This window comes from Catellatospora bangladeshensis, from assembly GCF_016862575.1.
GTDB lineage: Bacteria > Actinomycetota > Actinomycetes > Mycobacteriales > Micromonosporaceae > Catellatospora > Catellatospora bangladeshensis.
Genome location: NZ_BONF01000055.1, coordinates 1 through 57,671, shown reverse-complemented (window position 1 = coordinate 57,671; position 57,671 = coordinate 1). Strand labels below are relative to the sequence as shown.

Genomic DNA, 57,671 nt, shown 5'->3' with positions numbered 1-57,671 from the left:
GTCCTGTCCACCAAGGTCGGCCGGCTGCTGCGGCCCCACCCCGCGCCGACCGGCTCCGATCTGGCCGCCGGCGGCTTCGCCGTCCCCGACGACCTGATCCGGGTATGGGACTTCAGCGCCGACGGAGTCAGCCGGAGCCTGGAGGAGAGCCTCGTCCGGCTGGGCGTCGACCGCATCGACATCGTCTACGTCCACGACCCGGACGACGCCGTCGACGAAGCCGTCAGCCACGCCATTCCCGCCCTGATCAGGCTACGCGACCAGGGGGTGATCGGCGCGGTCGGCGTGGGCATGAACCAGTGGCAGGCGCCCCTGCGCATGGTGCGTGAGACCGACCTCGACGTCGTCATGCTGGCCGGCCGGTACACGCTGCTCGACCGGTCGGGCGAGCAGCTGCTCGACGAGTGCGCCCGCAGGGGAGTGGCCGTGGTCGCCGCGGCGCCCTTCAACTCCGGCGTCCTCGCCAGGCCGTGGCCGGCCGACGGCGCGCACTTCAACTACGCACCCGCGCCCGACCCGGTGCTTCAGCAGGCTCGCCGGCTGGCCGAGACCTGCCAGGCGCAGAACGTCACGCTGCCCGTCGCGGCCCTGCAGTTCCCCCTCCGGCACCCGGCGGTGACCTCCGTCGTCACCGGCATGGGATCGGCCGCGCACGTCGCGGCCGCGGCAGCGGCGATGCGCAGCACGGTGCCTACCGGCCTGTGGCAGGCGACGGGGTGAACACCCGGGCCGCGTCGGCATGACGGCCGGCCCTCGCGGCGAGCAGCGCACACCTGGCACAGATGAAGGTCACGGCGAACACGGGCAGGGCCGGCGCGCACGGCGCCGGCCCTGCCCTGACGGCTTCGCCGTCGTTTCCTGCCTGATCAGCTGCGCAGGCTCCACTGCTGGTTCGTGCCGCCGTGGCATCCCCACAGGTGCAGCAGGGTCCCGTTGGCGGTGCCGTTCCCGCTCGCGTCGACGCACAGCCCCGACTGCACGCCGGTGATGGTGCCGTTGGCGTTGACGTTCCACTGCTGGTTGGCCTGGCCGTTGCAGTCCCAGATGACCAGGCGGGTGCCGTTGGCGGTGCCCTGGCCGGAGGCGTCCAGGCACTTGTTGCCGTACACCGTCAGCTGCTTGCTCGCGGTGTAGGTCCATCGCTGGTTGGTGCCGCCGGAGCAGTCCCACAGCTGCACCTGGGTGCCGTTGGCCGAGGTGGAGTTCGGCACGTCGACGCACCGGCCCGACTGCCCGCCGACGATGGTGACGCCCTGCTGGGTGGACGACTGCACCCCGGCCGAGGTCATCACCGTGCGAGCCGCCGCCGGCCAGTTCCCGCCGGTGACGACCACCGTGCCGGTGTTGACGTTGCCGCGGGAGCCGCTGACGATGTTGGTGTTGGTGCTGGTGGTCCAGTTGTTGGTCAGGGTCAGGTTGCCGGTGTTGTTGTTGGCCCAGTGCTGGCCGTAGGCCCACTGCCCGATGTTGTCGAACACGTTGTTCGAGGCCGACAGGTACCGTGCTCCCTCGTCGAAGTACAGGCCGAGCCAGCCGTTGGTGTTGCGGAAGTAGTTCTGGTTGATCGTCGATCCGGGCAGCGCGGACAGGGCGTAGAACGCCGCGCCGTCGGTCATCTGCCGCATGACGTCGTGGACGTGATTGGCCTGCACCCGGTAGTTCTTCGCGATCGTTGCGGTGGTGTATCTCGGCTGGTAGTTGTAGAGGCCGCGGTCGGTGTAGTCCTGTGCGCCCCCGGCGTCGTTGGCGCCCCAGCCGTAGCCGATCGAGATGCCGGTGTACGGCAGGTTGTAGACCTCGTTGTTGGTCATGGCCGAGTCGGCGGTGTACGTCATGAGCAGGCCGACGTGGCTGCGGTAGTCGACGGCCACGTCGCGGACGGTGTTGTTGGCGTACACGATGTCGCGGTTGATCATCCGTGAGTCGCCGGGGTGGTGCGCGTCGGCCTGCACGCCACCGGCGATGACGGCGCCGGCCGCGATCTGCTCGAACGTGTTCCCGATGACGTCGACGTCGCTGGCGCCGAGGCCGACGCCGGTGGCGTGGGCGTTGGCGTCGTTGCCGATGCCCAGCCCGACCTGGCCCAGGTTGGTGAACCGGTTCCCGGTGAACCTGATCGCGTTGGCCGCGGAGACCTGCACCGCCGCGGGCATCTGGCGCCAGCTGGGCCGGGTGGCCTCGAACTGCTGGCAGCCCGACTGACACGAGTTCAGCCAGTCCGACGGCCGGGCCCAGGTGCCGTAGATGTAAGCGCCGGTCTGCTGGTCGGCGTAGCCCTGACCGGTGTTGGGCTGCAGCCAGCTGGTGTGGGAGAACTGCAGGCCGGAGAAGGACAGGTGATGGGCCGGCGACGCGTACGTGCCGCCCACTCGCAGCAGCGACTCCAGCCGCGGCAGCTGCACGTCGGCCGTGGCCATGTTCTCGCCGCTGAGCGGCTTGTAGTAGAGCTGTCCGGCGGAGGTGTCCAGATACCACTCGCCGGCGGCGTCGAGGAACTCCCGCGCGTTGACCAGGTACAGCGGCCCGGCGCGGAACGGCCTGCTGAGAGTGTCGTAGCCGAAGGTGTTGTTGTTCCAGGCCGGCTGCTCCATGGTGATGACGTTGTTGCTGATGGACTGCACCGGCACGTACCGGTCGGTGAACGAGTTCACCGACTCCAGCTCGACGCGGTCCTCGGCGGCGATGTTGTTCAGGTAGGACAGCGCGCTGCTGGAGAACGTCATGCCGCTGGTCGTCATCGTGAAGTCGGCGCGGTTGACCTGGGTGCGGGCCCGGGTCGCGATGCGGCCGTTGACGTAGAGCTGGCGGCTGTCGAATCCGGTCCCGGCGGCGGCCCGCCAGATGTTCTGCCCGGCGTCGACCTGGGTCCAGCCGCTCACCCGCTGCCCGCCCGAGATGACGGGCATGGCGCCCGGCGCCGCCTGCCAGAACACGGTGTAGCCGTTGGCGCCCGAGTCGGCCGAGGTGAACGTCAGCGGCGCGGACAGGGCGTAGGTGCCACCGGCGAGCTGCACCACGATGTCCCCGCTCATCGTCGGCGCGATCGCGCGCACCGACGACTGGGCCTGGGCCAGCGAGCACGGTTGCGCCGCCGAGCACGCGGTGCCGGATCCCGCGGGGGAGGCGTACAGGGTGGTCATGACGGCGGCGGCGGCCGGCAGGGCGGACAGTGCCGATGCTGCGGTGAGCACGGCGGCGAGGTACAGGGGGAGCAGCCGGGACGGGCGTTCCGGCGGTCGATGTGCGCGGCTGGGAGCAGTAGCCACGATGTTGTCCTTCCACGAGTTCGAGCTGCTGGGGGTGGGGCAGACATCGGTGGCCCACGTTCGGCGAGAACGGGGCCACCGATGGCGTGCATCACATCACACGTATGACGTCATAGCAATTGCGACTGTCGCGTCAGCCGATCGCCATGGCGAAGATGTGCATCGTCGGCACCCCGGAGGCGGGCCGTGAACTGATGTTGGGCAGCTCGACCCGCACGACCGGTTTCGCCGCCAGCGAGACCCCGGCGTAGTAGATGGTGGCGGCCGTGTTCTCGCGGCGGTTGCCGGGCCGGTTCTGGTAGGCCATGGCGATCGCCGCGGTCGCGCCGCTCTTCGGCCCGCCGTACCAGTCGGGCACGCCGAGGGTGAACGACTGGCGGGTGCCGTCGGCATAGACCACGGTGGCGGTCCCGGACACGGCGCCGTAGGTGCCGGCGGCCAGGAACCCGAGTTTGCTGCCCGTGCCGCTGATGGCGACGGACTGGCCCGAGGCGATCGCGTTGTCCGCTCCGCCGGGCTGCACGTTCGGCCAGCGGAAGGTGATCCCCTCCCGGCTCAGGGTCGCGCCCGGGGTCACGCCCACCTGCGCGAGGGCCTGGGCGGACAGGGTCGCCCCGTTGCCGTCGAAGTCACCGGCGCCGGTGTTCGTGTCGTTGGTCGTGCTGGCATTGGAGAAGAGCTGTTCCAGGGTCGGCGTCGTCTGTCCCGTCGGCTGCGCCCGATAGGTGTGGCCCGCCCGGACGGTGATCCTTACGCAGTCCGCCTCGACCCTGACCGGCGACACTTGGGTGCCGTCGGCGACGTCGACCACCGTGTGCCCGGCGGTGAACAGCCGCGCGCGCACCTGCACCACGCCGTCGCGGTCGGCCCGGATGAGCGCCTCGCCGAGCTGGCCCGAGTTCCAGGTCAGGCTGACGGTGTACCCGCCCCGGCCGCGCAGCCCGGTCACCCGGCCGCCCGACCACGCCGAGGGCAGCGCCGGCAGCAGGTGCAGCTCACCGTTGTGGCTGTGCAGCAGCATCTCGGCGATGCCGGACGTCGCCCCGAAGTTGCCGTCGATCTGGAACGGCGGATGCAGGTCGAACATGTTGGGTGCCAGCCGGGACGTCGTGACCAGATCCCTGATCAGCTTGTAGGCGCGGGCGCCGTCCTCCATCCGCGCCCAGAAATTGATCTTCCAGGCCAGCGACCACCCCGTGCCGTCGTCGCCGCGCAGCTCCAGGGTCCGCCGTGCGGCCTCGAACAGCGTGGGCGTCGCCCGCTTGGTGATCTGGTTGCTCGGATGCAGCCCGTACAGGTGGGAGATGTGCCGGTGGTTCGGCTCGGTCTCGACCCAGTCGGCCAGCCACTCCTGGATGTTGCCGCGCGAGCCCACCTTCATCGGCGCCAGGCGCTGGCGGGCCGCGCGGACCTGCGTCCGGAAGTCGGAGTCCACCCCGAGCACCTCGCTGGCGGCGGCGCACCCGTCGAACAGGTCCCGCAGGATCTGGTTGTCCATGGTCGGCCCGGCGCAGACGCTGACGTTCGCGTGGTGGGCCAGCTCGGGGGAGTTCGACGGGTTGGTCACCAGGTAGCCCAGACTCGGTTCGGTGACCAGCGTGCTGAGGAAGAACTGCGCCGCGCCCTTCATAGCCGGGTAGTTGGTGCGCAGGAACTCGACGTCGCCGGTGAACCGGTAGTGGTCCCAGATCATGGTCGCCAGCCACGCGCCGCCGGTCTGCCACATGCCCCACAGGGCGCCGTCGACCACGGAGGTGGCCCGCCAGGCGTCGGTGTTGTGATGGGTGACCCAGCCGCTCGCCCCGTACTGCACCTGGGCGGTCCGGGCCCCGGTGACCGCCAGATCCCTGATCATCGCGAACACCGGCTCGTGGCACTCGGGCAGGTTCGTCGTGTCGGCCGGCCAGTAGTTCATCGGCAGGTTCGCGTTGAGCGTGTACTTCGAGTCCCACGGCGGTGCCATCTGGTCGTTCCAGATGCCCTGCAGGTTGGCCGGTTGCGTGCCGGGCCGGGACGAGGCGATGAGCAGATACCGGCCGTACTGGAACAGCAGCGCGGAGAACTGCGGATCGCTGACCGAGGCGTGCTGGCTGATCCGGACGTCTGTCGGCTGGTCGGCCGCGGAGGTCCGGCCGAGGTCGAGGGTCGTCCTGTTGAACAGCGCCTGATAGTCGGCGACGTGCCGGGAGAGCAGCTGGTCGTAGGACAGGTTGCGCGCCGCGCTGAGATGGCGGCGGGCGATGCCCTGGTAGTCGCCGCTCACGTCGCGGTAGCTGACGTAGCTCGACCCGATCGAGACCAGCAGGGTGACGCTGGTGGCGCCGGTGACCCGCAGCGTGCCGCCGGAACTGGAGACCGTGCCGCCGGTCGCGCTGACAGCGGCCAGCGACAGGAACCGGACGGCCCCGGTCACGCCCTCCATGCTGCCGGAGGTGCCGTCCATGGCGATGGTGGTGCTGTCCGGACTGGACACGGTCGTCCGCTGCGGGCTGTCGAACACCGCGGTGAACGTCACCGCCCCGGCCCGGTCGGCGGTCAGCCGCATGACGATCACCTGATCGGGCACGCTGGCGAAGACGTCGCGCTGATACCGCACGCCGTTCATCACGTAGCTGACCGAGGTGGTGGCGGTGGTCAGATCCAGCCGGCGCTGATACTGCGAGGCGCTGCCGGACGTGGGGAAGGTGAGCCGCAGGTTGCCGACCGGCTGGTAGGCGAGCTGCCCGACCGGCCTGCCGAGCATGCGCTGATTGATCAGGTCCTGCGCCTGGCTCCACTGGTTGGCGAACACCAGCCGCCGGATCTCCGCCAGCGCCGCTGCCCCCGCGGTGTTGCTCGGGTCGTGCGGGCCGCCTGCCCACACCGTGTCCTCGTTGAGCTGGAGCCGCTCGGTGTCGACGTTGCCGAACACCATCGCGCCCAGGCGGCCGTTGCCGATGGGCAGGGCCCGCAGCCAGTCGGTGCCGGCGGACTGGTTGTACCAGAGTGCCAGGTCGCCGACCGCGAGCACCTCGGCGGGCGCCGCCGCACCGGCCTGCGCCTCGGCGGTCCACGGCAACGGCATGAGCAGCGCTCCGGCGCCCACGGCACCGGTCTTGATCACTTGTCTGCGTGTCAGATCCGACATCGCTCAACTCCCTCGGAGCGAACAGCTGAATGGTCGATGGGCTGGTACGTCAGAACAGGAACGGCCGGCGGCCGGCGCGCGGCCGGCCACCGGCCTGGGTGGGCCTTACTGGAACGAGGCGTCGTCGAGGTAGTAGCCGTCGGTCCCGGCCGCCGTCTCCACGTAGAGGCTCGCGCCCGACAACGTCCCGGTCCAGGAGACGGTCGCGGTGCCGGTCAGCTGGGTCCAGCCGCCGGAGTTCACCGTCGCGGCGGGGGTGAGCTGCACGTAAGAGGTCGAGCCGTTGGCGGTCAGGGCCAGGGTGACCTTCGCCGACGGGGTGCCGCTCTGGGTGCGTACCCAGACGCTCGTCGTGTAGTTCTTGCCGTTGACGAGCTTGGCGGTGACGTCCTGGCGGATGCCGTTCCAGGAGGCGGTGCGGCCGGTGATGGCCAGCGACCTGCTGCCGCCGTGCACGACCGACGTGTTCGATGCCAGCGTGCCGCTGCCGAACACGGCCCAGCCGGTCGTGCCGGCCTCCATGTCGGCGTTGGCCAGCTGGTTGCCGCCGGAGACGCCGCCGCCGAACTGCCACCAGTTCACGTTGAACAGGCCGCCGCCGCTGCCGGTGAACCGCAGATACAGGTCACGGGTGCCGGTCGTCCCCGAGACGCCGCACGTGACCGTCGCCCAGGTCTGGTAGCCGCCCGTGCCGCCCACCCCGCAGGTGCCCGCGACGGGGCCGGTCAGGCTGTCCAGCCGCAGCTCGATGTTGCCGCCCGCGCCCGCCGAGGCGACCCGTGCGGTGAAGGACGTCGCGCCGGTGCCGAAGGCGACCCCCTTGACCTTGATGTAATCGCCGTTGTCGATCCAGCCGATGTTGAGGGTGCCCTCGCTGGCGGGTTCGGTCTCGACGCCCGTCTCCCACGCGATCGTCTCGGCCTCCTGGCGCACGTACGGGTTCAGCGTGCCGATCTGCGGCGCGCCGGAGCTCGTCATGTTGATCGTCGGGATGGTGCCGTTGCTGTTGTAGGAGAACTTCTCCACGGCCACCGACCGGGTGTAACCGCCGCCGCCGGGCAGGGCGCCGTTGTGGTAGAAGAAGTACGAACCGCCGTTGAAGTCGATGACGCCCGGGTGGTTGGTGAAGCTGGCGCCCTGCCGCGGCATGACGGTTCCCCGGTAGGTCCAGGGTCCGGTCGGGCCCGGAGCGGTGGAGTAGCCGATGAACTCCGAGCAGCATTCGGCCGCGAACACGTTGTAGTACAGGCCGTTGCGCTTGTAGACCCAGGGACCCTCCTCGTACAGGGTCGGGCGGCTGGTGTTGCCGGTGCGGGTGCCGAAGCCGGCGGTGGTCAGCGGGATCTGGGTCGGGCTGCCCGAGAACGAGATCATGTCGGCGTTCAGCCGGACGTACCACAGGCGGGGGTTGCCCCAGTACAGGTAGGCCTGCCCGTCGTCGTCGATGAGAACGTTAGGGTCGATCTCGCCGTTCTCCACCAGCGGCCGCCCGAGGGCGTCGGTGAACGGGCCGGTGGGGCTGCTGGACACGCCGACGCCGATGGCCATGCCGCCGGTCGCCCGGTTCTTCACGGGGACGTACCAGTAGAACTTGCCGTTGCGGTAGGCCACGTGGCCGGCCCAGGCGTCGGCGCTGGCCCAGCTGAAGGTGGACAGGCTCATCGGCACGCCGTGGTCGGTCCAGTTGACCATGTCGGCCGAGGAGTAGACCCGCCACTCCTTCATCGTGAAGTAGGTCGAGCCGTCCTCGTCGTGGCCGGTGTACAGGTACACCCGGCCGTTGTGGACCAGCGGGGCGGGATCGGCGGTGTAGATCGTCTGCACGATCGGGTTGTCCGCGCCGGCGCTGACCGGAGTGAGCGTGAGCGCGAGCAGCAGGCCGGCGGCGACGACGGCGATCCGTCGGACGGTCCGGCCGGTCTGCCGCGTCAGTGGTGGTGCCACGAGGTCTCCTTCGGGAAGTCGTCGACCTGCTGCGACGCGATGCCCGGGCGCGCCCGGCGGCACCCGGCCACCGCGTCGAGCAGGGAACCGCGCCGGAGTCGACTTGCGTGCAGAAACGAGTAGTGCTCTGTATGACGTCTGAGCACGCCGCACACCTGGCCCGGCCGCGCTGACGTGCGCGATCGGTGCCCTGCCAGCCGATGCGGAGGATGGTGCCGGCCATCCCGCGGTCAGTCGAATGTGACCGATAACAGAGCTTGAGTCAAGATGTGACGAAAAGGTTTCGTGTGTGCGCAGGTCAGGTAGACCGTCCACATGGAAGGCGATCAACCAGCAGAGATCGATGCCTGCGGGTGGGTTGACAACCGTCATGTTAGCGATAACATCGACCGAGCCGACTACCTGATAACACGTCATATGACGTCGCCTCCCGGCGACACGTGACTCGGGATCGGCAGGATCGGCAAGTTTCGTCGAGGCGTACCGGCGGCGCGGGACCCATCGACTGGCGATCTGTGATGGCTCCATCCGCCGTCAGAGGCCGCCACCTGTCAGGTGCGGCGCCTGACAGGCAGCACCCCCCACGGCATTGGCGCGATGGTTCGCGCCCGCCTGGCCATCACTTGTCAGGAAGGGTCTTCATGTCCATCAGGGACGGCCTCCCCCCGCACCGCACCAGACGATGGTTCTCCGCAGGCTCAGCGTTGCTGCTGACCGCGACCGGCGCGACGGCAATTCTCACCGCGGGACCCGCCGGTCTAGGCGGCCCGGCGCCGGCGCAGGCGCACACCATCGTCAGCACCGACTACCAGCAGGTCACCCTCGCCAAAGGCGTGTCCGAGGTGGGTGAGCCGATGACGCTGGCCGTGCTGCCGGACCGGTCGGTCCTGCACACGGCACGCAACGGCACGCTGCGCCGCACCGACGCGGCCGGCAACACCTCCGTCGTCGGGAACATCCCGGTCTACACCCATGACGAGGAGGGCCTGCACGGCGTCGGGGTCGACCCGAACTTCGCCACGAACCGCCACATCTACCTGTACTACGCGCCACCGCTGTCGACGCCGAGCGGCGACGCGCCGTCCACCGGCAGCAACTGGTCGGCCTGGCAGGGCGTCAACCGGCTCTCCCGGTTCACGCTCAACTCCGACTTCACCGTCAACCAGGCGAGCAAGGTCGACATCCTGGACGTCGCCGCGGACCGGGGCATGTGCTGTCACACCGGCGGCGACATCGACTTCGACGCCGCCGGCAACCTGTACCTGTCCACCGGCGACGACACCAACCCGTTCGAGTCGGCCGGCTATTCCCCGCTCGACGAGCGGACCAACCGCAATCCCGCCTACGACGCGCAGCGCTCCGCGGCCAACACCAACGACCTGCGCGGCAAGGTCCTGCGTATCAAGGTCAACGCCAACGGGTCGTACTCGATCCCGGACGGCAACATGTTCGTCGACTCCGACAGCCGGACCCGTCCCGAGATCTACGCGATGGGATTCCGCAACCCGTTCCGGATCAGCGTCGACAAGGCCACCGGCGTGGTCTACGTCGGCGACTACGGCCCGGACGCCGGCAGCACCAGCAGCCGGGGCCCCAGCGGGCAGGTCGAGTTCAACCGGGTCACCGGACCGGGCTTCTACGGCTGGCCGTACTGCACCGGCACCAACACCTCCAACGAGACCTACGCCGAGTGGGACTTCGCGTCCAACACCGCCGGCTCGAAGTACAACTGCGGCGGCGGCCCGGCCAACAACTCGTTCCGCAACACCGGCCTGCCCACCCTGCCCGCCGCCAAGACGGCCTGGATCCGCTACGCCGGCGACTCCGGCAGCCCGTCGGAGTTCGGCAGCGGCTCGGAGTCTCCGATGGGCGGCCCGGTCTACCGGTACGACGCTTCCTCGTCCTCCAGCACCAAGTTCCCCCAGGGCTTCGACGGCCAGTTCTTCGCCGGTGAGTTCGGCCGGGGCTGGATCAAGCCGATCCACGTCAACTCCGACGGCAGCCGGGGCGCCATCGAGACGTTCCCCTGGATCGGCAAGCAGGTCATGGACATGGCCTTCGGGCCCGACGGCGCGCTGTACGTGCTCGACTACGGCACCGGCTACTACAACGGCGACGTCAACTCGGCCCTGTACCGCTTCGACTACGTGGGCAGCGGCAACCGGGCCCCGACCGCCGTGGCGAGCGCCGACCGCACCTCCGGCACCGCCCCGCTGACGGTCAACTTCTCCTCGTCGGGATCGTCGGACCCCGAAGGCGGGGCGCTGACCTACTCCTGGGCCTTCGGCGACGGCACCACCTCCACGGCCGCCAACCCGAGCAAGACCTACACCGCCAACGGCACGTACAACGTCACGCTGACGGTCCGGGACCCGCAGGGCGCCACCGGTTCGGCGAGCGTGCAGATCGGCGTCGGCAACACCGCGCCGACCGTGACCATCAACAGCCCCGCCAACGGGCAGCTGTTCGGCTTCGGCGACACCGTGTCGTTCAGCATCACGGCGACCGACCCGGAGGACGCCTCGATCGACTGCAGCAGGGTCAAGATGACCTACGTGCTCGGTCACGACAGCCACGGTCACCAGATCACCTCCCAGACCGGGTGCACCGGCACGATCGCGGTCCCCGTCGACGGCGAGCACGACGACGCGGCCAACATCTTCGGGGTCTTCGACGCCGAGTACACCGACGCGGGCGGCCTGACCACGCACACCCAGCACACCCTGCAGCCGCGCAAGCGCCAGGCCGAGCACTTCAAGACCTCGTCCGGCATCGCCACGTTCGACAAGAGCGCCGCCGAGGGCGGCAAGACCGTCGGTGACATCCACAACGGCGACTGGATCGCGTTCCAGCCGTACCGGATCAACAACGTGACCGGGTTCAGCGCCCGCGTCTCCTCCGCGGGCAGCGGCGGCACGCTCCAGATCCGGGCCGGCTCGGCCACCGGCACCGTGCTCGGCTCGGCGACCGTGCCGGTCACCGGCTCGTGGGACACCTTCACCACGGTCAACGGCACGATCAGCAGCCCGCCGACCGGCACCACCACCCTGTACCTGACCTTCGCCGGGTCCGGCACCGGGTTCCTGTACGACATCGACTCGTTCACCCTGGCCACCGGTACCGCCCCCACCGGGACGGGTCCGATCAAGGGTTTGGCGGGCAAGTGCCTGGACGTGCGCAACGGTTCGTCGGCTGACGGCACGCAGGTCCAGATCTACGCGTGCAGCGGGGCTGCCGGGCAGACGTGGACCGTTTCGGGTTCGACGCTGCGGGCGCTGGGCAAGTGCCTGGACGTCAACGGCGGCGGGACGGCGAACGGCACGAAGATCCAGCTGTGGACGTGCAACGGCGGCGCGGCGCAGAACTGGACCTACCAGGCATCGGATCAGACGCTTCGCAACCCGCAGTCGGCCAAGTGCCTGGACGTGTCCGGCAACAACTCGGCCGACGGCACGATCGTGGCCCTGTGGACCTGCAACGGCGGCGCCAACCAGAAGTGGACCCTGCCCTGACGCGACGGGCCCCTCACCGGCGTACGAGCGCAGGTGAGGGGCCCGTCGCGCCTCTCATCCCAAGGAGAGTTCCCATGCACAGACTCCTGCGACCGACACTCGGCGCGGCCACCGCTGTCCTCGCCGCCGTCGCCGCGATCGCTCCGGCCGGCCCGGCCGGCGCCGCTGACGCGCCCTACGACGTGCTCGTCTTCTCCAAGACCGCCGGCTTCCGGCACGACTCGATCGCCGCCGGCATCTCGGCGATCCAGGCGCTCGGCGCGGCGAACAGCTTCACCGTCACCGCCACCGAGGACGCCGCCGCCTTCACCACCGGCAACCTCGCCCAGTACGAGGCGGTCGTCTTCCTCAACACCACCGGCGACGTCCTCAACTCCAGCCAGCAGAGCGCGTTCGAGTCCTACATCGGCTCCGGCGGCGGCTTCGTCGGCGTGCACGCCGCCGCCGACACCGAGTACAGCTGGCCGTTCTACGGCAACCTCGTCGGGGCCTACTTCGCCTCCCACCCGGCGATCCAGCAGGCCAACATCAAGGTCGAGAACCGGGCGCACCCGGCCACCGCGCACCTGCCGCAGACCTGGACGCGCACCGAGGAGTGGTACAACTACCAGACCAACGCCCGCTCCACCGCGCGGGTGCTGGCCACTGTCGACGAGTCCTCCTACTCGGGCGGCTCCATGGGCGCCGACCACCCGCACGCCTGGTGCAAGACCTACAGCGGCGGGCGGGCCTTCTACACCGGCGGCGGGCACTCGCAGTCGGCGTACTCCGAGACGGCGTTCCGCAGCCACCTGCTGGGCGGCATCCGCTACGCGGCCGGCCGCGCCAAGGCCGACTGCCGCCCGGAGACCGGCTACACCGCCCTCTACAACGGCTCGACCACGGGCTGGTCGCAGACCGGGCCGGGCAGCTTCGGCAACTCCGACGCCACCCTCACCTCGTCGGGCGGCATGGGCATGCTCTGGTACACCACTCGCGAGTACGTCAATTACTCACTGAAGCTGGACTGGCGGGTGCCGGGCGACGACAACTCGGGGGTCGTCATCGGGTTCCCCGCCGGCAGCACCCCGCAGGGGGCGCTGGACAACGGGTACGAGGTCCAGATCGACGCGACCGACTCCGCCGACAAGACCACCGGCGCGATCTACGGCCTGCAGTCGGCCGACCTCGCCGCCCGCGACGCGGCACTCAACCCGCCGGGGGAGTGGAACACCTTCGAGCTGCTCGTCGAAGGCGAGCGGCTGCAGGTCTTCCTGAACGGTGCGAAGATCAACGATTACACCAACACCAACGCGGCCCGGTCGATGGCCGGATACATCGGCATCCAGAACCACGGCACGGGTGACGACGTCTCCTACCGCAACATCCGGATCAAGGACCTCGGCGGCACCCCGCCCACCGGCGACATCACCCGGCAGGCCGAGTCGTTCTCCTCGGCCGGCGGGGTCTCGGCGCTGGCCAAGTCGGGTGCCAACGGCGGCCAGGTCCTGGGGAACATCGAGTCCGGGGACTGGGCGGCGTACAACGGTCTCGACCTGACCGGCAGCACCTCGTTCCGGGCGCGGGTGGCATCCGCGGGCGCCGGTGGCACGATCCAGGTCCGGACCGGCTCGGTCACCGGGACCGTGCTGGGCAGCGTCACCGTGCCCAACACGGGCAGCTGGACGAACTTCCAGAACGTGACCACCAGCCTGTCGGGCGTTCCGTCGAGCACGCAGAACCTGTACCTGACCTTCACCGGGCCGAGCGGCTTCCTCTTCGACGTGGACGAGTTCGTACTGGTCAAGGGCACCGCCACCACCGGCACCGGTCCGATCAAGGGGCTGGCGGGCAAGTGCCTGGACGTGCGCAACGGTTCGTCGGCCGACGGCACGCAGATCCAGCTGTTCACGTGTAACGGGGCTGCCGGGCAGACATGGACGGTGTCGGGTTCGACGCTGCGGGCGCTGGGCAAGTGCCTGGACGTCAGCGGCGGCGGGACGGCGAACGGCACGAAGATCCAGTTGTGGACGTGCACGGGCGGCGCGGCGCAGAACTGGGCCGCGCAGTCCGACGGGTCGCTGCGTAACCCGCAGTCGGGCAAGTGCCTGGACGTGTCCGGTAACAACTCGGCCGACGGCACGATCGTGGCCCTGTGGACCTGCAACGGCGGCGCCAACCAGAAGTGGACCCTGCCGTGACCGGGGCCGGACCCGCCGCGATCCGCACACCGAGCTCTGTGAGGTAGCCCGATGGACATCCCGAAGAAAAGCCGCTCCCGCTGGGCGGCCGCCGCCACCATGTCCCTGGCCCTGGCCGCCGCGGGCCTCACCGTCGCCGTGCAGGCCGAGGTGGCACTGGCCGCGACGGTCGGCCCGCCCACGCGAATCGTGGGCGGGCAGTCCGGCCGGTGCCTGGAGGTGCCGAACTCCGGCACCAGCAACGGCCTGCAGACCCAGTTGTGGGACTGCAACGGCGCCACCGGCCAGGCCTGGACGCTCACCGCGTCCGGCCAGCTCATGGTCTACGGCAACAAGTGCCTGGACGCCTCCGGAAGGGGCACGACCAACGGCACGCAGGCCATCATCTGGGACTGCAACGGCCAGAACAACCAGCAGTGGAACCTCAACGCGAACGGCACCATCACCGGTGTCCAGTCGGGCCTCTGCCTGGACGCCAACGCCGCGGCGACCGCCAACGGCACGAAGGTCCTGCTCTGGGCCTGTCACGGCGGCGCCAACCAGCAGTGGGCGCAATCGGTGCCGGGCTCGCCGAGCCCGACCCCGACCTCGACCCCACCCCCCGGGGGCGGTCCCTGCGACATCTACGCCGCGGGCGGCACGCCGTGCGTCGCCGCGCACAGCACCACCCGGGCCCTGTACCGCTCGTACACCGGGAACCTGTACCAGGTCAGGCGTTCCTCCGACAGCACCACGCGCAACATCGGCGTGCTGACCACCGGCGGAACGGCCGACGCCGCGGCCCAGGACTCGTTCTGCGCCGGCACCACGTGCGTCATCACGGTGCTGTTCGACCAGTCCGGGCGCGGCAACGACCTGTGGTACCAGGGTTCGAGCGTGGTCCCCGGATCACCGCAGAGCCGGCCGGCCGTGGCGACCACCGAGTCGCTGACGGTCGGCGGCAGCAAGGCGTACTCGCTGTACATCAACCCCGGCAACAGCTACTGGCGCGACGGCCACCTGACGGGCGTCCCGACGGGCAGCGCACCCGAGGGCATGTACATGGTCACCCGCGGCACGCACGTCAACAGCGGCTGCTGCTTCGACTACGGCAACAGCGAGACCACCCGCAAAGCCGACGCGGCCGGTGCCATGGACGCGATCTACTTCGGCACGAGCTGCTGGTTCGGCGGCTGCTCGGGTTCCGGACCCTGGGTGCAGGCCGATCTCGAATGGGGCCTGTTCCCCGGGGGCAGCAGCACCTGGAACCCCAACCAGCGGGCGTTCACCAGCAAGTTCGTCACGGCGACGCTGAAGAACAACGGCGTCTCGCGATTCGCCATCAAGGGCAGCAACGCCCAGTCCGGCAGCCTGTACACGCTGTGGGACGGCGCGCTTCCCGGCGGATACAGCCCCATGAAGAAGCAGGGGGCCATCGTGCTCGGCAGCGGCGGAGACTGCTGCAAGCCCGATGGCGGTGCCAACGCCAGCGCAGGAACGTTCTACGAGGGCGCCATGGTGTCGGGCTACCCGTCCGATGCCACCGAGAACGCCGTCCAGGCGAACATCGTCGCGGCGGGCTACCGGTGAACCTGACCGGGCCTCGGCCCTGAGCGCACCCGCAGTGCCGCCGCGATACAGCGGCGGCACTGCGCGAGCCGGCCGGGGCGGATCCGGCGCTCCCCGACGGGGATCGAGCTGCGGCGGTATATCAGGCGAGCGCGGCGACCAGCAGGGTGAAGGCCGCGATGATGATGGAAAGCCTGCGGGGGGTCGCCGGGGACGGCGTCGACCCGGGGCTGTTCACCGAGGTGTTCTGGGCGTCATTGCACGGCCTGGCGACCCTGAGCCGCGCGGGCCGCCTGCTGCCCGAGGACGCCGGGCGGAGAGTGCAGCTGCTGGTGGACCGGCTCGCCGTGGCGTGACACGCCGTCCCGGCCGCCACCCGTATCGCAAGGGTCGGTGCGGGCTGCTACCGCTCGTTCTCGTATCGATGTGCCAGCGACCGGATCTCGACCTCGTGCACCGCGCGGATGTGGAGTTCGTTCTCCAGCTCGTGCAGGCGGGCGAGATCGCGGTCGCCGGAGTCGAGGACCTGGCCCGCCAGGCCGATCAGCGAGTCGTCCCGGTTCGGCGTCGACCAGGCGAACAGCAGGTCCCGCAGCGCGTCGCTGGTCTCGGCCGGATCAGGCGCGCTGCGCAGGCCGAGCCAGGGTCGGCCCGCCCAGTAGCCCAGAAGCGCGGTGAACACGCTGAGGCAGTGCCGCTTGTCGTCGATATCCGCATCGGATTGCAGGCGGGCGCCCAGTTCGGCGTACAGCTCCGCCATGCTCAGGCCCAGCACGCGGGCTCCTGCGTAGGCCCAGTAGTCGGAGCCGGTGCCTGGACCGTGGGCCTCCCACAAGGGGTTCCACAGCAGCTGCGTGAACGCCGGGCGGGCACGGCCGCCGTGCAGCGCGATGCCGAGGATCAGCCCACCGTTGCAGTCTGTCGAGGCGCCGCCTTCGCCCCACTCGACGAGCCTGCCCAGCCAGGACGGGTCGCCTGTCTTCGCCGCCAGCACCGGCAGGAACTCCGGGAACAGGTTCGCGCCGAAGTGCCGCTCCAGCGCCCCGGCGATGTCGGTCCGCAGGCCACGACACGGCAGGTGCAGCAGTCCCAGACACGCGTTCATCGCCTCGTCGTACGGGCCTTCGACGTGTTCCCACAGCGTCCGCTCGGCGGGCTCGTAACCCAGGAAGCCGACGGCGTGCAGCACCTCGGCCGGCACACCCGCGCGCAGGCGTCCGCCATCCAGGCAGGCCGCCACCAGCTGCCCGGCCGTCGACGGATCTCCGTGCCGGGCGAACACCGGCACCAGACGCCGGCGCGCCTCGGGATCGTCCAGGAACGTGGCGAGCAGCGCCCGTGCGTCGGAGGTGGACCCGTGCCGCAGGATCACCTCGACGACCGCCGACTCCCATCGCCACGTCACCGCAGGTGATGCGGTGCGGTAGCGGTCCAGCAGTTCCCGTGTGGCCGGTAACACCGTCGCACGCTCCTCGTCGATCAGCGTCAGGCTACCCAGCCGGTGTGTCGCGGGCGGCATCGAGCCGCTCGAACGGACTCGGGCCGTCGTGTGGTCTCGGTGGGGCGTCGAGGTGACGGACTCGAAGCTCGTCCATGAGGTCGGCGATGAAGGCCGGGCCCTGATCGCGGATGAGCCGTTGCCGGCCGCGCAGCTCGTCGCTGCCCGAGCGCCAGTCGAGGCCCCAGTCGCCGAGCGCGCAGATGATCGGAAGAGTCTGAATGCCGGCTTCGGTGAGGCTGTAGCGGGCGCGCTGCCCGCGCGCGGCGGTGCCGCGGGTGAGGATCCCCGCATCGACGAGCCGCACGAGCCGGTCGGCGAGGATGTTCGACGCGATGCCTTCCGCCGACCCGGTGAGCAGCGCCCGGAAGTAGCGGCGGTCGCCGAAGATGACGTCGCGGAGCACGAGCAGCGACCAGCGATCTCCGAGCACCTCGACGGCTGCGTTCACCGGACAGCCCGACCGTGGTTCCACCGGCTCCTCCTTGACAGGTATGCCGCCCTCACTATAGTGATTGCAAAACGCAACCACTAGTGGCTGGGGGAGAGGTTGGGCCGCTTCGTCTACTCGATGAACGTGTCCCTCGACCTGCGCATCGAGCAGGTTCCCGGCGACAACGGCGCCGGCGAGTGGCTGCGTATCGACGAAGACCTGCACCGCGAGGCGAACGAGCGCATGCGCGCACTGGCCCTCATGGTCCACGGCCGGGTCGTCTACGAGGCCATGGAGCAGCACTGGCCGCGGGCGCACGAGGACGCGTCGCTGCCGGAGTACATGCGCGAGTACGGGCAGCTCTGGACCGCCAAACCCAAGGTGCTCGTCTCACGCACCCGGCGCAGCGCCGCCCACAACACCACGACCATCGGCGGAGACGACGCGATCGAGCAGCTCGCCGCCCTGCGCGCCGGGACCGACGGCACGATCAGCGTAGGCGGGGCAACCCTCGCCACGCAGTTGCTGCGGGCACGGCTGCTCGACGAGCTGCTGCTGTTCACCCACCCGGCGATCCTCGGCTTCGGCAGGCCGCTGTTCGACGACTACGACCTGCCGACCGACCTCGACCTGCTCGAACAACGGATGTTCCGGTCCGGCGTCACCATGCACCGCTACGCCGTCCAGGATGCGAAGGAGACAAGCTCATGTTGAGACAGGTCGCGGACGGCGTGCTGGTCCATGAGAGCGAGTTCGTACAGAGCAACGCCACCGTCGTGCAGGGCCGCGCCGGTGTGCTGCTCATCGACGCCGGAATTCTGGACCGCGAGCTGGCCTGCCTCGCCGGCGACCTGTCCGAGTCGGGCCAGGCCGTCGTGGCGGCCTTCGCCACCCACCCGGACTGGGACCACGTGCTCTGGCACCCCGACCTCGGCGCCGCCCCCCGCTACGGCACCGCCGCCTGTGCGGCCGCCGTCCGCGACGAGCTGTCCGCACCCGGCGCCAAAGCCGCGATCACCGCTCACCTGGAACCGGCGGGGATCGCCGATCAGGTCTCGCTCGACCTGTACGGCCTCATCACGGCCCTGCCCGTGGGGACGGCGCAGATCCCATGGGACGGCCCGTCGGTGAGGATCATCGAGCATCGAGCACATGCAGCCGGACACGCGGCGCTGTTCATCGAAGAGCGCCGGGTGCTCGTCGCCGGCGACATGCTTTCCGACGTCCTGGTCCCGATGCTCGACCTGAGCACCGCTGATCCGATCGAGGACTACCTCGCCGCGCTGCGGCTGCTCGACCGTGTGGCGCACGATGTCGATGTCGTCATCCCCGGCCACGGAGCCGTGGGGGTGGGTGATCAGGTTCGGGCGAGGATCGAGCAGGACCGGGCGTACGTGCTCGCCCTGCGTGAGGGCCGTTCCTTCGACGACCCGCGGATCGGCTCCTCGGCCAAGCCCGGCTGGGAGTGGGTCGGCGAGGTGCACGACTGGCAACTGCAGCGCCTCAACGAGGGAAAGGGCTGAGGCGGACCTCAAGCGCCCACAGGACTCGCCCGGTTGCCGCAGCTATTCGGCTGCGGCTCCTTCCGTGGACGTCCCGGGCGGACGGCGAACTGCCGGAGAGTAGTGCAGCAGCGCGATCCCGAGTGCGCACCACGCGCCGAAGGCGGCGAAGAGTCCCCAGCCCATCGTCAGGCGCAGGTCGAACGAGTAGCCCTTGACCCTGTACGGGTAGATGTCCACGAGATAGGCGATGGCAGCGAGTACCACCAGCGATATCCCGGTGAGGACGAACCCGGCTGTCCGAAGGCTTCGGCTTCTTTGCCGGGGCGGGCCGAAGACCACGACCGCCACCATTGTCAGCATCGCCGCCAGTGCCAACGTGTAGGTGATGCCGCACAGGCTCTCGGAGAAGATCGTCGCAACAGAGGCGGTCGTGCCGTCGATCAGTTCGACCTCGGCCCAGTCGCCGATCAGCGAAGCGAGCCCCAGCGCAGCGCCGAGTACGGCCATCGGCCGCGCCAGGAAAGGCTTCTGCCCTGTGGACACCGGCGAACATTAGCACGGTGAGATATCGACAGGAGTTGTTGTCGCCCGGGGGTCGTCGTTCGTCAGTCGCAGAGGAACCGCCCCATCGGAGATGCGCTTGAACAGGTCGATGTGATGGGGTCGGCCTGGCCCCATCACATCGACGGCGGCATCAGCCACCCGCACGGTCAGCGGCTTAGCCCGGCCTGGTCGATCCGGCGGTGGTAGCGCATTCCGGCGCGCCCGCCGAGGACCGCGCCGAGCAACGCCACACCCGCCAGCACGATCGCCGTCACGATCCCGGCCGCGGTGAGGTCGCCCTCGTTGACCGGCAGCCGCGGGAAGCCGTTGAGCCGCGACAGGACGTCGTACTGGTCTCCGAGCAGCGCGCCGGCCGCCGCCACCACGACCGCGATGAGGATCGACCACAGCCACACCGCGACACCCTGCTTCGCGCCGTCGAAGCGGGCCATCCGGCCGGCCACGTAGCCTCCGCAGAAGTACGACACGAACAAGATCACCAGCAGTGCGACGATCCCGGCTATCCCGATCGACGCGGCGGTGTCGGTGACCGCGGTCGTGGCGTCCTGCACCACGCCGTTGTCCGCGGCCGCGAGCCCGATCGCCGTTCCGGCCGCCGCCAGCAGCGCCGTCAGCAGCACCGCCGTACCCATGGCGGTCAGCCAGCCGAAGAAGGCCGAGCCGAACTTCATCCCGCCGAAGCGGTCACGTTCGCGGGTGACCACCAACTCGCGCTGCTCGCCGACGCGGTACGTCTCGATCGTCTCCGCCGGCGGTTGGTCACCGACCTTCCCGCCGTGAACGGGTCCCGTATCGTAGTTGGCGCTCATATCTCTCCACCCCCGTAGGTGCCATATCGCGGATGCCGTACCCGGTATCTGCCCGATAAACACCCCGAACGCAGTCTGTCTCACGTCCTGAGCAGGGGTTTCTCTCTGAAGCCTCGTGTCCCGTGGGCCTCGATGTCCCAGTGCGTATCGAACGCCGGCGGGGGCGCTGCCGGTCCTCAGGCACGCGACAGCAGCCACGTCAGGTAGGCGGCGTATGTCGCGATGAACAGGCACCCGGCGGTGCGCGACATCCGGGCGCCGACGGCGAACACCGACGCCGCCACCAGCGTCACGGCCACCATCAGCGTCAGGTCGGCGGCGAATATCTCCCTGGGGACGGCGATGCCGTGCGGGGCGACCACGACCGTCAGCCCGAGTATCGCGCAGATGTTGTAGATGCTCGATCCGAGCAGGTTCCCGATCGCGAGGTCCCGGTTCCCGCGCAGGGTCGACATGACGGTGGTGACGAGTTCCGGGGTGCAGGTGCCGATCGCCACGATCGTCAGACCGATGACCGTCTCACTCACGCCGAACGCCCGCGCGCTGGCTGCCGCGCCCTCGACCAGCAGTTCGGCACCCACGACGACCACGGCTACACCGAGGAGCATCAACAGGAGCTGGCGCAGCGGCCCACGCCGCCGTACGGGTTCGGCGGCGGAGTTCGGGGTGTCTCCCCGGGAACCGGCCACGTCGTGGCGTGCAGCGTGAATCCTGCCGAAGGTGTAGGTGACGCCCGCGAGCAACAAGATCAATCCATCCGGTCTGGTAAGCGAGCCGTCAAAGGAAAGCAGGTAGAGCAGGAGGGCCGCTTCGACCATCGCGGGAAGATCAAGCCGCAGGGTCGCTCTGTCGAACACGATGGGGACGAGCGCGGCACTGAGGCCGAGCGCGAGCAGCAGGTTGACGAGACTGGCGCCGATGATGTTGCCCATCGCCAGACCCGGGCTTCCGCTGAGCGCGGCGTCGATGCCGACTGCCAGCTCGGGCACACTGGTGCCCAGCGCCACCACGGTAAGTCCGATGATCATCGGGCTGATGCCGAGCCGGGCCGCGAGGCCGGCACTGGCCTTGACGAGCACCTCCGCACCCAGGATGAGCGCAACGAGCCCAGCAATGATCAACAGGCCGTTGAGCAACATACCCTGTTCCTACCAGCCGCCCCACGGCCTAGCTGGATCTCTTCAAGATCCTCAGTGCCTCCGTGCGCACGTTCACTGCCGTCATGCGGTCACCCAGGGCCTGCCTTTGCAGATTCGCGGATTCGAGCGCCCCCGATCACAGACAATCGAGTAATGAGCCTGCCCGTGCGGGTCATCAGCAGCGCCCGGCGGTCGGCGCCGAGGCGCGGGCGGCTCGCCCGTATCCGCCAGACCGCGCAGCTGAGCATTGGAGGAACCTGATGGCGAGCAAGAAAGCGCTGGCAGTCGGCATCGCCACCGGCGCCGTGGCCGTCGGAGCCCTTCTCGTCCGCGCCCGCCGTCACCGGATCGGCCGCGCAGAGAAGGCCACGCACACCACGCTCACGGACCCGGCAGGCGGAAGCCCGGTAGCGGCAGGCATCCTCGACGCCGACAGCCGGGACAGCCTCCAGGACGCCATGAACCCGTCCACAGCCGGCCGGGCACGACAGCGGATCTGACCGAAGCCGGATGAGCTTCCCGGCCGGACAGCCGGACCACGCCGATCGCTCAAGGGGGTGCCATGGACGCTGACGACGCGGCACCGGTCGTGGTAGGGGTGGACGGATCGGACTCGGCGCTGTCGGCGGTGCGGCTGGCCGCCGGCGAGGCCGCGCGCCGCGGCGTCGAACTGCACATCGTGCACGCGTACCTCAAGGCGCTCATCAATGACAACGTCGACGAAACCGCTGCCCAGACCGAGGGGCGGCCGCGCAACGACGCGGAGCGTGTGCTCGCCGAGGCCGCGGCGGCAGCCAGGGCAACGGAGCCGGGCGTGGCGGCCACCACGCGGCACGTCAGGGACGCCCCGACCATGGCGCTGCTGAACGCAGCCCGCGACGCGCAGCTGCTCGTCATCGGCAACCGCGGTCTCGGTGGATTCTCCGGCCTGCTGCTCGGATCGGTCGCGGTGCACCTGACCTCGCGCAGTCTCACGCCCGTGCTCGTCGCCCGCGGCGAAGCACACCCGGCTGGCGGAGTCGTCGTCGGCGTCGACGAGGCAGCCGCGTCGCGGTCGGCGGTGGAGGCGGCGTTCGCCGTGGCGCAGCAGCGCGGTGCCGAACTGCTGGCCGTACGGGCGTGGACGCCGGCCTTGGCCATGATGATGCCGTTGGCGCCGATCCCCTATCACGACGGCCAGGATTGGGCCGAGCATCAGCGCCACTTTCTCGCGAGCGAGACGGACGAAAGCCGGCAGCGCTTCCCGGACGTCCCGCTCCGGCGGGAAGTGGTCGAGGGTAGCCCTGGACGGGTGCTGGTCGAGTTGAGTGCCACCGCACAGCTGGTGGTTGTGGGTTCCCGTGGGCGCGGCGGGTTCTCCGGCATGCTTCTGGGATCAGTCAGTCAGCAGATCCTGTACCACGCCTCATGCCCCGTGCTCGTGGTCCGCCCCAAGCCGACGTGAGAAATGATCGACCGATCTGTGCATTCGGCCTGACTGACCATGAGTGCAAGGAGACGCCGGTATGCGAATAGCCGTGGTCGGCGCCACGGGGCGGATCGGATCCCTGACCGCCGCAGCGTTGCAGCAGGACCGGCACGAGGTCGTGCCCGTCAGCCGGACCCATGGCGTGGACGTCACAGCCGGCACCGGCCTCGACGAAGCCCTGGCCGGTGTGGCCGCGGTCATCGACACGACCAGCACCAACGCCCCGACCGAGGCGGAGGCCGTCGGCTTCTTCACCACCGCCACCGCCAACCTGCTCGCCGCCGAGCAGCGGGCGGGGGTCGGCCATCACGTCGTGTTGTCGATCGCGCGGGTGCGCACCGTGCCGGGCAACGCCCACCACGCCGGAAAGCGCGCGCAGGAAGCCGCCGTGGAGGCAGGGCCCATCCCGTACACGATCGTGCCGGCGACGCAGTTCCACGACTTTCCCGCGACGGTCGCCGGGTGGGTCGAACACGACGGGGTCGCTCAGCTGCCGCCGCTGCTCATGCAGCCGATCGCGCCCGCCGACGTCGCCGCCATCCTCGCCCGGATCGCGGTCGGCGCCCCGCAGGGCCGCCACCGCGACATCGCCGGGCCCGAGACCCAGGACCTCATCGACATGGCCCGCCGTACGCTCGCCGTCCAAGGCCGCAGCATCCGGCTCGTGCCGACGTGGCACGGCGGCATCTTCGACCTGACCATGGCCGGCGACGCCCTGCTGCCCGGGGCCGACGCCGAGATAGCGCCCACCACCTTCGACGAGTGGCTGGCCGCTCAGCGGAGTTAGTGCCGGACGCCCGCCAACCGGTTGATGGTGCGGCGAAGATCCGTTGGTTACGCTGCGTCGATGTTGTTTGTGGATGGTCAGTCCAACGAGCGGCTCGTGCTCGACGGAGAATGGTTCGAGAAGCTGCACGGCGGTCACTCGAAGACCCGTGTGCCGGCGTCGTCGTTCCGAAGCGCGACATGGCAGGACATCGACCGCCGTGTACGCCTGTTCAGCAGCGAACGGGAGCAGCTCGTCTCGGTGACGCTGTCGTTCGAGGGCGGCCCGTTCGTGGGGTTCGTCGCGCCTGCCGAGAAGCGCCCGCAACTTGAGGCCATCGTCGCGGGTCTCGAAGCCGCCCGCACCACGGTCTGAGCCGCAGCCGTCCGGCCTTCAGCGTGAGGCGCGACGGGGGAGCGCGTCTCATGGTCACGGGCCGTCCCTGAGATCCGGCCGCCGTGCCAGAATCGTGCGGTGCGCAACGAGCAACGCCTGCCGACGGGGACACCCGAGTCCCGAGCCTTCGCCCAGCGCGTACAGCTGGTCATGCGCCTTACCGCACGCCTGAACCTGCTGCCGTTCGACGACCTGGATACGCGCCGGACGGTGCTGGCCGAGATCTTCGGCAGGCCCGTCCCGGACTCCCTGTCGATCCTGCCGCCGTTCTACTGCGACTACGGGCTTCACGCGTCGTTCGGGGAACGGGTGTTCATCAATCAGGGCTGCCTCTTCCTCGACTACGGGGGCATCACCATCGGCGACCGCGTGCTGATCGGTCCCGGCGTCACCCTGAGCACGGCCGGGCACCCGGTCGAGGTCGACGAGCGCTACGACTTCATCACGCACGCGCCGATCGTCATCGAGGACGACGTGTGGATCGGCGCCTCGGCCACGGTCACCCCAGGCGTGACGATCGGCCGCGGCTCCGTCGTCGGCGCGGGCGCCGTGGTGGCGAAGGACGTGCCGCCGCTGTGCGTGGTGACGGCGACAAGCGTCGTCGAGCGCAAGCGCCTGAAGCCGGCGCCTGCGGCCGGCTCGTGAAGGTCTCAGCTCGCCCGGGTACGGCGACAGCAGCTCGCATGGTTCATCGCGCCGCGCGTTGATCACCTGCGGCGCGTGACTTCGCCCGGATCAAGCTGAACGGCCGCTCACCGCTGCCGGAAGGGCGCCAGGGTGGTGCGGATCTGGTCGCCCGCGCCCCAGTCGTCGTCGAACTGGGCCAGGACGGCAAGGTGCTGCCGGAGCTGGATGATCGGCATCCGGCTGCGCCAGTCGCTGTCGAGTGACGTGAGCTCGGCATAGGTCGCGAAGAAGCGGTGCGCCTCGGGCGGAGGCGAAGTCGTCCACACATGGGCCAGATCCACTTCGGCCCACATGTAGGACACGGCCGGGTCGATCAGAGCCGGCCGTCCGTCCGCGGTGGCCAGGATGTTCTGCGCCCAGAGGTCGCCGTGGGTCAGGCACGCCGGGCGGTCCGGCAGCAGGTCGGGCAGCCGGTGGCAGAGCCGTTCCAGTGCCGCCCGGTCCGCCCGGTCGAGCGCGGCATCGACCCGGGGCTGCCCCAGCCACCGGAGCAGCCGGTGCTGTGCGAAGAAGGCGAAGCCGTCGTCGTTCCAGGTGTTGACCTGGCGGCGGCGGCCCAGCCAGTTGTCACGGTGCCATCCGAAACGATGGTGGACGGTGCCCGTGTGCAGGCGGGCGAGCATGTGTGCGAACTGCTCCCAGAAGGCCTCGCTGCACGGCCTGGGCCGCAGCACGGACAGCACGAGCAGGTCCCGGTCCGCCAGGAGCACGTCTGGCGTGGCCGCGCCGCCGAGGTCGCGCAGGGCGGCCAGTCCTTCGGCCTCCGTGACGAAGACATCGTCGGCGGGCGGTTCGGCGAGGGATTTGACGAACACGGGCGGTGCCTCCCGGCGGGTGGCGATGCCCGCGAGCGCCGCCTGCCCGCCCGTGGTCGGCTCGACGGTGACGACGTCGTGCATGCCGCTGCGGAGCAGGGCTTCCAGCAGCGCCGGCGAGTGACTCACGACAGGCTCCTCCTTGCCCGCTTGCAAACCGAAACTTTCGGAATCTCACGGGGCAATATGTCGATCACTGTAGACCACGGTGTTGGTGTGATCGCATCACGTGCCAGCGGGCTGCGACGTGCGATCCGATACCGACGTAACGGCTGTCGGGCATGGGCCGGAGATGAGGAGACCTCGGCTCGCCGAAAACTTCCGGAAGTTGTTGACAGGTTCAGTGGGGCGGTCCAATACTGCGAGCATCGATGATTGTCGACGATCGGCGGACCTCGGCCGCGGCCATGACCTGGCACCCGGCTGTCGACCGGACCACGCCCACACGCCACCGTCGCGCTCCACCGTGCCGTGACGGCCGCCCGCCCGGCGGCCCCGCAAGCACCGAATCGAGTCTCGCAGCCCCGCCCGCCGGCTGCCCTCTCACGAAGGATGCACTCGCGTGAACGATCACCCGTCCCACCCCATGGCCCGCAGACGCACCCGGGTCAACGCGCTCGTCGGCGGCCTGTGCGCCGTCGCGCTGGCGGCCGCCTCGATCATCGTGGCCGGCACGGCCCACGCCGAGGCCGACCGGACCATCACCTCGAACTCCACCGGCTGGCACAACGGCTTCTTCTACTCGTACTGGAAGGACAGCGGCAACGTCAGCATGACCCTGGGCGCGGCCGGCCGTTACAGCGTGCAGTGGAGCGGCATCAACAACACCGTCGTCGGCAAGGGCTGGAACCCCGGATCCAGCCACACGGTGAACTACTCCGGCAGCTTCAGCCCCAACGGCAACGGCTACCTGGCGCTGTACGGCTGGACGACCAACCCGCTCATCGAGTACTACGTCGTGGAGGACTTCGGCAGCTACAACCCGAGCACGGGCGCGACCCGGCTCGGTTCGGTCACCACTGACGGCAGCACCTACGACATCTACCGCACGTTGCGCGTAAACCAGCCGTCGATCATCGGCAACGCCACGTTCTACCAGTACTGGAGCGTGCGCCAGCAGCACCGCACCAGCGGCACCATCACCACCGCCAACCACTTCAACGCCTGGGCGGGTCTGGGCCTCAGCCTGGGCACCCACAACTACCAGATCATGGCGACCGAGGGCTATCAGAGCAGCGGAAGCTCCACCATCACCGTCAGCGAGGGCGGTACGCCGACCAGCCCCAGCGCGCCGGCCAGCCCCAGCCCGCGGCCGAGCGCCTCCAGCTCGCCGGGCGGCAGCGGAGGATGCCGGGTGACCAACGCGCTCAACCCGTGGAACAACGGGCTGACCGACAACATCACCATCACCAACACCGGCTCGACCGCCATCAACGGCTGGTCGCTGCGCTTCACCCTCGCCTCCGGCCAGAACATCACCTCCGGCTGGAGCGCCACCTTCGCGCCGACCAGCGGCCAGGTGACCGCGACCAACGTCGGCTACAACGCCGCCCTCCCGCCGGGCGGGTCGACCACGATCGGGTTCCAGGCGACGCACACCGGCAACAGTTCCGCACCCACCGGGTTCTCCCTCAACGGCACCGCCTGCAGCTGACCCGCGCAGCCGTTCCTACGTGGAGCGGCTCCCGGCCGGCGGAGTCACCGCCGGCCGGGAGCCGCGTGCGGCCTGAGCTGAGGCCGCCCTGACGAGTTCGATGCGCGGCCGCGGCGGTCAGGCATCACCCGGGTGCCAGGTCAGTCTCACCTTCAGGTGGCAGGACGTCTCGCTCTTGGTGATCACCGCTCCGGCCTGCATGGCGAGGTCGACCCCGAACTCCACGTCGATGCCGGCAGGTCCCGCCTGACGCAGCTGCTCCAGCATCGCCCTGGCCGCCTCGGTCACCGGCACCAGAGCGGCCTGCAGGCTCACCGGCAGCTCGCGGATCGCATCGCCCACCCGGCCCGCCTTCACCGGCCCGTCCGTCACGTCCGGCGCCTCGACCAGGATCGATCCGCCGCCCTCCAGCTGGATCTGGGCCACGCTCGCCATGGGGAGTCCTCCGTTCGTGAGACGTATGGCCGGGGCTGGTGCCTCACCGTGACTGCGGTGAGGCACCATTCGTGACGAGTGATCAGAACGGGGCGGTCTGGTATGCGTCGCCGTCCTTGAGGTCCGTGTGGGCCCGCATTCTCACCTGGTCACTCGGGTCGGTCCGCAGGGCGTCGGTGTAGTTGCGCCCGCCGGCCGTGATGGTGCGCTTGCCGAAGGCCTTCCAGTGAGCGCCGCCGTCGGTGGTGCGCTCGATCCAGATGACGTCGCCGGCCTTCGCTTTGGTCAGGCGCGTCCAGACGTGCTGGACACCATTGATGTTCCCCACTCGAAGCTCGAGCGTGCGGCCTTCGACCACCGCGGACTCGACGTTCTTCTTGTCCGTGGCGGGAGTCGGGTCGACCAGCTGGTCTTGACGTGTGGTGACAGACATGGTTCCTCCTCGGGAGGCTGTGTCTGAACGGGATTGCCGGATACCGGTCTCCGGGCGTCGCTTTCGCGGAGGAGTGGCGGCAGGTGGGCCAGGGCCGTGGCATCGCTTTGCCCATTGATCCTTGGTGGCGGATCCGCTTCGACCGCCGGATCCTGGGGGCCCCGTTGCGGGGAGCGTCTGCCACTGTGTACGGCTGCGGGTCAACTCCGCGTTCCGTCGGCATTGCTTTCTGGATGAAGTATGGCCTTCACCTGCCGTGTTCCGGGTGATCAGCCCGCTGACCCGGGTTCAACTTTAGCAGCTCAGGGTGCGTTTCCGGGATAGCCGGTGCGCTTTTTGCGGCTATCCGGGAACAAACACAGTGGAACGAATGCGCGCGGCGCGGTCACTTTTTCCGACTGTGCGGGCGGACGAGCCGGCCGGCTCCGCGGCGCAACCCGTGGAGCCCTGCCGCGCCGCCCAGCGACAGCAGCCCGAGGAAGATCACGGCGGTGCCCGCCGCAGCCGCCGCGGTGAGGGAGCCAGGCGCCTGAGCCGTCCGGCACCACGCCACCAACCCGGCGACCGCGGCACCTGCTGCCAGTAAGCCGCCGACTGCCCGTGTCCACCGTGTCCTGTGGCCGGAGTTGATGCTGGTGAGCAGGAGAAGGATGCCGGCGCCGGCGAGCAGGACCGCGAGGAAGCCGATGAGGACTCCCGCGGCGGCTGCCGTCGCGCCGCGCACGCTCGTGCCGGTGGCGACGCTGACACCGGCGACGGCGAGCAGCGCCAGGGCAGTGGCCGTGGCGAGAGCGATCGCGTGCGCCTTCAGATCGAGCAGGCGCGGCACCGCCGGTTCGGGCAGGACCGCGTGCCTGGACGCCAGCCGTGACCAGGCATTGGCTCTTGCGGGATGAGTCAGCCAGCGCATCAGCCGGACGGTGCCCGGCTTGTCGGCCGGGGAACACGGATCGACGGCGACCCGCAGCCAGCGCGCTGAGGCGGAAGTGTCGCCCGCGGCGGACGCGGCCACCTGGATCAGCCGCCGGCCCAGGTCGAACAGGCTCTGACCGCCACGCTCATCGTCGATCATAGCCTTGTGCAGCCTGTCGGTGTCCACACCGCGCATGGCCTTGATCCGTTGGGCGTAGTCGTCGGGGTCGGAGCCTTCGGCGGCCAGCACGGCCGCCTGCGTGCTCTTGATCCACTCGGGTGATGCGTCCAGCGCCGCGCCCAGATGTGCCACCGCGTCCAGCCTGCCGCAGAGCCAGTCCCAGTCGCGCCACTGCGGCAGGCCGAACGCGGCGAAATGGTTCACCTGGGTGCCGTACAGCTTCAACGCGCCCAGCCGCCCGGCCAGCGCACCCGCCTCGTGGTGGCTGAGCACGGGGACCTCCACATCAGGCCCCAGCCGCAGCAGCTTGAACGGGGCGGGGCGAGGGCTGGACACCCTTGCGTTGAGACTGCAGGCCAGCACCTCGACCGTCAGCACGCACTCCAGCACGGCCTGCGGCGTCTGGCCGTACACCGAGGCGACCCGCAGGGCTGCCGCGGTGACGACATGTCCCAGCACCTCGGGGATACGAAGACGCGTCAGCTGCGTGTTGACGGCGACCGCCACGGCCGCCGCGCCGCTCTGCCGTGGCGGGATCAGCCCGGCCAGCGTGCGCTCCAGTTCGTCGCGGACGGCCAGCACCCGCCGCAGCTGCGCATCGACTTCCGCCACCGCCGCCTGCAGTTCGGCCGTGGGGCTGCCGTCGAGATCGGTGCGGAGTTTGGACAGCATCAGCCGTACGGCGCGGTGCGCCGCGGTGACGCCCCAGTGCCACGGCTGAGTGGTCGCCGGGTCGCCGAGGGCGCCGTGCCCCTGGCTGTCCGGCGGGATCCAGCGCGGAGAGGTCGCCAGCACCGCCTCGACCTCCGCCTGGTCCAGCCCGGGCGCCGCCGACAGCGCCGTGCTGGGCCCCGGCCGGGCCAGGCTCTGCGCCTCGCAGACGCCCCCGGCGGCGCGGCCGCGGCGGTAGACCGGCACCAGCCGGCGAGCCAGGTGCGAGAAGTCCCGCCGCTCGGCCGCGTTCGACAGCAGCGTCGTGAACAGCGCCTGGGCCTCCTCCCAGGCGGCGTTCGAGGCCACCATCAGGTCGGCGATGCCGTCGACGTCCAGCCGGAAGTCCGCCTCCCTGGGAAAGCTCATGGTGGAGCCGATGACCTGGCGCAGTGTCGGCTCGGCCCCGGGCGCCGGATCCTCGGCCGTCTCACTGCCGTTGGACGGGACCACGTAGACGACGAGCCGATCGGCAGGGGAGTCCAGCGGCTGGTAGGCGACCGCTTTGAGCACGGGCCCGAACGGGGAGTTGTCCAGGATCCCGCCGTCCAGCAGCGGCCCCGCGCCGCCCAGGCGCGGCGTTCCCGGCGCCTGCTGCGCGCACAGCGCGGGCGTGCTCGGCACGGGCGCGAACGCCACCGGGAACGACGCCGACGCGCGCGCGGCACGGGCCAGCTGCGCGGCGTTGCCCCGGGCGAAGTCGTTGCGCTCCGACAGCCGGAAACAGCCGTCGAGCCCGCCGTCCAGGTCGGCCGCGGCGTCGGGTGCGACGTACTCGATCCGCCTCGGCGCGTGCTCGAACTGGTACAGCCGCCGGTGGTCGGCGACGGTGAACGCCTGGCCGTAGGAGTCGACGTAGCTGCGCTGGCTGTGGCCCATGCAGGTGGCGGTGAGGAACAGGGTGACCGGCAGCCCTTCGGCGCCGTCCGCGTCCACCTCGGTGAGCACGGACGTGATGGTCTCGGAGAAGTAGTCGCCGTCGAGCACCGATCGCGGGCCGGGGCCGTCGGGCAGGAGCTTGCCCCGCTCCAGGCACGCCCGCTCGGTCCACACCTCCCGCATCCAGCGCCTCGACCTGGCCGACGTCGCTTCGAACTCGACCGGGTCCAGGGTCGCCCCACGTGCGACGGCGGCGGCCAGCAGAGTGCCGTTGATGCCTCCGGCGCTGGTGCCCGCGATGACATCGACGACCACTCGCCGGCTCGTCCCCTGTTCCGGGTGGCACAGCATCCACCACTGCCGCGCGACCGCGTCGTCGGCGACCGCAGACCGGTCCTGCGCCGAGGCCCGCCGCAGCAGGTCGATCTCGTACGCCACGCCCGCCATCCACACGGCCAGGCTCACCCCTCCATTGAGGACGAGCGCCAGGCGCAGCTCCCGCTCCGGCTCCGCACCGACCATGAGATCAGCATAGGAGAGCCATATTGCCTGCGTACGGCGTCTGAGCAGCGGTGCCGGGCGAAGCGGTCACCGTATACGCGACGAGTCCCCGCCGGCATGACGTGCCGGCGGGGACTCGGGTCGGGCAACCGGACTCACCCGGCAGACGTGCGGCGGCGCCCGGGTATCGCACGATCGTGCACGCGGCGCAGGACATGCGGATCTCATCCGCCCCGCCTCGGCGGCCGGCCCGCGCAGGACGTCCGTCACCGGACCGTCACCACGTACGCCTCAGGGAAGAACGCCGCCTGGAGGTACTCGGGCGACGCGTAGGCGAAGCCCTGGTCGCCCCAGCCGGTGCCCCAGCTGTTGCGCAGGATGATCCTGCCGTCGCTGCGGTAACCCACGGCGCACACGGCGTGCCCGCCGCCCGCGCTGCCCACGTCGAACTCGTCCAGCTCGCCGCCGGTCTCCGTGGCGTCGCGCCAGGTCCGGTCCACGACCAGCCCGCACAGGACCGGCTGATCCTGCGCGACCGCCACCTTCCAGCGCTCGATGTCGAGGCCGATGTTGAAGTACGACGTCGCGCGCAGCTGCGCGGCCGCGGCCCAGAACGCGTTCTCCGGCCCCGCGTAGAGGCTGTCCTCGAGCGCGAAGGGCAGCAGGTCGGTCGTGACCACGCCGTGTTTGCGGCACAGGTCGACCGCCGCCTTGAGCGAGGTGCCCGAACGCTCGATGAAGGACTCCGGCCGGGTGGTGAACTCGTCGGTCTCCTTCGATCCCATCCAGACGTAGCGCGGCGAGATGTGCTGGTCCTTGCGCATCAGGCCCGCTTTCACCAGGTGGAAGCGCATCAGCCCGTCGCCGGTGGCCCAGCCCACGCAGGATCCCGTGCCACCCTGGTCGCCGACCTCCCACCACGGCGCGCGCAGGTCGACGCTGCTGGGCAGGGGCACGGCCGTCAGCGCGCCGACCGCCATCGCGTCGCCGAGTGTCCAGTCGGTGGTGATCCCCCTGGACGGAACGAGGTTGCAGATGCGCTCCCCGACGGCGACGGCGTGGTTGGCACTCTCGGCGTTCTTCTTCGTCGTGCGTGGCATGTGTCCTCCTCGGTGCGTCGGAACATTGAGGTCGGGGCACGCGGCATGGTGCGCCGCCGGTGCGGTGACGCCGACCGACCGCTGCGGGAGGGGCTTCACCGGCGCGCCGGCGAGCGCGAACTGCCATGGCGGCCAGCGCGACCTGCACCGCGGTCACCGGCGGAGTGCAGCCCGAAGCCGCCTGGGACAGCGCGAAGCCGGAGGTCGAAGAGTTGCTGAATCGGCGTCGCGGGGCCGATCGGCCTTTGCGCCGCGACGGACGGGTAAAGGGTGATGTGATGCGCGCCGGCTGCGGTCGGCTGCCCGGCGCGGACCCTAATCCGGGAAGACTGCCTCGCCCATGGGAGCTCCACCTGTTCGCCTGCTGAACCCCGGAAGCCGAGCCGGCGCCTCGACTCCGCCAGGAAAAGCGTATCGGACTAGCGCAGGAGCGAAGCCGCAATCCGAAATCCGCATCCTCGAGCGCCGGAACAGGAGTCGGACATGGACCGCCCATTGCTGACAGCGGCGGTCATGGCGTGACAGTCAGGGCCATGACGGCGGCGTCGTCGTCGAGGCCGGCGCCGAATCCGGCGAGCAGGCCGGCCAGGGACGCGACGGCCGCCGTCGCCGAAGCGGGAGCGATCGAGGCCGCGAACTCGAGCAGCGCTTCGTGGCTGTAACGGCCATTGGCGTCGTCGATGCGGGCGTCGGTGAGGCCGTCCGTGTAGACGATGAGCGTGTCGGCTGGACGCAGCAGATACGTGTGGGTGGTGAACTGCAGGCCGGGCAGCATGCCCACCAGCGGGCCTCCGCTGGTGGGCACATACTCGGCGGTGCCCGCCGCGGTCAGCAGCAGGGCCGGGGGATGACCGCCGCCGGTGACGGTCAGGCAGCGGCCTTCGGTGGTCGCCGGGCCCAGGATGCCGAACACGACGGTGCAGAAGCGGTGGTCATCGGACAGGTATTCCTGATACAGGACGGTGTTGAGGTTGCTCAGCACCTGCGCCGGGTCGGGGTCGTAGACCGTCGCGGCGCGCAGCGTGTAGCGTGCCAGCGCCGTGACCGCGGCGGCTTCGACGCCTTTGCCGCACACGTCGCCGAGGAAGAACCCCCAGCGGTCGCCGCCGAGGGGGAACAGGTCGTAGAAGTCCCCGCCTACCTCATCGGCTGACGCCGCCTGGTAGTGGGCGGCGACGTCCATCGCCGGCGGGACAGGGAGCTGCTGCGGAAGCAGGCTGCGCTGGAGGCCTTCGACCAGCTTCTGCAGGCGCTGCCGATCCTCGTGGGCGGCGCGTTCCGCGGCCTCCGCGGCGCGGCGGGCGCGCAGGAGTTCCTCTTCGTAGGCGCGCCGGTCGCGGGCGTCGTACACGGTGGTCCGGATCAGCAGGGGCCGGCCGTCGTCGCCGGTCTTCACCGCCGAGGTGACCAGCACCGGCAGTTTGCGGCCGTCCTTGGCGCGCAGGTCCAGGGCGACTCCGCCCACCTCGCCCTGCAGGCTCAGCAGCGGTGCGTAATGCGTCTCGTAATAGATCTTCCCACCGACGGTGAGCAGGTCGCTGAACCGGAGCCGGCCGACGACTTCGTCCCGGCCGTAGCCCAGCCAGCCCAGCAACGTCCGGTTGATCCTGGCGATGGTCCCGTCGAGCAGGGTCGACAGATTGCCGCACGGAGCGTTCTCATACAGGTCGTCTGCGCTGTCTTCTAGCATCGCGGTGATGTCACATCCGCGCCGCTCTCGTCGGTCCCTCCGGCTGCCGCGACGTCATCGGACTTCTTCCAGGAACTCGCGCAGCGCCGCAGCCGTCGCCTCCGGGGCGCTCAGCTGGGGACAGTGACCGGTCGCCGCCAGGGTCACCAGGCGGCTGCCCCGAATGTGCTGCCGGACGTAGGAGCCCACCTCCGGTGGTGCGATCGCATCGTGGGAGCACTGCAGGATCAGCGTCGGCACGCTGACGGCCGCGAGGTCCGCGCGGTTGTCGGACAGGAACGTCGCGCGGGCGAAGACCGAGGCCATGGCCGGGTCGGTCCGGCAGAAGCTGTTGGTGAGATCCTCGCCCAGTTCCGGCCGGTCCGGATTGCCCATGATCACCGGTGCCATCGTCGCGGACCAGCCGAGGTAGTTGCTGTCCAGCGACTCCAGCAGCTCATCGATGTCGGCTCGGCTGAACCCGCCGCGGTAGGTGCCGTCGTCGATGTAACACGGCGACGGCGTGATCAGCGCCAGTGCTGCGAACCGGTCGGGTTCGCGGTTGGCGGCCAGCACGCCGATCATCGAGGCGACCGAGTGCCCCACGAACGTGACCGGCGGCAGGGCCAGCTCGCGGCAGATCTCCAGGACGTCTTCGGCGTAGCCGGACAGGGACGCGTACCGGTCGGCGTCCCAGGCCGCCGGGTCCGAACGCCCGGACCCCACGTGATCGAACAACACCACTCGATGGTCGACGGCCAGCGAGGGCACGATCCGGCGCCACATGTTCTGATCGCAACCGAAGCCATGGGCGAGCATCACCACCGGAGCGTCCGCAGGCCCCGTGAAGGTGACATGGTTTCGGGTACGGACATCCACAGCCCCATGATCCCACCGGATGCCACAGGGAACAGGACAAAGCCCGACAACAGTGCCACTGTCATCGGCAGCCGTCGGTGAGGGGTCGACGAGGCGCAGATCCCGGCGATCAGTAGGTGAACTTGCCGGCTGGGCTCGGAATCGAAGCCTCCCCCAAGCTGTTGACGACCGTCACGTCGACGGTCTGGCCGGGGAACTGCACCGGCGGCATGACGATCAGCCTGCGTGGCGAGGCCGGGATGACCGACACGGCGGGCACGCCGCCGAAGAGCACCGTCGAGCCCGCGTCGAAGCCCCAGCCGTCGACTTGGGCGTAGCCGCCGTTGGCGAGCACCCCCCATGCCGTGTTGGGAGCGATCTGCACGATGTCGGGTGGGCTCACCGCGATCTCGGCGCCCAGAACGTCGAGCACCGGCTGGATCGCCCGCGCCCATCCCGTGCTGAAGATCGGCTCACCACTCGCGTCGGTCGTCGCCTGGTCCATCGCGAACAGCAACCCGCAGACCTCGTGCGACACGTTGAGTACGACCGAGCCCGAGTCGCCGAACCAGCAGAAGGGAAAGCCGCCCGGGTCCGGGACGATGTAGATCTCAGCAACGTTGTAGACGTTGGGGTTGGGAATCACGGCAGCGACCAGACCGGTGGTGAGCCCCGTCGTCCGTCCTCGCTTGATGACGGGCTGATTGACGAAAACCGATGACGACGACCCTTTCACCGGACCGACATCACGGACCCGGCAGTCCGTGCCCCGTACCCCGTTGAACTCGATCAGGGCGCAGTCCAGGTCGGGGTCCCCGGTCACGCTCTTGCCGATGACGGACGCCGCGGTCGCGCCGGATCCCAGGCCGGTTGTCGGCTGCCAGACATCGAATCCCGGCATCGCGACGTGGTGGCACGTGAGGCCGGCGCGGCTTCCGTCCGAGCGGCGCTGAACCACACAGCCCATGGTGCCCGTCCGGGTATGAACGGCAACGCCGTCCGTCTCCTCGATGGCCACCTCGATGCCACCCATCACCGGGTTGTAGAAGGTGTTGTCGTTGAGCACGGCCATCGGCACCGGATTGCTCTCCACCACGTCGGTCTCGAAATCATGACCGCCCTCACGCCAGGAGGGCGGCACGGCCTCATCTTGCGCCAGCTCTTCCAGCGGCAGCTTCCGTGGCACGAACACGACGATGGCGAGCCTGTCCTGATACTCGCCGGCAGTCTGTTTCGCACCTATACCGATCCGCGCGTCCGCGGGCAGCCGTGCGCTGAACGCTGCCCGAAGCGAGGCGGCCGCGGCAAAGGCCTCGGGTGGGATGGCCATGGGTTCACGTGAGGCTGGCATGCGGCAGTCCTTTCCTGTCTCGTGGTGTGCCCTTCACGCGGCTAGAGCCTCGGCGGACCTCCGGCGTCGCGAGCCGCGCCGCCACCGCGCTGTGACGACGACGTGGATGTCAGGCCGCCCGCCGCCGCGATCCCGTCCACCAGCCAGGCCGGCGGCGAACCGCCGTCATTGGCCGGCGTGCCCGTGCCGGGCCCCCTGGAGCCGGTCAGGCCGTCGACGGGTGCGGGACCGCCGTCGACCGGCCGGTCGTGGCTGGTGATGCTCTTCTTCACGGATTGCCCCTCCTCAGTTCATGACGGCGTAGCGAGCCTCGAAGTCCATGGGCGCATTGCTGAGGTTGCGGATGGTGAACCAGTACGTCACCTTGGCGGCGTCGGCCCGTTCGACCTCGACGTCCCACTCGACCTCCGGCGCGCCCGGCGCCGGGGTGATCGGCATGACGTGCCACAGCACATGCCACTCCGGTGGCCAGGAGTGGGTGAACCAGCTGCCGCTCTCGCCGGCGGCGAGCGATCCGGTGAACTGGGTTCCGATACGCATCGTGAGTCTCCTCCGGGCAGGGTCACCAGCCGAGGACGACGAAGCGGGCCTCGAAGTCCACCGGTGTGTCAACCAGGTTTGTGATCTCGATCCAGTACGTGGCGTGCACGTCGCTCGCTCGCTCGACCCGCGTGCGATACCGCAGCTGCGGGGCGCCGGGGCGAGGGCTGGTCGGCACCACCGACCACAGCACGTGCCAATGCGCCGGCCAATCGAACGTGAACCAGCTTTGCGTCACGTTCGCCGCGAGCTGCCCGCTGAACTGGACACCGGTCCAGCTCGCCGTCTCCAGCGCGGCCGGGATCAGCTGGCGCAGGTCTGGACGGTTGCCGATCCGCTGCGTGGCCGGCCGTTGCGGCGAGTCCTGCTGCGGGGAGCCTGTGGCCCGCAACAACTCGCGGGCCCGCGCCGGGGCCAGCGGCACCCTGCCCTGTGCGCGCAGTACGCCCTGCACGCACGCGAGCGCGCCCGCGACGATCGGCGACGCGCTGGACGTGCCGCTGAACTGCTCGGTGTACCAGACGTCGACGGTCGGGCCGCTCTGCAGGTCGCCGTATCCGGTGCTGACGACCTCACGGCCCCAGCCCTGCGCGTCGACACAGGCGCCGAAGTTCGAGAAGTCGAGCCGGGAACGGTCCGGGCCGAAGTTGCCCGACGGCGGTGCGCCGGCGCCGACGACGACCGCACCGGAGTCCAGCTCGGCTCGCCGGAAGGGATTGCGCCACCAGTCGGGAAAGCCGGCCTGCGGAATGTCGTAGATCGGGTCGTCGAGGTTCTGGAAGCCGTTGCCGGCCGCCTCGACGACGACGATCCCGCGCGAAACGGCGTAGCGGATCGCGGTGTAGTCGTCAGGCCACCACTCGACGGCGATGAATCCGAGCTGGGTGTCGCCGCCGGGATGTCTGGGGCCGCCGCGATGGATCTCGAGCAGCAGGATGTCGCCCGCGCCGAGCCGGTCGGCGGCGGCCTTGATCGCATCAGCGGTCGGCACGGAGAACGCCGAGGCGCTGATGACGGCGTCCGGCGAGATCCCGGTGACCCCGACGCTGCTGACGTCGCCGCCGATCTCGCCGATCACGGCGGTGCCGTGGTTGGTCGAGCGGCTGTCCGGGACCGGATCCGCGGTCCCGGCGACCACCCCGCCCTGGTTCTGGGTGAGGTCCTCGTGGGTGAACCGCCAGCCCCACTCGCAGTCGATCAACCGCACACCGGCGCCCCGGCCACCCGGCTGGGTCCAAGCCCAGCGGGCGTCCACCCCGGCCGGCGCCGCGTTCAGGTATCCCTGCTGGGCGGTGAAATCGGGCGTCACCGGTGGCGCGTCCGGACCGGACGGCATCATGTCGTTGAGCCGCGCGGCTGTCCTTTCCGGTGCCAGTGTGGCCAGGTCAGCGGCCGGCTTCACGTAGGCGGCCTCCACCGCGGGACTGTCCCGCAACCGCGCAGCGAGCTCGTCGAGCTGCTCGTCGGGCGCGTCGACCTTGTAGAAGCGCGCCATGACCGGTGCGAGCGACGCGCTCTCGACCGTTTCGGCCGCATCTGCCGGTCTGCCGGACAGGATCCGTTCCTCGGACACGCCGAACAGGGGCTGGATCGTCACCTCCGGCGAGGCGGCGACCGATTCCAATACGCCGAGCGGCGCGCCGGAAAGCGACATCGCCCTGGTCGGCGTGATGCGGAGCGCGGCGTCGGGAGCGCCGATCATGATCAGCTCCCGGCGCCCAGGGCCGCCACCGTGCTGCGCCTCATCCGGGCCGTGGGTTCCTCTTGCCTGCCGATCGCCTGTCATTGGGTTCTCCCCGTGTCAGATCAAGTCCACATTCATGCTGTCATCGCGGACACCGGCAGCTGCCGCAAATGCCGCATCCGCTTAGAGATGGGGCAGCGCAACGGTATCGGTGAAGACGGTCCGCTCCCTGACTTCGCCGGCGGTGCCGGTTTTCAGCGTGACGCCCGGCTGCGCGATCGTGTTGGGCAGCAGCTCCACCTCGCGGATCCGCAGCCGGAACTCGCCCGGCCCGTTGGGCAGGGACACCTGTGAAGACCAATGCAGGTTGGGAGACAGGCCGGCGGGCTTGGCCGGAAACGAGACGAGCTTCGTCCAGGCCGCGACACCACTGACCACGTCGCCCACTTCGACCAGATCCACCTGCTCGGCAGGCATGCCGGCGGGGCGGCGGCATCGCTCGATGATCAAGTCGACGCGGTTGAGGGCCGTGGCCGACGAGACCGGGCCGCTGAGCCTGACCGTGTACTTGTCCGCCTCGCGGGTCACGGTGAGGGTCCGCTCGGGCATGACAGGCACCAGGTCCGTCCGGGCCACCTCCGACAGCCACAGGCCGTCAAGGCTGTTGGGCTGGTAGCGGGCGACGGCGAGCTGGACGAGTGTGTGGTCGAAGGCCGCCGTGAAACCCACGTCGCACAGCCAGCTCTGCTCGCCGCTGTGGAAGACGGGCGCGTGCGGTTTGACGACCGCGTCCACTCCGGCCTCGGCGATGCGCAGGGTCCGTCGCCCACCACTGCCACTGACGATGTCATCGGCGAACGGGCCGCCATGGAGGAACCCGAACGACGGGTAGAGCGGATCGTGCCCGACCAGCGTCACGAAGTCATCCAACGCGCTGGACTCGTCGCCGTCGGGCCGCACGATGACGCCGACCATCTCACCGACGCCGGTGGTGTGCCAGGGTGGCTGCAACGTGAGCCGCACCCGGGTGCTCATGCGCTTTCTCGTGAACACCGCCCCCGGGGTGTCCAGGTTGCCGGTCGTCGCCCACTCGAAAGCCGGCGTCGCGGACAGCATGATGGGCGGCGCGGGCCTGCGCGAGCTGAGCACGACCACCGGTGGTGGCTTGCTGACACGGGTGAAGGAGGCCGGGTCCGAGCCGCGGAAGTACTCCCGGAACCGGCTGACCGCGCTCAGCGTGTAGTTGACCGTCCGATGGCGCGTGTCGCCGAACTCGTGCCGGAAAAGCGTCTGCGGCTGCGGGGAGTCGTCGGTGCCCAGGCTGAGGCTGGTCACCGGTGCATCGGACACGTCGTCCCAGCTCGCGGTGATGTCCAGCTGAGCGGTGCTCTTCGGATCCAGCAGCGGCGAGTTCGGGTGGAGCGTGACGAAGGTCTGGCCTTGCTCGCGATGCGCCTTCAGCACCGTGTCGGGCGCCCGCAGCGGGCGCTGGACCGCGTGCACGAACGTCACCGTCCGGGCGGGGGAGAGCATCGGGTGCCGGCCCTGCCTGGCCGTCTCCATCGACACGCCCGGCAGGTCAGCCTGCAGGGCGAAGTCGTCGATGATTCCCTCCAGCGGAAATGTCGACAGTTGCAGAGTGATCCGCTCGGCCGGGGCGACACGGACCAGCAGCCGGCCGTCGGCCTGCCACGCCGCCTGCGGCCGTCCGGGCGGCATGGAGGTGAGGTGCACCTTCTTCGCCGTAAGCGCAGGCCATTCACCCTGCCAGGTCATCGCCGGCACGGCCGGGGCGTCCGGCCCGAGGTCGACGACGGCGATACCGCCGGCCGCCGGGTCGGGCAGCTCGCCTCGCATCGCTCGCCGGGCCCAATCCCATGTCAGGTGGGGCTGTGTCTGGTCGAACCTGCCGTGCTGTTCGGCGATCGTGAGAGTCGTCGACGGCGGCAGCAACTGCCGCTTGTCGTCGAGGCGGTAACCGAACTGAGCGCTGTACTGGGCGATGTCCAGCCCTCCGGCCGGATCGCTGCGCACCACGACGTGCTCGACGCTTTCGCCCGGGCCGAGCTCCGTCGGCGCGACACCGTCGAGCAGGGCCACGACGGGGGCGAGCATCGGCTCGTACCGGCCGTAGAAGATCGCCGGCGTCTGGTAACGGCTCGGTGTGGGATCACCCGGTTCGAGACCGCCGCCGGCGATGTCGGCCACTCTCGCCCGCAGCGCGTAGTGCCTGCCGAAGCGCAGCCGGGGCAGCGTCTTCGGCGCGGCTTTGAACGACATGCTGAGGTTCATGCCGGGTCGCGGCGGCGGTGTGGCGCGCGGCCCCAGATCGAAAGGCGGCGGGGGCGTCGCCAGACTCCAGCCCCTCCAGGCGGCGACGATCTCGTCGGCGTGCAAGCCGCTGTCGTCGTGGATCGCCGCGTTCGTCTTGATGTGGCCTTCCTCGACCTGCTGCGGTGATGCCACGACGGTGAACTCTTCGCTGATCCCCCCGTCGGCGAGCCGGTCGTGCACCCGGTAGACGGCCTCACGCCGCTGCAGGGAGAACCAGTCGGTGCCGCCCAGCTGCGGCAGCAGGTCGATGCGGTAACCGAGGAGCAGGTCGTCAGCGGTGAGGTCCTCGGCGAGCACGTCAGGCAGCATGCGGGTCGCGCGGTTGAGCCGCTCGGCCATCTCCTGGCCCCGCCCGCGAAACACCAGCTGGAACCCGCCCGAGCGCACGGCGGGCAGCGTGGCCGGCTCGCCGGGCCGGGCGGTCATGGCCACCGCGGCCTCGCGCAGCCGCTGCGCCGATACATCTATGTCGACGGTCGCGACGTCCCATCGAAGGGACCCGGCGGCGTCCCGCCGGTCCAGCGTGACCATTCCGGCGTCCACGTTCGCCGTCGACGCCGGCAGGAACTGCGCGCCGAATCCGGTCCTGGGCGAGACGACCGCGGGCAGCGGGGCGGCATGACCCGGCCACCGGACCCGGATCGTCCCTCCGGCCAGGGCGGACAGCTCGTTCGCGTCGAGGGTGAGTTCCAGGATGAGCCCCAGTGCCCGCAGCACTGCCGGGTGCTCCCGCAGCAGCGACAGGGTTCTGTGGAAACCCGCCGGTTGCGCAGCCGCCGGCGGGCCCGGTGGGCCGGGCGGCGAGGTGGCCGCGGGTTGGCTGTCGATCGGATGGTCCGTGCCGGCCCAGTGTGTGTCGAGCAGCGTGCGAACCCTGCTCGCGTACGCCGCGCTCTGGTGTCCCTGCTCGATGGTGATCGGGGTCTGGGACGCGCCTTTGAGCGTGCTGGCGATCGCCTGCGCATCGCGCGAGGTCGGGTAGACGGTCAGCGAGGCGGGCGCGGGCGGCGCCGGGGTATCCCCGCCGCTCTCGACCGTCAAGCCGTCGGTCAGCTTCTCCCACAGCCCGCTCTGGAACCCGATCGCCGGGGTCAGGTCGCGGGTCAGCGCCGGGAGTGTGTCCGCGCCCGTGCCGGGGGCGAACACCTCGACCCGCACCGTGCCCTCTCGCAGCTGGCTGGGCGGCCACGACGCCATGCCGTGCGCGGACAGCGGACCACCGTCGAGCTTCGGCACGATGAGGACCCGCAGCAGCGCGCTGCCCGACTTGACGCCGCCAGGAACCGCGACCCACAGCAGCTGGCTCACGCGAACGCCTCCCAGTAGTTTTCCCATGCCTTCTGCCGGGCCGCGTCGTCCTCGGCCGGCAGAGCCTCATCCGGCGGCGCTGCCGGGGCGGCACCGCCGATCAGTTCGAACTGTCCGCTGTCGACGGTCACGGTCTCCGAGTAGAGGGTCAGGTCCAGCTCGATGACGAGCGAGGCCCGGCCGGTGAGCCTCGGCGGCGGGTCGGAGAACGTGAGGTTCACGCGCAGGTCCACCGAGACCGTGACCAGCCCCAGCAGCCGTACGGAGCCGCCGATGCGGATGAACGCCTCCAGCGCCGTCGAGCCGTCCGCGCGGTGCACGAACCGTACGCCGCCCAGGGCATGCACCTCCGCCTGGGCGACGACGAAGTCAAGCGCGATCATCGCGCCGAACTCCATCGACAGCTCGAGTTTCGACGGGGTGTCGCCGACGATCTCGACCGCAACGTATCCGCCGCCGCCGAATCCGCTGACGGTAAGGGCGAAAGGCTGCTCCCGGCTGGCGAACCCGACCACGACCCGCACCGGGTTCTGCGCGAACGGCACATGCACCGCGGCCAGGACGGCGATGTTGCGCATGACGAACATCCCGGCCGGTGCGTCCGGCAGGCGCAGCTGGTAGCCGACGACGATCTCAGACGACGAGACGCTGACCGTCGGGCCATGCCCGCCGAGCACGGACATGACCCGTTTCTGCAGTTCCTGCAGCAGCTTGAGTTCGCCACCGAACTCGATGCCGAACCCCGTGAGTTCCAGCTTCATCGGCTCGCCCGGCCGCTGGGTGAACCGCACCCTGTCGAAGGTGAGCGTGATCAGCGGTGAGCTGGGCGGCAGGGCCAGGGTGAAGTTCGACAGGGTGCAGGTGTTGGGTGGCTCCGGCGCGCCGGGCGGGACGGGGCCGGCGCCCACGACCAGGTCCAGCTGTGGTGGTGGCCCGCCCGGCTTGGGCCGGAACGGCCCGTGCGGCACCAGTTTCAGGTCCGCCCAGCGCATCTGGACGGAGACCGCCTGCCCCACCCGCCGCTGCAGGATCGTCGGCGGGGCGGGTTTCGGGTTGGTGCCGGTGTCGATGAGGGAGGCGAGCGGAAAGCCGAACAACGTCGCCCCGCGGAACGCCTCGCCCAGCGCCGTGCCCAGATTCGGCTGGTCCGGCAGCACGCTGCTGGCGACCGGGCCGAGGTCGCGGGAGATGCCGTCCGCGTCGAACCTGGGCGCCACCAGCGCACCGGACCGGTCGGTGTTGCCCGTGAAGTTGACCAGGACAGGGGCGTCGAAGCGCAGCGGCACCTTGGGGACGGCCTGGCCGGCGCGCAGCTCGGGAGCGTACGTCACCGTTCGCGCTGCCTCGTGCCCCGCCCCGGGGAGCAGGGATCGCAGCGCGGGCAGCACCACCGCGAACTTCTCAAGGTCGGGGCGGAACCCTGCTCCCTGGGCCTTGCCGTCCAGCGTCAGCGAGTGGACCTCGTGGATGTCGCCCGGAAGCCCGCCAGCGCCCAGCATGTCGAGCTCGACACCTGCCATGCCGACCGTGGCGAGTGGACGCCAGGCCGACAGCGCGGCCGCACCCGGTTCCGTGCTCGGCAGACCGACGAAGATCATGGGGATGGAGAAGTGCAGGTCCTTGCCGCCCGAGCGGCAGCGGACGGGGATCCGCAACGGCGCACCGCCGCGCCTGGGGATGAACGGCAGTGACAGGTCCTGCGGCGGCACGCTGTCGATGAGGAAGGACTGTCCCAGGATCTCGACTTCGTCGAAGGGAAACGTCCGGGTGCGCAGCCCGGTGCGCAGCGGTTCGAGGATCACCAGCACGTGACGCGCTTGCAGCGCGGCGGCTGTTCCGTGCCGGGTGGGAGACACCACGGGCAGGAACGCGCGATTGGTGAAGACCTGGAACACGGCGCGGTGGCCGAACGGCCAGAACCGGCCCTGGTTGGTCACCTCCACCCGGTGGTCGCGGCCCAGCACCATGTCGTGGCTCCACGAACCGGCCGTCCAGGTCGCCTCGGCGGTCAGCGATCCGCCCAGCGCGCTCAGTTCCAGTCGGGACACTCGCGGCAGCGACTCGGCGCTTTGCATGGTGATGAACGAGCGCTGCCCGTCCAGCGGCACCGTCTGGAACAGCGGTCTTGCCGGCATGCCGCTGCTCTGGGTGAACTCCAGCGGGGTGACCTTCAGGCGGGCGTCCGTCCGGCTGCCCTGCAGGGCGCGCAGCCTCGCCTGCCACAGGCCGACCGTGTCCGGTCCGGGCCCGGCCACCGGCTCGGCGGGGTGTTCGGACACCATGCCGGGACCGGCCTGCGGGTGCGGCCGCAGCTTCAGCCCCCACGGCAGCTCCACCACCGACTGTTCGGTGACGTCGGCCAGTGCTGCCAGCAGGCCGGCGACGGTCAGCTCGACGGCGTTGCCCGGGGCGATGCGGAAGGCGAGTTCGCTGACGCCGGCCAGTCTAGAGTCGCTGTGCACCTTGCCGGGCGTGAAGAAGCCGGTCAGGTCCGTCGCCTGCTCCAGGATCGCCTGCGGTGGGAAGGTCAGCGTCACCGAGGCCGCCTGCGCGGTGGCCACCAGCGTCGGCACGGGTGTGCCGGGGTGCACCTCGCACCCGTCCCAGCGCACGGCCAGCACGACCAGGTCTCGGCTGCGGACCAGCAGGTAGGCCGACGTCACGGTCAGCCTTCGCTGCGCGAGGCGAAGGCGTACATCAGTCTGCCCTCCGCCACGTGCGCGATGTGCGCATTGCCATCGATGTCGATGTCCAGGCTGGCCCAGTCGCCGCCGTCGGCCACGTCCTGGATGGCGAGACCGGCGCTGCCGACCCGGGTGGCCAGCCGCAGCTTTCCGCCGGAGCCGTACGCGACGCAGAATCCGTTGTTGAAACTGATGGCCGGTGAGGGCTGCACGTTGACGCCGTCCAGGTCGCTCGCCACAGTCCCCAGGGCCGGCAGGCCCGGGCCGTTGCCGAACATGAAGACCTTGATCGCGCGCTCCTTGCGTTCGTAGTACGTGACGATTGCCTCGCCGGTGATCGAGTGCGCTATCGCCGGGTACTCGCCCACGATGTCGCCGCCGACGGCCTCGATCGTCTCCGTCTCGTCCGGTCCGTCCTCGAAGTCCCTTAGGAGAGTCGACAGGCGCAGCCGCCGTCTGTTGCCGCCCGGCAGATCGTCGAAGGCGGCGATCCGCAGATTGTCCTCGTGGTCGAAGTCAAGCGTGGCGAACCAGCCCTTCTCCGTGCCGTCGGCCTCCTCGACCGGCACGACGTTCTTCTTCCACGTCGGCGGGTTCTGCGGCGTGGCGCGCCGCCTCTGCTTACTCGCGTGCCACAGCGACAGGCCGGCCTGATAACACAGATGCGGCGCCCACTGGAATGCTTCGCCGTCGTGCGCCGGATCTTCGAAGAATCCGCGGTAGAGCCTCAACGCCGGAAACCGCACGGGGCCTGGGAAAAGCCCGGCCTTCGTCGGGACGTCCTCGAACTGCCAGGTCGCCCGTCGGACCCCGTAGACCAGGTGGTCGGAATCGGCGTTCACGAAGGCGATGTGTGGTTCGCCGCCCCCGTCGAGCGCGAGCGAGACACGGTAGGCGTCGTGGGTCGCCGCGCCGCCCGGCACACTGCTCAACAACCATTCGCCGTCCACCCGCTCGGCGAGCATCACGGCGCCGGAGTCCGTGGTGTAGGCGATCAAGGGCTGGTTGCCGTCGCCGGTCGCCAAGCAGACCTGGCCTCTCACGGCACCGGATTCGTCGACAGGTTCGGTGAAGAATTCGAAAGGCATAACGCGCATCCTTTGCCTGCGGCGACGCGACCACGTCGCCTGAACCATACCAACATCTGGCCTCTGACCTGCGGAAACGACACGGAGGCGGCTGATCGGGGGTCAGCCCTGCCGCCGGTACGGTGCGGCGACGGGGCCGTCCTAATCGGGTCCCATACGAAGATTGGTCGTATTACCCTCAATGTGGCATTGATAGGGGGATGGGAAATGCGCCGCTTCCAAAGCGAATCGATCATGAAGGACGAGCGTCTGGTATCCGAGATCGCCGAGCTGCTGCCCGAGATGGAGAGCCAGCTGTCCGGTCTGCCCAACGGACATGCCCGGCACGACGTCAGCCTGCTCGCCGAGACACGGGACCCGATCACGGCCGAGCGCGCCGTACGTGAGGCCCTGAGCCGAGAGTCCCGGGTGGAGGCCATCGTTCAGCGGCTCGGCCGGCCCACCCTGCTCGTCCGCAACGACACGTTCGAACTGCCGCAGGCGAAGATCTGGCGCTCGCGGCTGTATCCCGCCAAGTCGCGCCTGGACGCGGCCATCCGCTCGGTCGGGCGGCTGGAGGTGACCGGCCTGTCGGTGCCGTACGCGGGAACCGCCTGGATGATCGCGCCCGGCATAGCCGTGACCAACCGGCACGTGGTCGCGGAACTGGTACGGCCTCGCGGCGGCGAGTTCGTGTTCCGGGCGAGCCCGATCGGGCAGCCCTTGACCGCGCGGCTGGACTTCAAAGAGGAGTACGCGGGCGTGCGGCCGTTCGAGGTGCGGGTCAAGCGCGTGCTCTACGTGGCCGATCAGGGCGCCGACGCCCCGGACCTGGCGTTCATCGAGCTGGAGGCGCCCAAGGGCCGCCTGCTGCCGCCGCCGGTGCCGCTCTATGAAGGCGAGCCGCAGCCGGGCCAGGTGGTGGCCGTCATCGGATATCCGGCGGAGGATCCGCGCAACAGCCTGCTGGACCAGACCCGGCTGTTCGGCGGCATCTACGACGTCAAGCGCCTGGCGCCGGGCGAGGTGATGGGCAAGGTCGACCGTAAGGTCTTCACGCACGACTGCACGACGCTCGGGGGCAGCTCCGGATCTGTGGTCATCGACGTCGAGACCGGCGGCGCGCTGGGCCTGCACTTCGCCGGCGAATACCTGGACGCCAACTACGCGGTGACCGTTGCCGAACTCCGCCGCCATCTGCAGAAGCTGGACGGTACGGCGAAACGGGCCGTGAGACCGCAGTCGGTCAGCCTCGCCCAGACGCTCAAGCCGGAGCCCGAGGCGCGGGTGTCGGCGGCCTCGCTGCAGGACCGTCCGGGCTTCGACGAGACGTTCCTGGGCACCGCGGCCAACCTCAAGACGCCGCTGCCCGAGCTGTCCGCGGCGCTGGCCGAGGTCGCCGCCGTCGTGGATGCCGACGCCCCCGGCTCCGCCCGGCACCTGCTCAAGTACCAGCACTTCTCCATCGCTATGCACACCGAGCGCAAGTTTGCGATCTTCACTGCCTCGAACATCGACGGCTCACTCAGCCGCATGCTGAAGCGGGGGCAGGACCGCTGGAGCTTCGACCCGCGGCTGGACGCCTCACTGCAGGTCGGCAACGCCCTCTACGCGGGCAACGACCTCGACCGGGGACATCTGGTCCGCCGCCTGGACCCCGCCTGGGGCAGCCTGGAGGACGCGAAGCGCGCGGAGAAGGACACGTTCTTCTTCACCAACGCCACGCCGCAGCACATCGAGTTCAACCAGCACCTGTGGCTGGAGCTGGAGGACTACCTGCTCGGGCACGCCGACACGCTCGACTTCCGCGCGTGCGTGTACACCGGCCCGGTGTTCAGCGAGGAGGACCCGGAGTATCGCGGCGTGCAGCTGCCCCGGGCGTTCTGGAAGGTCGCCGTCATGGTGCACGCCGAGACCGGCAAGCTGACCGCCACCGCCTACACCGTGAGCCAAGCCGACCTGATCACCGACATCGAGTTCGTGTTCGGCCAGTTCAAGACATACCAGGTCCCGATCGCGCGGATCGAGGAGCTGACCGGGCTGCGGTTCGGCAAGCTCAAGAACGCCGATCCGCTCGCCCGCGAGGAGACCGTGCCGGGCGCGATGCCGCTGCACGAGCTGAGGCGGCTTGAGGACATCCGGCTGGCGTGAACCCGCGCCGCTGGACCACCGACCGCGGACACCGCGACCACTGATCGGGTCGCGGTGTCCGCGCATCCGCGTGCGGGCGGATTCAGGCGGGGCAGACGACCGCGAGCAGCTGATCTGCCGGCAGGTACGCGGACCTCTCCAGCGGGGTGAGGTCCCGGCCGACGGCTGAGCAGATCTTGTCGATGGCGGCGACCGGGTCCTGCGAGGGGATGCTCCAGAACCGCGCCTTGCCGTCGTAGCCGCCGGTGGCCAGGGTGCGCCCGTCCGGGCTGAACGCCACCGACCGCACGCCGCTGCTGTGGCCCGTCAGGGTGGTGCGGGCCTGCTGGGTGGCCAGGTCCCACAACCGCACCGTGCCGTCGTCGCTGGCCGTGGCCAGGGTGCGCCCGTCCGGGCTGAAGGCCACCGCGTTCACCCAGCCGGTGTGACCGGTCAGCGTGGTGCGGGTGTGCCCGGTGGCCGGGTCCCACAACCGGACCGTACCGTCGGAACTGGCCGTGGCCAGGGTCCGGCCGTCCGGGCTGAACGCCACCGACGACACCAGGTCGGTCTGGCCGAGGGTGGCGCGGATCTGCTCGCTGGACAGGTCCCACAGCTGCACCATGCCGTCGTAACCGCCGGTGGCCAGGGTGCGCCCGTCCGGGCTGAACGCCACCGAGGACACCGGGTCGGTTTCGCCGAGGGGGGCGCGGGTCTGCCCGGTGGCCGGGTCCCACAACCGGACCGTCCCGTCGGAGCCGGCCGTGGCGAGGGTGCGCCCGTCCGGGCTGAACGCCACCGCCCGCACGGGGCCGGTGTGGCCGGTCAGGGGGCCGCGGCGGGCCTGCCCGGTGGCCGGGTCCCACAACCGCGCCGTCCCGTCGGAGCCGGCCGTGGCGAGGGTGCGCCCGTCCGGGCTGAACGCCACCGACCACACGGGGCCGGTGTGGCCGGTCAGCGTGGTACGGGTCTTCCCGCCGGCCGGGTCCCACAACCGCGCCGTCCCGTCTTCGCCGCCCGTGGCCAGGGTGTGCCCGTCCGGGCTGAACGCCACCGACCACACGGGGCCGGTGTGGCCGGTCAGCGTGCCACGCTCGGTGGCCGGGTTCCACAACCGCACGGTGTCGTCGGAGCTGCCGGTGGCCAGGGTGTGCCCGTCGGGGCTGAACGCCACCGCGTTCACCCAGCCGGTGTGGCCGGTCAGGGGAGTGCGGGCCTGTCCCGTGGCCGGGTCCCACAGCCGCACCGTTCCGGAGCTGGCCGTGGCGAAGGTGCGCCCGTCCGGGCCGAACGCCACGGCCCCCATCGTGCCGGTCTGGCCGGGCAGGGTGGTGCGGGTCTGCCCGGTGGCCGGGTCCCGCAACCGCACGGTGCCGTCGTCGCTGGCCGTGGCCAGGGTACGCCCGTCGGGGCTGAACGCCACCGACCTGACGCCGCTGGCATGGCCGGTCAGGGTGGTGCGGGCCTGGCCGGTGGCCGGGTCCCACAGCCGCACCGTCTTGTCGTCGCTGCCGGTGGCCAGGGTCTGCCCGTCGGGGCTGAACGCCACCGACAACACGTCGCCGGTGTGGCCGCTCAGGGTGGCGCGGGCCTGCCTGGTGGCCAGGTCCCACAGCCGCACCGTTCCGTCCTCGCCCCCGCCGGCCAGAGTGCGCCCGTCCGGGCTGAACGCCACCGACCTCACGCCGCGGTTGTGATCGGCCACAGGATCGAGCTCTCCTCCGGAGGTCACACTCCACAACACCACTTTGTCGTCGCCGCCGGTGGCCAGGGTCTGCCCGTCGGGGCTGAACGCCACCGACCTCACGGGGCCGGTATGGCCGGTCAGGATGATGAGGGTCTGCCCACTGGCCGGGTTCCACAACCGCGCCGTCCCGTCCTCGCCGCCGGTCGCCAGGGTCTGCCCGTCCGGGCTGAACGTCACCGCCCACACCGGACCGGTGTGACCGGACAGGGAGGTACGGGCCTGCCCGGTGGCCGGGTCCCACAACCGCACCGTGGCATCGTCGCTGCCGGTCGCCAGGGTGTGCCCGTCCCGCTGGAACGCCACCGACCACACGAGTGCGGTGTGGCCGGTCAGGGTGGTGCGGGTCTGCCCGGTGGCCAGGTCCCACAGCCGCACCGTCTTGTCGTGGCTGCCGGTGGCCAGGGTCTGCCCGTCCGGGCTGAACGCCACCGACAGCACCTCGCTGGTGTGGCCGGTCAGGGTGGCACGGGTCTGCCCGGCAGCCAGGTTCCACAGCCGCACCGTGTGGTCACCGCTTCCGGTGGCCAGGGTCTGCCCGTCGGGGCTGAACGCCACTGACCACACGCGACCGCTGTGGCCGGTCAGTGGGGCGCGGCGGTTCTGCCCGGTGGCGGGGTCCCACAGCCGCACGGTCTTGTCGTCGCCGGCCGTGGCCAGGGTGCGCCCGTCGGGGCTGAACGCCACCGACAGCACGTCGCTGGTATGGCCGTTCAGGGTCATGCGGATCTTCCCGGTGGCCGGGTCCCACAGCCGCACCGTCTTGTCGTCGCTCGCCGTGGCCAGGGTGCGCCCGTCCCGGCTGAACGCCACCGACAGCACCCCGCCGGTATGGCCGGTCAGTGTGGCGCGGGGTCGCCGGGTTGCCACATCCCACAGCCGCACCGTCTTGTCGTCGCTGGCCGTGGCCAGGGTGCGCCCGTCCGGGCTGAACGCCACCGACAGCACCCCGCCGGTGTGGCCGGTCAGGGTGATGCGGGCCTGCCCGGTGGCCGGGTCCCACAGCCGCACCGTGCGGTCGGCACTGCCGGTGGCCAGGGTGTTCTGGTCCGGGCTGAATGCCACCGACCACACGCTGCTGCTATGGCTCAAGCGGCGCCGGAGAGGCAGCGCTGCGGCGCCGTACAGGCTGGCGATGGCTTCCGTGGTGGGATTGGTCCGGTAGGCCAGCACGGCCAGCAGCGAGGCCAGATCGGAGTTGGCGTCGATGAGCGTGGTGGATTGTGCGGCGAGCTGGCGGGACTGAGCCTCGCGCTTCGCGCCGTCCGCGGCCTGCTTCGCGGCGACAGCGGCCTGTTTTGCGGCGACCGCGGTCTGCCGCAGCCACCCGGCCACTCCGGTGGTGGTGAGGGTGACGATGAGCAGGCTGGCCAGGATGACGTTCAGGCGCCTGGCACGCCGGTGTCCGGCCTGCTGGCGTTGATGGCTCGCCGTCAGGAAGACCCCGATGTCGCGGGGCAGGTGGCGCTGCTTGGACCAGTCGAGGCCTTCAGCCAGGTCGGTGCCGTGTAACAGGTCGTCGGGCTGCTGGCGGTGCGCCCAGCGGATGCGCTTCTCGTCGACGCGGCGCAGCCAGTCGTGGAAGTCGTGGTCCTTGCTGACCCAGTCGCGGAGGGTGTGCCAGTCGCGGATCAGGGTGTCATGGACCAGTTCGGCGACCGGGAGCGCGGGGGCGTCGAGGGGCTGCCCCGTGGCGGGGACGGCGTGGGTGGTGACGATCCGCTGGCTGGTCAGAATGGCCAGCACCTCGTCTGCCTGGTTGGCGGTCCGGTCGGCGGAGGCGGGGTCGTCCGCGTCGGCCAGTTCGCGTAGCACGTCCAGGGTGCACTGCTGCCGGACGCCGGGGATGTGGTGGGCTTCGTCGGCCGGGCGGACCAGCGCGGTGAGGATCCGCTGCGCAGCAGGCCGCTGCGCCGGGCTCAGCTGGTTGATCGCGGTGTCGCACCAGGTGGCCAGGCTGCCGGTGACGCCGCCGATGCGCTGGTATGCGTCATGGGTCAGGTAACCGTCGTGCCGGCGCTGCCACAGCTGCTGCAGCGTAAGTTCCAGCAGCGGCAGCATGGTGATCGGCGCGTGGTGGCCGGAGGCGTCGGGGCCTGCGGCCAGCATGTCGGTGATGATGCGTTCCACGAGCCCGTCCTGGCAGCGCAGTCCCACCGCCGCCGCCGGTTTGGTGACGATGTCGTGCAGATCCTGAGTGCTCAGCGTGGCCGGCACGTTGACCAGGCCCGGTGTCAGCGCCTGCAGCAGCTCCGGCGCCTGTGCGGCCAGCTGCGGGTAGAAGTCGTCGCGCATCACCAGCACCAGGCTCAGCGGGGCGGTCGAGTCGAGCGCCGCCAGGAGCTGGTCAAGCACGTCGCGAGACGCGGCGGCGTCCCCGGCGGCCGGTGCGGTCAGCAGCTCCTCGAACTGGTCGATGATCAGCAGCAGGCGCGCACCGGCCGGCTCGTCGGCCAGCCTGCGCTCGACCGCCGCGGCGATCGACCCGTCCTCGGCCCCCGGCAGCCCGGCGCGTTCGAGTCCGGCCGGCAGGTCCTGCCCCGGGCGGGCCAGCACGGGTATCCACCGGTCGCTGCCGGGCAGCGCACCGGTGGCCAGGGCGGGCAGCACGCCGGCTTGCATCAGCGACGACTTGCCCGCACCGGAGGGCCCGAGCAGCAGCAGCGCGCGCCGCGTCCCGGCCAGCGCGTCCAGCACGTGCTCCACCGCGCTCGTCCGGCCGTGGAACCAACCGGTGTGCTCGGCGGTGAACGGCTCCAGACCCCGGTAGGGGCAGACCTCCTGCTCGGCCAGTTCGGGCCATACCCGTCGCAGGGTCTGGGTCGGTGTGGCATAGGCGATGCCCGTGCCCCGCAGGTGGGCATCCGCCCGGCTGATCGAGGTGATCATTCCGATCACCAGACCGGTGACCTCATCGAACACCGGCCCACCGCTGAAGCCGGTCGTCAGGTCGTTGGCGTCGGTCAGCTGCAGGAGCTCACCGGCACCCGGGGCGGAAAGCAGGTCACAGACCACCCCGGAGCCGAAGTGGCCGCCGGGAGGGGCCTGGGCGGGGAACCCGAACGAGCAGACCCGGCGCCCCCGGCACCCCGCCGCGGATCCCAGTCCCGGCACCGAGGCGTCCGGTGGCACGCTGTCCAGCTGCACCAGCGCGACATCCTCGGCCTCCGGCTCCCGCCATGACGAGGCCAGCACCTGCCCGGCCACCCGCGGCGCACCGTCCAGATGGGGGAAGGCCAGCCACAGCCGGCCATCCGGGCCGCCCCCGGCAGCCACCACCACATGCGCGCAGGTGACCAGCAGGCCGGGGCCGACCAGGAATCCGGCCCCGGCCACCTCGCCTTCGGCGCCGAGGACCTGCGCGACAGCGCCGGCTCGCCCCGAACCCGGTACGTCGCTGGAAGTCGCCACCACCATCTCCGTCCATTGCCACCCGGCTCGGCCGGCATCGTGGTCGGTGTCGCCGTTCTGCCAGGCCGGGCCACGCCCTCAGACGACGGCTCGCGGCTCGCCTCGCCGAACGGCTGCCTTCACCGGGCGTCTGCGGCGCCTCAGCCCGGTCCCAGCCGCCACCCTCCAACCACATCTGAGCAGGCTCCGTATTGGCCGGTCAGCGGCGGATCGCGGCGCCATTGTGCCCAGCCGATGGACAGCACGCATACCGCGCACCGGTTGCTCGCACGCCGGTGGAGTGGCGTGCTCAGCCGAGGATGATCTGCCCGTCCTTGACGGCCACGGCTGTCGAGCCGAGCGGCAGCGTGGCCGGGCCCGCGAGGACAGAGCCGTCGGTCGCCGAGAAGCGGCTGCCGTGGCAGCGGCAGATGATCTGGTCGTTCTCCACGGCGGCGACCTGGCAGCCCCAATGTGTGCAGATGGAGGTGAACGCCTTGAAGTCACCTGCGGAGGGCTGGGTGACCACGACCATCGCGGTGCCGTAGACCTTGCCCCCGCCGACCGGGATGTCGGCGGCCGGCCCGAGCGCGACGGGATCGGCCGCGGGTGTGACGGGATCGGCCGCAGTTGCGGCTGAACCCGCTGCGGCGGCGGAGTTCGCGCCTGCCAGGCCCCCTGCGGCTGCCGCGCCCACACCGGTCAGCAATGTTCGTCTTGTCGAACCCATGATGCGCCCCCGTTGATCGACAACACGCATCGTAACCCGTTTGCCGCATCAGATGTCCTTTTTGCGTCATTGGGCGGGTGTCGGCAACCGGAAACGGCGGTTACGCCGACGCCGTGGTCGGCTGAAGCTGATTCGCCTTTGGTCAGAGGTCGGCGCGGGTCGGTGGGATCAGCGTCGCCGCGATCGCCTGCGGTCGTGTCGAGCCGGTCGTCGAGGCGCTCTCCCGCGCATGACAAGTGGAGCGTGCCAGGGCCGGCGGGCCAGAAGCCACTGGCCGCACCGCGTGGTGCAGCCAGTGGCCAAGAGGTTCCGGATCGTTGGCGCGGTCAGGAGTCCCGGCCGCGCCACCATCGCGGGCGTTCGTCCGCTGCCGGGGCTTATGCCTTGTCGAACAATGCGGTGTACCGGTCCAGGTACAGCGGCCAGCCCTCCTCGTGCTCGACGCCGTCGCGGAGCGACTCCCACCCTGGGCCGTGCCGGTCGATGTTGCGGTGTTCGAGGTCGACGCGGGTCCGGTCCGCGGTCTCGGCGGTGAAGGTCACCTCGACTTCGCTGGTGAGTGCGGGATCGGGTTCGACCTGCCAGGTGGGGCCGATGTCCCAGCTGAACACGACCCGGTGCGGCGGGTCGTAGGCGAGGATGCGCGCCCAGCGGCATTCACTGCCGTCTTCGGCGCGGTCGACGATGTTCCCGCCCACTCGGGGTTCGAACACGGTCTCGACGATCGGCGCGCCCAGCAGGCTGTGCTCTCGTGGTTTGAAGTCGCCGAACCGGTCGGTGAACACGCTGAACGCTTTCTCGATCGAGGCGTCGACCACGACGTGGCGACGCACCACCGCAGAACCTGGCTGTGTCATGACTTCTCCTCTGGTTTGTCTTCGACGGTGTTCTGGAAGCCGTCCAGCGCACGGCGCCAGAACGTGTCGAGCTGATCTCTCAGGGCAGCCACCCCGACCGGATTGAGCCGGTAGATCCGGCGCGTGCCGACCGGCTCCGCTGAGACGAGCCCGGCCTCCTTGAGCACCCGCAGATGCTGCGAAACGGCCTGCCGGGTGATGGGTAGCTGGCCGGCCAGCTCCCCGACGTCTCGTGGCCGCTCGGCCAGGCACTGCACGATGGCGAAGCGGCTGGGATCACCCAAAGCCTCCCAACCCTCATGTGCTTTGAAAGTACCCACTAACGAAAGCTAGGACTTTCATAAGCGGGATGTCAAGGCTGCGGCCTCTGGGAGAAGGGGACCGGGCCACCGTGCGAGTGGAAGGGGGCAGCCGCAGTTGACGCTTACCGGCCGTTTCCGCGAGCTGTGCAGACAGTGCAACGTCGTGCGCTCAGCAAGCGTAAAGCAGCTCCGGCCCTGGCCACGCGCTACGACAAGAGAGAGTTCATGTACCAGCAGCGTGCAACGTTCACCGGCGGGTGGGAGCCGGAGCGGTGGCGACCTGCTCGATGAGGCTGCGGTAGGCGTCCTTCATGGGGAGTTCGCGTTCGACGGCGATCCGCCGGCGCGCGGCTGTGACCTCGGTGCGGCGGACAGGGTCGTAGCCAGGGTGGTCGTAGACCTCCCACCACATTCCGATGCCGCGGCGCTGCCAGGCGGGCAGATCGTTGAAGTTGATCCCGTGGCGAAACAGCAGCTCGTTCTTGTCTGCGGTGCTGGTTCCGTCCAGCACGCGGGTGGCCTCCTGGCGGGACTGACCGGCGTTGCGCAGCGTCCAGTAGCACCACCCGTTGAGCGCGCAGCGGGCGGCGTCGGCCTGCCGCCAGGAGAAATAGTCGACCACGTCGCCGACGGTGATGCCGAGCCATAGGCGAGAGTCGAAGTGAGCCGGTTCGCCGAAGGCGTGGGTGAACGCGGCGCTGGCGATGCCGGCCGAGATCGAGACGAGTTTCTCCACACTGCGGCCGAACAGGTCGAAGCCGGGGTGTAGCAGCACGGAGATCTCGTCGCTTTCCGTGAAGGCGTACCGGGCGCCCAGTTCGGTCATCAAGGTCTGAGCAGTCGTGACCATCAGTTCGGAGAATCGGGGATCGAACGGCTTGTCGAAGCGCTGTTCGGTGAAGCGGGAGAAGCTCCGGCCGTCCAGCCGCAGCACCGTCCAGGCGCCGGGCAGCACGGTCAGCCCGTGGAAGTACTCGCGGGCGCGTTGGACGGCCTCGAATTCGTCGGCGTTCACCTGACGTGGTCCTCCTGGAGCATGGCGTCGACGCAGAAACCGCCGACGCCGTCGAACCTGACCGTGAAGAGCTGATCGAACCCGTCTGCCAGGCGGGGCTGGCGCAGTCGCTTGAGGGTCGCGTACAGCCCGACGTCCGGGACGCGGGTGCGCTCGTCGCGAGCGGCGTTGCGGGCCGACGCCGCCGCCCGGTCCGGCGGAAACCAGTATCCGACCACCGTCGCGCCAGACCGGCACGCGGCCTCGATCAATGGCTGCCACTCCTGCGGGGACGGGTTGGTGTTGTCCACGACAACGCTGCGTCCGGCGCCCAGGGCCTCGCCGACCAGCCGCATCTGTCGGCGCTGACGGTGGCGCGCGTTGGGGAAGGCGTCCTTGCTCACCACGACATGGCTGGCCGCCAGCGTCTGCCGGCAGAACGTGCTCTTGCCTGACGCCTGCAACCCGACCAGGATGGCCAGTTCCACGACCACACGCCCTCTCACCATGACCACAGGGACAGGCCGACCCGAACGGCTCCGATCGGATGACGTGTCTCTGCCACGGCGGACAGTGTGCCCGATCATGAACCTAGGCTTCCACCGCGTATCCCGAGGCCGGCCCTCGCAGGCGAGCAGCTCGACCGGGTTCTTGGGCCTGTCCGTTCAAGGACTCGCCGACCGCCGCCCAGGCGTCGAACGCATGGTCATGTCGGTGGCCACGTGTGGCGTCTGGGAACGGCCACGGTTGGCCCTACGCTCATGGCCGGCCCGTCGGTCGGCGGGTGTAGACAGCGCGATACCGCACTGGCAAGATCGCCGACCATGAGCGATCAGGAACAACATGTTCGCCACCAGCAGCTGGAGATGCTTTCAGTCGCGTAGTCGTGGCCGCGGCTGCCGTGACATGGACGGCCGTCGAGCACGCCGACCCGGCCGAGGTCGCTCTCCGGACCGCCCTGGCCGAACTGGCCGCGCTGCTCCGCATCGACGACGGCTCGCGGGACGAGCCCGCCGAGCAGGTGCTGGTCGATCCGGGGATCGTCTGACCCCGGCAGCCACCCAGGCCACGCCGTGAATCACCCCGGCCGCGCATCCGCAGCCATGCTGAGTAAATGGGCAACTGCAGACGTCCGACCACGCCGGCGAGGTGCTAGGGAGGTAGGAAGGAGCGCTTCAGTACGGGCGGCGAAGTCCGCGCGAGGCGAGTGCCTGTTCGTACCGGTGCAGGATCTCGTCGAAGTCGTTGATCACAGACTGAAGCTGGCCGAGAGCGTCGGAGCTTGCCGGTGACTCGCTCAGCAGCGACGCCGCCTCGGCGAGCTGAACGCGCAGGTTTGCGAACGTGTCGCCTTGGATGAGAATGCCGGGAAACGCGCGGTGCGGCAGGCGCACGACGGCGTTGTTGCCTGCGTCCGTGAACAGGTCAGCCTCGATAACCGTCATCCGCATCCGTCCGTGGTCCTTGCGGTGCCCGTAGTCTCGGGCCTCGCGGGCTCACCGCGCTGGGCTAGCGAGTGTCGAGGGTACGCGCGGCCGTGGTGGCGAGCTTCGGGTTGGTTGGTGC

The 57,671-nt window shown here is 70.1% G+C and carries 45 protein-coding genes (1 of these 45 running past the window's edge); 15 read left to right on the top strand and 30 right to left on the bottom strand.

Translation table 11 applies throughout. The annotated features are described in order from the left end of the window. A protein-coding gene (locus Cba03nite_RS36320; protein WP_203756567.1) for an aldo/keto reductase crosses the window boundary here: on the top strand, window positions 1-720 show its 3' portion. The gene continues 231 nt to the left of window position 1, outside the view; the window shows 720 of its 951 coding nt (coding positions 232-951); the start codon falls outside the window, past its left edge; the stop codon is at window positions 718-720. 146 nt (window positions 721-866) lie between these two features. On the opposite strand, the gene Cba03nite_RS36315 is transcribed toward Cba03nite_RS36320, so the two are convergent. From Cba03nite_RS36315 to Cba03nite_RS36300, 4 genes are all read right to left on the bottom strand, one after another. Next, window positions 867-3,266: an RICIN domain-containing protein gene (locus Cba03nite_RS36315; RefSeq protein WP_346114044.1), complete on the bottom strand. Its 2,400-nt coding sequence runs from the start codon at window positions 3,264-3,266 to the stop codon at window positions 867-869. A gap of 133 nt (window positions 3,267-3,399) precedes the next feature. Then, window positions 3,400-6,393, bottom strand: coding sequence for a glycoside hydrolase family 95 protein (locus Cba03nite_RS36310; protein WP_203756565.1), 2,994 nt, complete (start codon window positions 6,391-6,393; stop codon window positions 3,400-3,402). Window positions 6,394-6,498: 105 nt separating this feature from the next. Then, window positions 6,499-8,337 carry a family 43 glycosylhydrolase gene (locus tag Cba03nite_RS36305; RefSeq protein ID WP_239126281.1) on the bottom strand — a complete coding sequence of 613 codons (1,839 nt, stop codon included), beginning with the start codon at window positions 8,335-8,337 and terminating at the stop codon, window positions 6,499-6,501. After that, window positions 8,322-8,483, bottom strand: coding sequence for a hypothetical protein (locus Cba03nite_RS36300; protein WP_203756563.1), 162 nt, complete (start codon window positions 8,481-8,483; stop codon window positions 8,322-8,324). Before Cba03nite_RS36300 ends, Cba03nite_RS36305 begins: the two co-directional genes overlap by 16 nt. A gap of 495 nt (window positions 8,484-8,978) precedes the next feature. Here Cba03nite_RS36300 and Cba03nite_RS36295 point away from each other — a divergent pair, with 495 nt between their 5' ends. The 4 genes from Cba03nite_RS36295 (at window position 8,979) to Cba03nite_RS40695 (ending at window position 15,933) form a co-directional block, all read left to right on the top strand. Further along, window positions 8,979-11,849, top strand: a complete 2,871-nt coding sequence (locus Cba03nite_RS36295; protein ID WP_203756560.1) for a PQQ-dependent sugar dehydrogenase — start codon at window positions 8,979-8,981, stop codon at window positions 11,847-11,849. A 74-nt stretch (window positions 11,850-11,923) separates the two neighbouring features. After that, entirely contained in the window at window positions 11,924-14,029 is a 2,106-nt protein-coding gene (locus tag Cba03nite_RS36290) for a ThuA domain-containing protein (RefSeq protein ID WP_203756557.1), read from the top strand. 51 nt (window positions 14,030-14,080) lie between these two features. Beyond that, window positions 14,081-15,598: an arabinofuranosidase catalytic domain-containing protein gene (locus Cba03nite_RS36285; protein ID WP_203756554.1), complete on the top strand. Its 1,518-nt coding sequence runs from the start codon at window positions 14,081-14,083 to the stop codon at window positions 15,596-15,598. A gap of 59 nt (window positions 15,599-15,657) precedes the next feature. After that, window positions 15,658-15,933 (top strand): TetR-like C-terminal domain-containing protein, encoded by a 276-nt coding sequence (locus Cba03nite_RS40695; RefSeq protein WP_346114064.1) that lies wholly within the window; start codon window positions 15,658-15,660, stop codon window positions 15,931-15,933. A gap of 47 nt (window positions 15,934-15,980) precedes the next feature. Here Cba03nite_RS40695 and Cba03nite_RS36275 read toward each other — a convergent pair whose 3' ends face one another. Continuing rightward, the gene (locus tag Cba03nite_RS36275) at window positions 15,981-17,036 is read right to left on the bottom strand and encodes a hypothetical protein (RefSeq protein WP_203756548.1); all 1,056 of its coding nucleotides are present in this window, start codon (window positions 17,034-17,036) and stop codon (window positions 15,981-15,983) included. Between the two features lie 31 nt (window positions 17,037-17,067). Further along, complete coding sequence (locus Cba03nite_RS36270) at window positions 17,068-17,550, bottom strand: winged helix-turn-helix transcriptional regulator (RefSeq protein ID WP_203756546.1); 483 nt, start codon at window positions 17,548-17,550, stop codon at window positions 17,068-17,070. A gap of 96 nt (window positions 17,551-17,646) precedes the next feature. On the opposite strand from Cba03nite_RS36270, the gene Cba03nite_RS36265 reads away from it, so the two are divergent. Beyond that, window positions 17,647-18,222, top strand: coding sequence for a dihydrofolate reductase family protein (locus Cba03nite_RS36265; RefSeq protein WP_203756543.1), 576 nt, complete (start codon window positions 17,647-17,649; stop codon window positions 18,220-18,222). Next, window positions 18,216-19,031, top strand: a complete 816-nt coding sequence (locus tag Cba03nite_RS36260; RefSeq protein WP_203756540.1) for an MBL fold metallo-hydrolase — start codon at window positions 18,216-18,218, stop codon at window positions 19,029-19,031. Before Cba03nite_RS36265 ends, Cba03nite_RS36260 begins: the two co-directional genes overlap by 7 nt. Window positions 19,032-19,073: 42 nt before the next feature. Here the strand turns inward: Cba03nite_RS36260 and Cba03nite_RS36255 are convergent, their stop codons facing one another. From Cba03nite_RS36255 to Cba03nite_RS36245, 3 genes are all read right to left on the bottom strand, one after another. Continuing rightward, complete coding sequence (locus Cba03nite_RS36255) at window positions 19,074-19,556, bottom strand: hypothetical protein (RefSeq protein ID WP_203756537.1); 483 nt, start codon at window positions 19,554-19,556, stop codon at window positions 19,074-19,076. Between the two features lie 167 nt (window positions 19,557-19,723). Further along, on the bottom strand, window positions 19,724-20,386 hold the full coding sequence (locus Cba03nite_RS36250) for a hypothetical protein (RefSeq protein ID WP_203756534.1): 663 nt from the start codon (window positions 20,384-20,386) through the stop codon (window positions 19,724-19,726). Between the two features lie 176 nt (window positions 20,387-20,562). Then, a complete protein-coding gene (locus tag Cba03nite_RS36245) occupies window positions 20,563-21,525 on the bottom strand; it encodes a calcium/sodium antiporter (RefSeq protein WP_203756531.1) in 963 nt (320 codons plus the stop codon). 260 nt (window positions 21,526-21,785) lie between these two features. Here Cba03nite_RS36245 and Cba03nite_RS36240 point away from each other — a divergent pair, with 260 nt between their 5' ends. The 5 genes from Cba03nite_RS36240 (at window position 21,786) to Cba03nite_RS36220 (ending at window position 24,800) form a co-directional block, all read left to right on the top strand. Further along, a complete protein-coding gene (locus Cba03nite_RS36240; RefSeq protein WP_203756515.1) occupies window positions 21,786-22,025 on the top strand; it encodes a hypothetical protein in 240 nt (79 codons plus the stop codon). A gap of 62 nt (window positions 22,026-22,087) precedes the next feature. After that, entirely contained in the window at window positions 22,088-22,969 is an 882-nt protein-coding gene (locus Cba03nite_RS36235) for a universal stress protein (protein WP_203756512.1), read from the top strand. A gap of 61 nt (window positions 22,970-23,030) precedes the next feature. Further along, the gene (locus Cba03nite_RS36230) at window positions 23,031-23,780 is read left to right on the top strand and encodes an SDR family oxidoreductase (protein ID WP_203756509.1); all 750 of its coding nucleotides are present in this window, start codon (window positions 23,031-23,033) and stop codon (window positions 23,778-23,780) included. Window positions 23,781-23,840: 60 nt separating this feature from the next. Next, complete coding sequence (locus tag Cba03nite_RS36225; protein WP_203756507.1) at window positions 23,841-24,134, top strand: hypothetical protein; 294 nt, start codon at window positions 23,841-23,843, stop codon at window positions 24,132-24,134. Between the two features lie 99 nt (window positions 24,135-24,233). Further along, a complete protein-coding gene (locus tag Cba03nite_RS36220) occupies window positions 24,234-24,800 on the top strand; it encodes a sugar O-acetyltransferase (protein WP_239126280.1) in 567 nt (188 codons plus the stop codon). A 107-nt stretch (window positions 24,801-24,907) separates the two neighbouring features. Here Cba03nite_RS36220 and Cba03nite_RS36215 read toward each other — a convergent pair whose 3' ends face one another. Then, window positions 24,908-25,786, bottom strand: a complete 879-nt coding sequence (locus Cba03nite_RS36215; protein ID WP_239126279.1) for a fructosamine kinase family protein — start codon at window positions 25,784-25,786, stop codon at window positions 24,908-24,910. Between the two features lie 433 nt (window positions 25,787-26,219). Here Cba03nite_RS36215 and Cba03nite_RS36210 point away from each other — a divergent pair, with 433 nt between their 5' ends. Continuing rightward, entirely contained in the window at window positions 26,220-27,311 is a 1,092-nt protein-coding gene (locus Cba03nite_RS36210; RefSeq protein WP_346114053.1) for a glycoside hydrolase family 11 protein, read from the top strand. 117 nt (window positions 27,312-27,428) lie between these two features. Here the strand turns inward: Cba03nite_RS36210 and Cba03nite_RS36205 are convergent, their stop codons facing one another. The 13 genes from Cba03nite_RS36205 to Cba03nite_RS36145 form a co-directional block, all read right to left on the bottom strand. Beyond that, window positions 27,429-27,746, bottom strand: coding sequence for a CU044_2847 family protein (locus tag Cba03nite_RS36205; protein ID WP_203756505.1), 318 nt, complete (start codon window positions 27,744-27,746; stop codon window positions 27,429-27,431). An 82-nt stretch (window positions 27,747-27,828) separates the two neighbouring features. Next, window positions 27,829-28,179, bottom strand: a complete 351-nt coding sequence (locus Cba03nite_RS36200) for a hypothetical protein (protein WP_203756503.1) — start codon at window positions 28,177-28,179, stop codon at window positions 27,829-27,831. A 385-nt stretch (window positions 28,180-28,564) separates the two neighbouring features. Next, complete coding sequence (locus Cba03nite_RS36195) at window positions 28,565-31,384, bottom strand: DUF3376 domain-containing protein (protein ID WP_203756501.1); 2,820 nt, start codon at window positions 31,382-31,384, stop codon at window positions 28,565-28,567. A gap of 245 nt (window positions 31,385-31,629) precedes the next feature. Beyond that, window positions 31,630-32,463, bottom strand: coding sequence for a C1 family peptidase (locus Cba03nite_RS36190; RefSeq protein ID WP_203756499.1), 834 nt, complete (start codon window positions 32,461-32,463; stop codon window positions 31,630-31,632). Between the two features lie 511 nt (window positions 32,464-32,974). Next, window positions 32,975-34,153: a PP2C family protein-serine/threonine phosphatase gene (locus tag Cba03nite_RS36185; protein ID WP_203756497.1), complete on the bottom strand. Its 1,179-nt coding sequence runs from the start codon at window positions 34,151-34,153 to the stop codon at window positions 32,975-32,977. 54 nt (window positions 34,154-34,207) lie between these two features. Further along, window positions 34,208-34,951 carry an alpha/beta fold hydrolase gene (locus Cba03nite_RS36180; protein ID WP_203756592.1) on the bottom strand — a complete coding sequence of 248 codons (744 nt, stop codon included), beginning with the start codon at window positions 34,949-34,951 and terminating at the stop codon, window positions 34,208-34,210. 169 nt (window positions 34,952-35,120) lie between these two features. Then, window positions 35,121-36,320, bottom strand: a complete 1,200-nt coding sequence (locus tag Cba03nite_RS36175; protein WP_203756495.1) for a S1 family serine peptidase — start codon at window positions 36,318-36,320, stop codon at window positions 35,121-35,123. Between the two features lie 62 nt (window positions 36,321-36,382). Continuing rightward, window positions 36,383-36,613, bottom strand: coding sequence for a hypothetical protein (locus Cba03nite_RS36170; protein ID WP_203756493.1), 231 nt, complete (start codon window positions 36,611-36,613; stop codon window positions 36,383-36,385). A gap of 13 nt (window positions 36,614-36,626) precedes the next feature. Continuing rightward, the gene (locus tag Cba03nite_RS36165) at window positions 36,627-36,881 is read right to left on the bottom strand and encodes a hypothetical protein (protein ID WP_203756491.1); all 255 of its coding nucleotides are present in this window, start codon (window positions 36,879-36,881) and stop codon (window positions 36,627-36,629) included. A 22-nt stretch (window positions 36,882-36,903) separates the two neighbouring features. Then, on the bottom strand, window positions 36,904-38,583 hold the full coding sequence (locus Cba03nite_RS36160) for a S8 family peptidase (protein ID WP_203756489.1): 1,680 nt from the start codon (window positions 38,581-38,583) through the stop codon (window positions 36,904-36,906). Window positions 38,584-38,748: 165 nt separating this feature from the next. Next, window positions 38,749-42,207 (bottom strand): hypothetical protein, encoded by a 3,459-nt coding sequence (locus Cba03nite_RS36155; protein WP_203756487.1) that lies wholly within the window; start codon window positions 42,205-42,207, stop codon window positions 38,749-38,751. After that, entirely contained in the window at window positions 42,204-44,870 is a 2,667-nt protein-coding gene (locus Cba03nite_RS36150; protein WP_203756485.1) for a hypothetical protein, read from the bottom strand. Before Cba03nite_RS36150 ends, Cba03nite_RS36155 begins: the two co-directional genes overlap by 4 nt. Window positions 44,871-44,872: 2 nt before the next feature. After that, the gene (locus tag Cba03nite_RS36145) at window positions 44,873-45,979 is read right to left on the bottom strand and encodes a hypothetical protein (protein ID WP_203756484.1); all 1,107 of its coding nucleotides are present in this window, start codon (window positions 45,977-45,979) and stop codon (window positions 44,873-44,875) included. A gap of 234 nt (window positions 45,980-46,213) precedes the next feature. Between Cba03nite_RS36145 and Cba03nite_RS36140 the strand changes: the two genes are divergently transcribed. Further along, complete coding sequence (locus Cba03nite_RS36140; protein WP_203756482.1) at window positions 46,214-48,109, top strand: DNA/RNA non-specific endonuclease; 1,896 nt, start codon at window positions 46,214-46,216, stop codon at window positions 48,107-48,109. Window positions 48,110-48,191: 82 nt separating this feature from the next. On the opposite strand, the gene Cba03nite_RS36135 is transcribed toward Cba03nite_RS36140, so the two are convergent. From Cba03nite_RS36135 to Cba03nite_RS36110, 6 genes are all read right to left on the bottom strand, one after another. After that, the gene (locus tag Cba03nite_RS36135; RefSeq protein WP_203756479.1) at window positions 48,192-53,243 is read right to left on the bottom strand and encodes an nSTAND1 domain-containing NTPase; all 5,052 of its coding nucleotides are present in this window, start codon (window positions 53,241-53,243) and stop codon (window positions 48,192-48,194) included. Window positions 53,244-53,532: 289 nt separating this feature from the next. Then, a complete protein-coding gene (locus Cba03nite_RS36130; protein ID WP_239126278.1) occupies window positions 53,533-53,952 on the bottom strand; it encodes a Rieske (2Fe-2S) protein in 420 nt (139 codons plus the stop codon). A 377-nt stretch (window positions 53,953-54,329) separates the two neighbouring features. Then, window positions 54,330-54,809: an SRPBCC family protein gene (locus Cba03nite_RS36125; RefSeq protein ID WP_203756476.1), complete on the bottom strand. Its 480-nt coding sequence runs from the start codon at window positions 54,807-54,809 to the stop codon at window positions 54,330-54,332. Continuing rightward, on the bottom strand, window positions 54,806-55,129 hold the full coding sequence (locus Cba03nite_RS36120; protein WP_203756475.1) for an ArsR/SmtB family transcription factor: 324 nt from the start codon (window positions 55,127-55,129) through the stop codon (window positions 54,806-54,808). The genes Cba03nite_RS36125 and Cba03nite_RS36120 overlap by 4 nt, the downstream gene beginning before the upstream one ends. A gap of 229 nt (window positions 55,130-55,358) precedes the next feature. Beyond that, window positions 55,359-56,126, bottom strand: a complete 768-nt coding sequence (locus Cba03nite_RS36115; RefSeq protein WP_203756474.1) for a tRNA(His) guanylyltransferase Thg1 family protein — start codon at window positions 56,124-56,126, stop codon at window positions 55,359-55,361. Further along, window positions 56,123-56,593, bottom strand: a complete 471-nt coding sequence (locus Cba03nite_RS36110) for an AAA family ATPase (RefSeq protein WP_203756473.1) — start codon at window positions 56,591-56,593, stop codon at window positions 56,123-56,125. The genes Cba03nite_RS36115 and Cba03nite_RS36110 overlap by 4 nt, the downstream gene beginning before the upstream one ends. Before the next feature lie 413 nt (window positions 56,594-57,006). Between Cba03nite_RS36110 and Cba03nite_RS36105 the strand changes: the two genes are divergently transcribed. Next, a complete protein-coding gene (locus Cba03nite_RS36105) occupies window positions 57,007-57,153 on the top strand; it encodes a hypothetical protein (protein ID WP_203756471.1) in 147 nt (48 codons plus the stop codon). Window positions 57,154-57,280: 127 nt separating this feature from the next. On the opposite strand, the gene Cba03nite_RS36100 is transcribed toward Cba03nite_RS36105, so the two are convergent. Continuing rightward, window positions 57,281-57,550, bottom strand: a complete 270-nt coding sequence (locus tag Cba03nite_RS36100) for a DUF6959 family protein (RefSeq protein WP_203756468.1) — start codon at window positions 57,548-57,550, stop codon at window positions 57,281-57,283. Window positions 57,551-57,671 lie beyond the last annotated feature (121 nt).

Coding starts and splice junctions, on each gene's coding strand:
- Cba03nite_RS36310 (WP_203756565.1), bottom strand. CDS start 6,393: ATGTCGGATCTGACACGCAGACAAGTGATCAAGACCGGTGCCGTGGGC.
- Cba03nite_RS36295 (WP_203756560.1), top strand. CDS start 8,979: ATGTCCATCAGGGACGGCCTCCCCCCGCACCGCACCAGACGATGGTTC.
- Cba03nite_RS36290 (WP_203756557.1), top strand. CDS start 11,924: ATGCACAGACTCCTGCGACCGACACTCGGCGCGGCCACCGCTGTCCTC.
- Cba03nite_RS36285 (WP_203756554.1), top strand. CDS start 14,081: ATGGACATCCCGAAGAAAAGCCGCTCCCGCTGGGCGGCCGCCGCCACC.
- Cba03nite_RS36265 (WP_203756543.1), top strand. CDS start 17,647: ATGAACGTGTCCCTCGACCTGCGCATCGAGCAGGTTCCCGGCGACAAC.
- Cba03nite_RS36260 (WP_203756540.1), top strand. CDS start 18,216: ATGTTGAGACAGGTCGCGGACGGCGTGCTGGTCCATGAGAGCGAGTTC.
- Cba03nite_RS36250 (WP_203756534.1), bottom strand. CDS start 20,386: ATGAGCGCCAACTACGATACGGGACCCGTTCACGGCGGGAAGGTCGGT.
- Cba03nite_RS36245 (WP_203756531.1), bottom strand. CDS start 21,525: ATGTTGCTCAACGGCCTGTTGATCATTGCTGGGCTCGTTGCGCTCATC.
- Cba03nite_RS36240 (WP_203756515.1), top strand. CDS start 21,786: ATGGCGAGCAAGAAAGCGCTGGCAGTCGGCATCGCCACCGGCGCCGTG.
- Cba03nite_RS36235 (WP_203756512.1), top strand. CDS start 22,088: ATGGACGCTGACGACGCGGCACCGGTCGTGGTAGGGGTGGACGGATCG.
- Cba03nite_RS36230 (WP_203756509.1), top strand. CDS start 23,031: ATGCGAATAGCCGTGGTCGGCGCCACGGGGCGGATCGGATCCCTGACC.
- Cba03nite_RS36225 (WP_203756507.1), top strand. CDS start 23,841: ATGTTGTTTGTGGATGGTCAGTCCAACGAGCGGCTCGTGCTCGACGGA.
- Cba03nite_RS36205 (WP_203756505.1), bottom strand. CDS start 27,746: ATGGCGAGCGTGGCCCAGATCCAGCTGGAGGGCGGCGGATCGATCCTG.
- Cba03nite_RS36200 (WP_203756503.1), bottom strand. CDS start 28,179: ATGTCTGTCACCACACGTCAAGACCAGCTGGTCGACCCGACTCCCGCC.
- Cba03nite_RS36195 (WP_203756501.1), bottom strand. CDS start 31,384: ATGGTCGGTGCGGAGCCGGAGCGGGAGCTGCGCCTGGCGCTCGTCCTC.
- Cba03nite_RS36190 (WP_203756499.1), bottom strand. CDS start 32,463: ATGCCACGCACGACGAAGAAGAACGCCGAGAGTGCCAACCACGCCGTC.
- Cba03nite_RS36185 (WP_203756497.1), bottom strand. CDS start 34,153: ATGCTAGAAGACAGCGCAGACGACCTGTATGAGAACGCTCCGTGCGGC.
- Cba03nite_RS36180 (WP_203756592.1), bottom strand. CDS start 34,951: ATGCTCGCCCATGGCTTCGGTTGCGATCAGAACATGTGGCGCCGGATC.
- Cba03nite_RS36175 (WP_203756495.1), bottom strand. CDS start 36,320: ATGGCCATCCCACCCGAGGCCTTTGCCGCGGCCGCCTCGCTTCGGGCA.
- Cba03nite_RS36165 (WP_203756491.1), bottom strand. CDS start 36,881: ATGCGTATCGGAACCCAGTTCACCGGATCGCTCGCCGCCGGCGAGAGC.
- Cba03nite_RS36160 (WP_203756489.1), bottom strand. CDS start 38,583: ATGATCGGCGCTCCCGACGCCGCGCTCCGCATCACGCCGACCAGGGCG.
- Cba03nite_RS36145 (WP_203756484.1), bottom strand. CDS start 45,979: ATGCCTTTCGAATTCTTCACCGAACCTGTCGACGAATCCGGTGCCGTG.
- Cba03nite_RS36140 (WP_203756482.1), top strand. CDS start 46,214: ATGAAGGACGAGCGTCTGGTATCCGAGATCGCCGAGCTGCTGCCCGAG.
- Cba03nite_RS36130 (WP_239126278.1), bottom strand. CDS start 53,952: ATGGGTTCGACAAGACGAACATTGCTGACCGGTGTGGGCGCGGCAGCC.
- Cba03nite_RS36125 (WP_203756476.1), bottom strand. CDS start 54,809: ATGACACAGCCAGGTTCTGCGGTGGTGCGTCGCCACGTCGTGGTCGAC.
- Cba03nite_RS36100 (WP_203756468.1), bottom strand. CDS start 57,550: ATGACGGTTATCGAGGCTGACCTGTTCACGGACGCAGGCAACAACGCC.